Here is a 57,671-nt window from a genome sequence, read left to right as displayed (position 1 = left end):
TCGGACAAGAAAATCAGAATATATACGAATTCATAGACCGGGGATTGGTGGCCACCACTTTGAATCTATCCACGGAACAACTTATTCAAATGGTGCTCGAATGCGGTAAAAACGGAGTAGATGCGATGGCCTTGTTGGACCAAGCAAACACAACCGCCTATGGAAACCCGGAGATTACAAAAGTCGATATCGGAGTAAGAAATAACCCCGGAATATTGATTAGCGGCCATGACCTTCGAGATTTGGAAGAGTTGCTAAAACAAACGGAAGGTTCGGGCGTCGATATCTATACCCATAGTGAAATGCTCCCAGCACACTACTATCCGGCATTCAAAAAATACAAACACTTTGCAGGTAATTACGGGAATGCCTGGTGGCGACAAGTATACGAATTCCAACACTTTAACGGTCCCATCCTGTTTACCACGAACTGCCTGGTTCCGCCGCATCCCGATGCTCGCTATGCAGATCGAGTGTATACCACTGGTTCCGTGGGATTCCCCGGCTTCAAATACATTCCCCGGAACGGGAATCGACCCAAAGATTTCAGTGACATAATTGCTCATGCAAAAAAATGTTTACCGCCGGAAGCGATCGAAACGGGTTCCATCACCGGCGGATTTGCCCATCATCAGGTTATCGCTTTAGCGGACAAGATCGTAGAGGCGGTAAAAAGCGGTAAGATCCGTAAATTTGTTGTAATGTCCGGATGCGACGGTCGTATGAAAAGCAGGGAGTATTATACGGAATTCGCCCAAAGGTTACCGCAAGACACCGTCATACTTACTTCCGGATGCGCTAAATACCGTTACAACAAACTTCCTTTAGGAGAGATCGATGGCATTCCCCGGGTTTTAGATGCCGGACAATGCAACGATAGTTATTCATGGATAAAAGTGGCCAGTAAATTAAAAGAAATATTCGGCGCAAAAAGCATCAATGACTTGCCCATCGTTTTCAACATCGCTTGGTACGAACAAAAAGCCGTCATCGTGTTGTTGGCATTACTCTATCTTGGAATTAAAAACATACATGCAGGGCCAAGCTTACCGGCATTCTTCAGTCCCAATGTTTTAAAAGTGCTGGTAGAAAAATTCGGACTGTCGACCATATCGAACGTAGACGATGATTTAAAACAACTTATCAACCGTTAAAATCAAAATAAAAGATCATCTCGTGGTCAAGGTGGGATCTGGGTCCATTCATTCCGGATTCAGACTCGCCTGACCATAATAGATGCCTATTTTTCATATCACGGGGAAAAATTATTCAGGGGCTACCGGAGCACGCAAACTTTTGACGAATCCTTTATCTTTACTCCAAAATCCTTACCTTTGCGGCAGGCAAACAAAGAGTGCAGCGGATTATATTCACGATCTGATCGAGGAAGGGGAAAACAATTTTACCCACGACCTTTCAACTCCTTTAAATCCCGGATCATCATACGGGCAAAACGTTCGGAGGCACCCGGATCTCCCAGACGACGATTTACTTCTTCGTACTCCCGCAACATCTGTACTCTGGGGCCGTCATCCGGCAATATCGCCGACAAGGCTTTCAATAAGTTCTTTTCGTTCAATTTCTGCATCAACAACTCTCGAACAACCTCTTTTCCGGCAATCAGGTTAACCAAAGAGATATACTTTACCTTTACGAAAGTTTTAAAAAGAAAATAACTGAGGGCCCCCCCTTCCCCGCTGTAACAAACGACCTGAGGAGTCTTCAATATAGCCGTCTCCAACGTCGCCGTTCCGGATGTTACCAAGGCACATCGTGCCTGCTTTAACAATCTGTACGTCTGGCCATACACGATCCTGATATCCAAGCCCTTTATATAAGGAGTATAATCCGTATCACTCATGGAAGGAGCTCCGGCGATCACAAACTGATAACCTGGAAAATGTTTTACCATCGATAACATCTCAGGTAAGACATGCTTTAATTCTTGAGAGCGACTCCCCGCCAATAAAGCAATAATCGGTTTATCGGGGAGTTGATTACCCCGGATAAAATCCGCGTAACTTTCATCTTTGAAATCCCTATCATGAATAGCATCTACCAAAGGATTTCCGGCATATTGAACCGTGTAATCAAATTGCCTGTAAAAATCGACCTCAAACGGGAATATGACATACATCCGGTCTACCAGACATTTAATTTTTTTTACTCTCCCGGTATTCCATGCCCATATTTTAGGTGAAATATAATAAAAAACAGGGATGCCGGCAGCTTTTATAAATTTGGCCACCCGCAAATTAAAGCCCCCATAATCGACCAAAATAACCACATCCGGTTTCCACGCCAATATATCCCGGTGGCAGGCTTCGATATTTTCTTTAATCTTACCCAGATTTTTCAATACCGTGAGAAATCCCATGATAGCCGTATCTTTGTAATGGCGTACGATCTCGCAACCGGCATTTCTCATTAAATCTCCCCCCCATCCCCGTATAACGGCTTCCGGATCTTCCCGTCTCAATCCTTTGATTAAATTGGAAGCATGTAAGTCTCCCGATGCTTCTCCCGCAATAATGTAATATTTCATATTATAACTTTATCATCAATACCGAAGCATAAGCGGTCACCCCCTCTTCCCGCCCCTCGTATCCCAAATGCTCCGTGGTCGTTGCCTTAATGGTCAGGTCTTCCGTTTCCATTCCCAAAATCTCTGACAGACACTCCCGCATTTCCAATACCCGCAATTTAATTTTGGGCCGCTGCAAGCAAATGACACAATCGATATTACCGACAGTATATCCTTTCGCATTTACCATATCGATCGTCCGCTTTAATAAAACCTTACTGTCAATTCCCTTATAAGCCGGATCCGTATCCGGAAAGTAAGAACCGATATCATCCAATCCGGCTGCACCCAACAAGGCATCACAAATAGCATGAATCAAAACATCTCCGTCCGAATGAGCCACACATCCCTTTTCATGTTCCAACTTAATTCCTCCCAACCAAAACTCTTCCCCCTCGGCCAAACGATGTACATCTATTCCAAAACCCGTTTTTATCTTCATAACAATCAAATTATTAATTCCATATTTCGATAATATCCCCTCATTAATCCTCAGCATACCGAGAAGGATACAAATACGAAAAGACAAAATAACTAATATTTCATTTCAATTCCTACGACTAAGCTCAAATGCCTCTGTTTTTAACCATAAAATCATTACTTTTGTCGCAGAACAGACGGAAGATTTACAATTATAATAATTAAAGATTACAATGCTTATCGAAGGGAAGAGAGTAGCCTATATCACCTTGGGCTGTAAATTGAATTTTTCGGAAACGTCAACGATAAAACATAGCCTGGAACAGGTAGGGACAATAACGGTAGGAGAAAAAGAAGGAGCTGATATCTTCGTGATAAACACGTGTAGCGTTACCGACATTGCAGAAAAAAAAGGACGTCAGATGATCCGGAAAATCATCCACCGTAACCCGGGAGCCTATATCGTCGTCGTCGGATGTTATGCCCAACTTCGAGCTCAGGAAATCATGAACATCAAGGGAGTAAACATGGTACTCGGTGCCCGGGACAAATTCAATGTCGCACACTATTTGCAACACCTCGAAACCCAGGAAACCATCCCACCTCACTCTTGTGATATTTTCCGGATCGAACAGTTCGATTTGGCATATTCTTACGGAGATCGTACCCGTTGCTTTCTGAAAATTCAAGACGGTTGCGACTACTTTTGCAGCTATTGTACCATCCCTTACGCCCGGGGAAAAAGCAGGAGCGCACAAATAAAAGAGGTATTGAAAGCCGCACAAAGCGCCGCAGATAAAGGTATAAAAGAGATCATACTAACAGGCGTCAACACAGGGGATTTTGGCCGGGATACCGGTATGTCGTTTTTTGAATTACTCCGGGCATTAGATCAATTGGACGAAATACCCCGGTTCAGGATTTCTTCCATAGAACCCAATTTATTAACGGATGAAATTATCGAGTTCGTTGCTGCATCCAAACATTTTATGCCACATTTTCACATACCGTTACAATCCGGAAATAACGAGGTTCTGAAACTCATGAGACGGCGTTACAACCGCGAACTTTTTGCTGAAAAAATAGGAACGATCAAGTCTCTTTTACCCGACGCTTTTATCGGGGTGGACGTCATCGCCGGCATGCGGGGTGAAACCGAAATATTTTTTGAAGACGCCCGAAATTTTATTTCCGAATTACCCATCTCTCAACTTCATGTATTCCCTTATTCAGAACGTTCGGGAACAAAGGCGCTGGATATTCCGTTAATTGTTACCACACCAGAAAAGCACCGACGAGTAAATCTATTATTAGACATTTCAGAACAAAAACTCCAATCTTTTTATCAATCTTTTCAGGGAGAGATTCGCCCGGTACTTTTCGAAGAGAGTGAAATTAACGGCTCGATGGGCGGGTTCACAGATAATTACATTCGAGTCGAACTCCCCTACGATCGTACGTTGACAAACCAAATCGTTCCCGTTAAATTAGGAGAAGCCAACGAAAACGGAAATCTCACGGGAAAAATCCAACTCATTCATTATTGACCTCTACAAGCATTCCGTTTTTTCGCTCCAAATACCTCTTCCCGAATAAAACAGGTGGATTTAAACCATCCATGATAAGTTATTTCTGTTTTATTTTATAATTTTGCCGGATAATTTAGAACCTGAAACAAGAGAACATGAACATATTAATTTCGGGAACAGCCGGATTCATCGGTTTTTACCTTGTCAAAAGACTTTTAAACGACAATCATACCATTTACGGTATTGACTCCGTTAATAACTACTATGATACCACTTTAAAAGAGGAGAGACTGCGGGCATGCGGAATTGAAAATTATGAATACGGCAAAGAAATCAAATCCGAAATAGATTCGCGTTACACCTTTTGTCAAATGGATTTATGCGACACAGAAAAATTAACAAAACTATTCGCCACGCACCGATTTGATTGCGTCGTAAACCTGGCTGCACAAGCCGGCGTACGTTACAGCCTTACTCATCCCGAATCCTATGTCCAAAGTAATATTGTCGGTTTTCTAAATTTATTGGAAGCCTGTCGAAAATTTCAATGCACAAAATTGGTATACGCCTCTTCTTCCTCCGTTTACGGAAACAATCATTCCGTTCCTTTTCGAGAAGACGATCAGGTGGATCACCCGATATCCATTTACGCCGCTTCCAAAAAAAGTAATGAATTAATGGCCAATACCTATTCGTATTTATACAAGTTGCAAACCATAGGACTTCGTTTTTTTACGGTATACGGTCCATACGGTCGGCCGGATATGGCTCCTATCCTATTTGCCAATGCCATTACAAACGACAAGGAAATCAAAATCTTTAATAACGGTCATCTATCCAGAGATTTCACCTATATCGACGATATCATCACCGGAATGGAAAAAATAATTACAACCCCCGGAATGAAAAGAGAAGATTTTCCCGGTACTCCAGCGACCATATATAATATAGGAAGAGGAGAACCGGTGAAATTAATGGATTTTATCCATGTACTGGAGAAGAATTTGGGGAAAGAAGCCAAAAAGGTTTTCATGGAGATGCAACCCGGAGACGTTTATCAAACGTGGGCAGACACGACCAGGTTACAAGAAGACTATAACTACACTCCTACCATCTCTCTTGAAACAGGTATACAACGGTTTGCCGAGTGGTTTTCCCAATCCCATTTTATAAATCAGAAAAAGTAGCAAACATTCGAAAGAATAACAAGAATCATTAATTTTACCTTACTTCTAATATAAAACGAAGGATATGTTTAAGGATACGTTGAAGTTTTCTACACGTAGATTGATCCAGGCTAAAATCAACGGTGGGGCAATTCTTCTGTTCGTGGCACTATTAGCCATGATAATAGCCAACTCTCCATTAAAAGAATATTACAACCATTTCTTTTCTCAAGAGGTCAGTTTCAATATAGGAAGTTTCAATCTTTTTCAGCAGCACGGCGGAGGTTCCATGACCCTATTAGCCTTTATCAATGATGCTTTAATGGCCATTTTTTTCTTTTCGGTAGGATTAGAGATCAAACGGGAACTCCTGGTCGGTGAGTTATCCTCTCCCAGAAAAGCTTTATTACCGGTTATTGCCGCTTGCGGCGGAATGATCGTTCCCGTCCTTCTATTCATGTTGATCGGAGAACCCGGACCGGCAGCCAGAGGAGCCGCGATCCCCATGGCTACCGATATCGCCTTCTCTTTAGGCGTACTCTCTTTACTGGGGAAAAAAGTACCCCTGAGTCTCAAAATCTTTTTAACGGCTTTTGCCGTGGTCGACGATATCGGAGGGATTATCGTCATCGCCGTTTTCTACAGTCAGCAATTGATAACGGAATTTCTTATCGCCGCGGCAGGCGTTATACTACTGTTATATATCGGAGGTAAATCAGGAATCCATAATAAGCTGTTCTATATATTTTTGGGCATTGTGGTATGGTACCTGTTTGTCCAATCGGGTATCCATCCGACGATAGCCGGGGTAATCGTGGCCTTCACGGTTCCCGCCCGACCGAAATTACGCATTTATAAATACGTGAATAACATTCGGGAAAGTTTAAAAAGATTACCGGAAGGAGAAAACTCCAGCAACCTCATACTCAGCAACTCGGAATTGTCTATTCTAAAAAGTATAGAATCGGCTTCAGACAGAGTAATCAGCCCTTTACAGGCGATGGATGACGATCTGCATTCCCTTATCAACTATGTCGTTATGCCATTATTTGCCTTTGCCAATGCCAGTATTTCCTTTGAAGGCCTTTCTCTTGCCTCGTTACAGGGGATCTCCATCACCATTTTCATTTCATTGGTTTTAGGCAAGTTGATCGGCATTTTTTCATTCACCTACCTCTCTGTTAAAACCGGTTGGCTTTCCATGCCGGACCGTATGCACGAAGGTTCTTTATTCGGCATATCTATGATCGGCGGTATCGGTTTTACGGTCTCTTTATTTATAGCGAATCTGTCTTACGCGGGAATTCCGGAGATCGGGGCGACTCTTCTTAACCAGGCAAAAATCGGAATCATCGGAGGATCTTTATTCGCAGGACTCTGCGGCTACCTTATCTTAAGGTATGTTCTGGAAAAAAAAGAGAAAAATAATTTTTAAAATAAATGAAAACCTCTATATTTGCACCCGCATCCGGAGAGATGGCAGAGTGGTCGATTGCGGCGGTCTTGAAAACCGTTGTGCTGCGAGGCACCCGGGGTTCGAATCCCTGTCTCTCCGCTTATAAAAACAATAAAGAGAATCACTATCATGTTGATTCTCTTTTTAATTTATAAGGGAGTCGAACGAAGCGATAGACGGGGTTCGTAACGCGTTCACGAGGAACAACGTTCCGAGTCATCCCTGTCTCTCCGCTATATAAAAAATGATAAAGAGAATCACTATCATGCTGATTCTCTTTTTAATTTACAAGGGAGTCGAACGAAGCACAATAACCAACCTACAAAATCCTAATACGACAGCAACAGGAGTATGGTAACCTCCCGACCGTAGACAGATTACGGATGTTTGTACCAAAATTACCGTTTTAAAAAAATAGAGAAACAAGTACAGGAGAAAGCAGTTAATTTTGTCACGAACAAATGCTCGACGATGAAAAAAGAGATAGTGAAGATAGATACTATACATCAATGCAATACTTTTTTCGGGAAAAAAACACTACATCCCTTAGCGAGTGTTATCGATTTTTCGAAAGTGAACGAAAAGCGACAGGTTTTATTACAATTCAGTTTTTATTCCGTTTGGTTGAAGGAATATAAATGCAACAGCTTTGGCTACGGACGGAAGTTTTGCGACTATTCGGACGGAACACTACTTTTCCTCTCTCCCGGAGTTCTCGTCGATACCGAAAAAAATCACGGGATGTCTTGTTCAAACGGATATTTGTTGACCTTTCATCCGGATCTGATAAAAGAGACATTTCCCGAAGAACATATGAAAGATTACACGTTCTTTTTTTATCAGCAGGACGAAGCCCTTCACCTTTCATCTCGTGAAAAAAGAATAATTCACACTTGCTTGGAAAGAATCAACGAAGAAATTCATCACCCGATAGACAACCAGAGCAATATACTGATAACTAATAAAATAGAACTACTATTAAATCATTGTGTACGTTTTTACGATCGACAATTTATTACTCGACATAAAGCGAACGAAAACCTCATAAAAAAAACAAAGCAAATATTAAATCATTATCTTACGAGCGGTCAAAAAGGTTCGAGAGGTATGATCTCATCCAGCTATTGTGCCGTTTTACTTCATCTATCCACGGCCTATTTTGACGATCTGTTGAAGCATGAATCCGGTAAAACCATACACGAATATATTCAACTCAAACGTATAGAGTTGGCAAAAAAACAATTGTCAAAAACCAATAAAACAATCGTACAAATCTCCGAAGAGTTAGGTTTCTCTTCTCCTTTATGTTTTAGTCGATTATTCAAAAAGTTAACAGGTTATGGCCCCAACCAGTACAGATCGAAGTATTAAATCGTAATCTTATTTTTATTTGCAACAAGACCAAATTTATATTTATTTCCCAAGCCGATACTAAAACGCTTATATACAATGCATGAACATACATTACGGAATTACTAACCCAAATTACAGGTTACAAAAAGCAACTATATTTTTTCACATAAAATCCTTATTTTTGTTATAACCAAAAGCAATAAATATGAGTGAAATTATTAAATTAGAGACCGTTCATGATTACAACAACAGGCTGGGCGTGGAGACCCTGCATCCTTTGGTGAGCGTGGTCGATTTTTCAACACTCGAGGTACTCGAACACAGTCGCAAAAATTTCGGTTTTTACTGCATCTTTCTTAAGGAACTGGATTGCGGCACTCTCTTGTACGGTCGTAACAAATACGACTATCAGGAAGGTACACTCGTATTCCTGGCTCCGGGACAAGTTGCAGGTGTCGATGACGGAGGAGAGACCCGTAACCCCAAAGGTTGGGCTCTATTTTTCCATCCCGATTTACTTTACGGAACCTCTTTGGCTCGACGAATAAAGGAGTATACTTTTTTCTCTTACGAGTCAAACGAGGCTTTACACATGTCAGAACGGGAACGCCAGATTATACTTAACTGTTTTCGAGAAATCAAAGAAGAATTGGAACACTCTATCGATAAACACAGCAAACAGATCATCGCCGCTAACATCGAAGTACTGCTGAACCATTGCGTACGTTTCTACGATCGTCAGTTTATTATACGAAAGGCGGTAAACCGTGGTCTACTGGAAAATTTCGAGGATTTACTCTCTGCCTACTTCGAATCGGATAAACCGCAAACCATCGGGTTGCCCTCGGTACAGTATTGTGCCGCTCAATTACACCTATCACCTAACTATTTCGGGGATTTGATAAAAAAAGAGACAGGCAAATCGGCACAAGAACATATCCAATTGACCGTTATCGGCAAAGTCAAAGAGTTGTTGATAGAAAGTAACAAATCTGTTAGTGAAATCGCTTATTCGTTGGGGTTTAAATATCCTCACCATTTGAGTCGTATGTTCAAAAACATCGTAGGGTCCACGCCGAATGAATATCGAACGGTAAGTCGGTAAGTTTCTCGGGGATGCTACTCTATCGGGAAACATAAAAAAAGGCAAGCCCTTTTTATCGCCTGCCTTTATCCTTTTACGGTCATAGACTTTTTTTGATTTGTGCACCCGATTGAAACGGATCGGGCGGGTGTGAGTTTCAATCTCGGCCTCTCGGCTTGCCTTGCGATTAGCCTTGATATAATCACGTCGGGTAAACTTTCCTATATTCATAATAGTTATCTTTTGTCCTGCAAAGATAGCTATTATTTTATATACCCGGAAATCCATTGATTTTCGGGTATATATTTTAAGCATCCTTTTTAGCGTATTCCGATAACTCGCATCCGTATGTATCCACTAAAAAATTATCCAAATCGTCAGCTTTAAAAGCCAAATTCGTAATATTTTTTTGGATCTCGTCCGCATACTCGGAAAAAATATCCGAAATATGAATACGATAAGAGAGATAGATCTGATTACCGTCCAATCCCAATTGATAAGGCTTCACATCCGCATTCAGCAGATAGGTCAACACGGGTTCCAGGTTTTTCTTGGGAAGAATATTAATAGGCGACGTACAGAAAAGATAGGAACGTTGATAAACGAACATACGAATCTCCGAGCTTCCTTTATGAAACGTCCAACACTCGTATCCGACCCGGGCCAAAACCGGATTTATCCCCATGCTTTCGATCGCCTTCTCACAAAAAACAGCCAAATCTGTCAGTCCCTGTTCCTTAAAGATATTTTCCGGCAATTTCTCACCACAGGAAGGACAATACTCGTCCTCTTCCGAAATCAACTCGTCGCAACTCCCGCATTGTACGTTAAACGCGGTTCTATCCATATCGGCAACCTGTTCCAACACCTGCCTCAGAGAACTTATCGGAATACCGAAACCCATGTTGTCGGCCTCGGTTATTTTACTGGCCGTAATAGCAACGACCTCGTTTTGGTCGTTCAACATAGGTCCTCCGCTATTACCGGGATTAACGGCAGCATCCGTCTGGATATAGTACTTCTCATTAATCAGCTGACGGGGAGAAGACACGGTTCCTTCCGTTACGGTAAAAGGCATCCCGAAAGGATAACCGGCAACATTGATCTTTTGTCCGATAGGTATCGTATCCGTCTCCGCAAAAACGATCTCCGGCAAATGCGAAAAGTCACCTTCCACGCTCAGTAAGGCAATATCCAAAGCCGGATTTACCAAAACCACTTTAGCTAAAAAACGATTTTTATCATTGTCTTGTATCGCCACTTGATGAAACCCATCGACAACATGATAATTCGTCACAAACAAATCATACTCTTTCAGATAAAAACAACTGCCGGCACCTCCGGCATGATTTACTTTATAAACCGCGTTAAATATATTCTGTTCCATGTTCTCTCCTTATTTGTCATTATTGTCGTTATTGTTACCTCCAAACATAGAAGCCATCATATTCTGAACATTCTTCATGTACTCTTCCATGTTTATCCCTTGCATCGCCTGCATCGCTTGTTGCTGCATCTTCTGTATCTCTTCCATATTCACACCTTGCATAGCTTGCATGGCCTGTTGTTGCATTTGCTGAACATTTTGCATGTATTGGGACATATCCATCTCTTCCTCCGGCTCCAAATTACCTTCCATGATATCATCCATCGCTTCATGCAGTATAGGTGCCGCCTCTTCCCATGATTTGGCAGAGGTCTCTTGTAAAGCTCTAACGACAACAGCATTCACATCATCCTGTACGTTATTATAAAAATACATTTCGTAGAATTTATAAATAATCATCAGGCAACAAGTCATATAATCCTCTGCCTCTAAGGCATTGGAAGCCCGATCGTAAGTATTTTCAAAATTCTCCTGTATATTTTTCAAATTGGAACGACGTTTGCCGGGAATAAAGGTCTCCACAAAATACAGATTTTCCGCCAATTGCTCCTTTGTCATGGATTGAACATGCAGCACGATCTCTTTACCGTGAGTGACAACCTCCGGCAAAGGAATATCCTCTCGGTCCATATCGATAACCGCCTTATTCAAATCATTAAGCAATTGTCCTTGAGGATGAGCGTAATACAGAATCTTCAGTAACGTAGTATCAACGACATTCCACGCGTACCCGTATTTGCGTCCTCCCTCGAAATAATTAACGGCATCCATACACTCCTTACAGCTTAATTGCACGACATCGTATACGGCGTCTACGGTCTGAGCATCATAAGGAGTAACTTTCGGTTCATAAATCCGTTTCGCCCCGAATTTCGCCTCGAATTCATCGTCGTATTTATCACCGACCCGACAAATCTCTTCCAATACATAATAAATCTTATAGGGATTAACCAAAGCAATAGGACAACTATACTCAAAAAATAATCGATCATCCTGAAGAGAAATCCGTGCCAAATCCATATGATTGAAATTTAATCCGGCTATCTGACGCAACAGAGGAATACGTCCTTTTTCGGGAATGGAAAGAAAAGGAGCGGTGATTTTCAATTCATCATCCTCCAACCTCAAGTTAACCACTATGGATCCATGAGGAATATTGAATTCTGTCCCCTGCACATTCCCGTATTTCGTGCGAAATTCTGCATTGATATAATCCAGTAAAGCATAAAAAGAACGTAAATATTCTTTACTTTCAAAAGCCTCTACACTCGCGTCGAACGAATCGACATTCAACTTACTTTCCGTCGAGGCTATAGTGGAAAGATTAAAAGTCAAGGTTTGCTTCATAATTGCAGCCATTTAATTTTTATTACATTGTTTTCATAAATCTCTATCTAACAAGATTTATTAAATACCTTCATACTTCTCAATAACAAAATCACACAGACGTCATAAAATTATGAAATAATTGATAACTCCCCGGTCTGGAAATATATTTTATTAATATTTTAGACCATGCACTTTATTGTGATCCAATCCTACCATTCTTCCATTAAACTTAAAAGTATTCAAATAAAAATTATTTTACCTATCTTGCGACAATAAGAAACAATAGCTTAATATTTATGAATTGAATAGTATATAACTTTACCTAATACAATTCGTAATACATGCAAAAACCCCTTTTATATGATCTGATAATATGAATACAACATCATTCAACATACCCGACGAAGGAACTCCGTTAAACCCTCTTTTGTCAAAACGAACTTACCTATACGCGGAAAAAGATAATCAAAGACTAAAAATGGATATTATCTCTCGGTCCGATCTGTCTAATGATACCCCGGTGATCCTATTCCTTTTCGGTGGAGGATTTACCCATGGAGAAAGGAATCGGGCAGTATATAATTTCTACTTCAATCGAATGGCGGAAGAGGGATTTATAATAGCATCCATAGATTACCGACTGGGATTAAAAGACCATCCGGATGTATCGGCTCAAAACATAACTCCTTTGGAAAAGGCCATCGACATAGCCCGGGAAGATCTGTTTGATGCCACGTCCTACATTCTAAAAAATGCCACGACCTTACATATCGATACTAAAACAATTATCCTTTCGGGATCGAGTGCCGGAGCATTGGTTGTTCTATCGGCAGATTGGCACAAAAGGAACCCGAACAAATATCCAACGAACTTACCGCAAGAGTTCCAATACGCCGGGGTCATCAGTTTTTCCGGAGCACTTTTCAGCACGACAGGACTGCCTAAATACGAAATAGATCCCGCTCCAACAATGATGTTCCACGGTACAGAAGATCATGTGGTCATCTACAAAGGGATGCGTCTAAGTACCTACTTGCTTTTAGGTTCCAGCCACTTGGCAGACCTGTTCACTTTAGAAAATTATCCTTTTTATTTAAAACGCTACGAGGGCATGGGGCACGAAATCTCTAAGCTTGCCATGCGGGAGGATCTGGACTCCATCGTATGGTTCATTCGAAATTGCATTATAAACAAAAAAAATTACAAAATAGACATTGCATTCAACGACCTGAACAGAGAAAAACGACAATTACTTTCTGTAGAAGAACACCTGTAAAGTTTTCACCCGAAACGACAAACGATATCCATGCTGTTTACGTATAAAATATATTATAAATATTTAATCTGTAAATCATGGAAATTATACACAACACACACGATCACAAATTTGAGATTCGGGACGGTAGACATACGGCAGTCGTTGAATACAGACCCTTCAAAGAAGGAATCGACATCATACATACCTATGTCCCGGGAGAGATGGAAAACAAAGGATATGCCTCCGCTTTAGTAAAACATACCTTAGAGTATGCCCGGGAAAATCATTTAAAAGTGATTACCACTTGTCCTTTTTCCAGAAGTTATGTTGCCCGGCATCCGGAATATCAGAATTTGATATTCTCGTAACAGAAACACGGTGTCTGAAAAAACCGGGATCTAAAGCTCCCGGTTTTTTATTTATGATCGTACAGAGCCAAACGTCATCGAAACGACTCGTTCCGCCGACGAATCAGGTGTAACTTCTATTGATACGGTCACCTATCTCCGACCAAAGAGAGATAGACAAGGTACCCCAATTGACGGATTCCGCTCATCGCGAGACGAGGTACCGTCCGTTCATTTGACGGTCCGGCAATTCATTGTGTTTACCCGTCATCTTCATTTTTCTTTCCCCCTCACTTATCCGTCAATCAACAAACATTTAATTATTGGTCCTTTTTTCATCAGCTAAAATGTCTGCAAAAATTCAACTCTTTTTCATTGGCATAAGAAATTTTTTTGCAATCTTTGTATATTATCGACTTTTAGATTTTGAATTCAATGACATATCATATTTTTATCATTTTATTATGTGGTGTAGTTGTTTTATTAATATACAAGATGTTGTATTTAAAAAAACAACTTCAACATAAGATTCGAGAAATAAAAGACATCACTTCTTTTTCTGAAAGTATTTTTGAAAATATTCAAGCATACGTTTTACTGATAAATCCCGATTTCATTGTCTTAAAAACAAATTTTTACGCCCTTACCTCCACTCAAGCATCCTCACCCAAAAGAGTGGGGGAACTATTCAACTGTGTAAACGCGATCGAAGCCGGAGAATGTGGAAAAGGTGAATTATGCAAAACCTGTATAATCCGACAAACAATCACTAATTCCTTACGGCATAAATCCAATTTTTCAAAATTAGAGGCCACTTTGCAAATACAAATATCAGATAAAAAGGTACACAGTTGCCACGTCTTAATCTACGGCTCCTATATGTATACGCAACCTTCCGGGGGAATGCTGTTGACCATATGCGACATTACAGACCAAAAACAAAATGAACTCAGATTAGAGGATATAAAAGAAAAATTCAAACGTGTCGAAAGGTCCAAGTCCCTATTTCTATCAAACTTGGGACATAAGATCAGAAATCAATTAAACGGTATTTTGGGATGGACAAGCCTCGTCATTGCAGACCAGAAACTCACGTCCACTCAACAACAGGAATACATCAATCTGATTTATCAAAATACGGATAATCTACTACATCTTTCCGACAATATCATTCAATTCTCGCAAGTCGACAATGTTGATATCGATATTTCTCCTTCTGTTTTTAACGTAAAAGAACTTTGTCAGAATTTAATCAATATCCGTTTAAGTTATTCTCACCCGAATGTAATACTTTACCTGGACAAAACGGTAGAAGACATTATCGTATACTCCGACCAGATGAAACTCCATCAAATTCTCTTGAATATAATTTCCAACGCTCAAAGATTTACGAACAAAGGGTTTATTCGAATTGCTTGCCAAATCAATAAAAAACAGCATAGCGTAGACTTTGTCGTGGAAGATACCGGATGCGGAATGTCGGAAGAACAACAGATACATCTGTTTGAACGGTTTTATAGGGGAAACGATTTTTCTGATAGCCCCGGATTAGGACTCTCCATTTGCCAAGCTTATATCAAAGCATTGGGAGGTGATATCCGAGTTCAATCGAAAAAAGACAGAGGTACGTCTGTATTCTTTTCTATAAAGAAAAATGATATTCCTAAGGAGGAATTAATACTCTGATCGTTTTTTCAGTATTGAAAAAATCAAAAAATGGAACTTTAACTTCATTTTTTCGTTTATCTCCGAAAAAGAATTATGGAGATATCTCAAAAACCAGAAGCCTACAAAGGACACCTTATGGCGTTAGCCACCATATTGATATATAGTTTTAATACCAACTTCATGAAAATCGTGATGCCCGAATGGATAGGAGCCCATGGACTGGTATTAATCCGTTGTATCGCCAGCACGGTAGGATTCTGGTTTATCTCGCTTTTCCTTCACGCGACACGACAAAACCACCCTTCGGGAAAAGAGATCGGCATCATCATGTTGGGAGGAGCTTTAGGAATGGGAGCAAACCTGCTACTTTATATCAACGGTTTGGCTCTCACGGGACCCGTTGATGCTTTTGTTATCCGCACGGTACAACCCATCGTGGTAATTGCATTAGCCGTTTTCATCCTGCACGCGAAATTTACCATAAACAAAGCCATCGGCATCTTACTTGGTTTGGCCGGTACACTCTACATTTCAATCGTACCTCATGCTAACGGAGCAAAAGATTCGTTTACAGGAGATATACTGATTTTCTCCGCCTCCGTCTGTTCGGCGTTATTCCTGATCCTGATCAAACCCTACACACAAAAATACAACCCGATCGTCGTCATGAAATGGATGAGCCTGGCCGCTTTTATCGTTACACTGCCTTTCGGTATTTTTCAACTACTCCATGCTCCTGTATTTACCGGAGAAGCTCCCGTCCATATCTGGTTAGAACTGGGATTCACGTTGATTTTCGCTACAATGATTGCTTATTTTCTAAACGTTAAGGCATTACAATACATCTCTCCTTTTGTCGAGAGTATTTACATATACCTCCTACCCATCACGGGAGCCATAATCTCTATCGCTTTAGGGCTACAAGAATTCTCTTGGCACTACCCTATCGCACTCGTGTTGATCGTCATCGGGTTCATCCTTATCAACAAAAAAACAAGGACGAAAATCCCCAGCAAGCAAAGTGCATAGAGACGCATTTCATTTTCTATATTTCCAGACTTTCTGACAATCAAAGCATTTATACGAAGATCTGAAAATAGGAAACAACACCGATAAAATCAGCAAGATATAAACCATGATTTTATCCGGGTCCTTTTTTTTACCGACATCGGTAGAACCACAAAAAGGACAACGGGTTTTATCCATACCTTTTTCCCATTTCACGATCTTAATCTCTTCCTCCCGATAAAGATCTGCCGGACCGATATATCCCCCTTCCTTCAGTATCTCTATCCCTTGTTCCCATTTATCAGTAGGAATCAATAGCTTAACACCGCCTATGGCATTAGCGTACATACCGCTTTGGGCCGTTAATTCATCCTGTATAAATGTCTCTATTCCCTCGGATTCTAAATAATTTTTAGCCATATAAGCCTCCTGGGGATAAGTAAACGTAAGAACTACACTCCAATCCATATTTTCCTCATTTAGATTTCCTAATTTAATACTTCTAAACGACTTTTCCATCTATTCCCCCAAAATTTTATCCGTTCATCGGAGAGCTCGTTTTACAGGTATTCGGTAAAAAGCTATAAGAGCTAATAACGAAACGCGGGATACTCACGGTATTCCCCGTGTATTCCCGCAAAATAAACCACGAACGAAGGAACCCTTACTTTTACGGAGTTTGCCACAACAGCGGCATTATTCGGACACAACCTGCCTAATGACCTTTAAACCAATTCAAACATTCTTCCTATTGATTTCCGGAACATAATATTGCTTTTTCTACTTCTCTACGCACGCTATTCGGGCTGTAACATTCGTAACGGGGATAAAGGAAAAGATAACGAACAAATATAAAACACGAAAAATAAACAGGTTATACTCGATATTTCATCTCATCCTTTCTCTTTTTCCACAACTGATAACTATTAATACCGTTCTGCCACAACACATAAGCAGCGGGCCCTATCGACGAAAGAGGAGATAAATAAACTTGCGCCATCCAAATCGCCAATATTGTGTTCTTCTGTCCTAACCCTTGCCCCCCGGCAATCACCTCCCCGTAGCGTTTTCCGAAATAACGCCCGAGAATAAACTGTAAGCAACAAAGAACAAATGCCGCTAATCCTATCCTTATCTCTTCCCATAAATTTACATCGCTTTGTTCCACGATAAAAGAGACCGTTTTACCCGTCACAATGGTCAGCCCCAAGCTCCACAGATAGAAGGATACACTTTGATATCTCTTCAGTTTACGATGAACCAACGGAATAAATCTTTCCAAAACCCATGCCCCGGCCAAAGGTAATATCAACAAAGGAACAACCTGTCTACAAATGGTACAAAAAGAATCCCAAAAAGGGACATCCTGATGAGTGCCGATAAAGGAAAAAACAAAAGGCGAAATACAGGCAACACAAAGATTACTTATCAATGTATATGCCGCCAAACAAGCCACACTTCCTCCTAACATCCCGGTTATCACCGTAGCGGCAACAGCCGTCGGCGCCAAAACACATATCATCATTCCTTCCGCCAACAAAGGGTCGAAAGGAACGATTAAAACGTAGACGACAAAGCTCCCGACCACTTGAACACCCAACAACCGAAAATGTAAACGAGAAAACGTCATATCCCTGAAAGCCAATCGACAATAGGTAATCAGCAACATGCAAAATATGAGGCAAGGAGTCATCGCGGCTAATTTACTGAAAAAGGGATAAAATACCCCTCCTATCAACATGGCCAACGGCATCATCCAAATTTTTAAACGTTGTAACACGACAGTAAATTTTATACTGCAAAGGAAACGATTATAATTGAAATCTTAAAATAAGATACAACTCTGTCTCGATAATAATACATCCGCAATTCTACAATACAAACGTTCATACAAAGAAGATTTACGTCGGGCGCAAGCTTCGTCTATCTCCTTGACAACCCTCTTTTCTGCAGAATCCGCCCATGCCCTGAAGATCGGATTAACCCGGTAAGAAGGGAGAAATTGCAATAACCGATCCATATCGAACTCGGAAGCTTCCACCCCTGCTCCTACCCGTACAGCTTCGTAAGCATTACATTTCTGCTCGACATGCACCGGAACCATTAAAACGGGTTTATGCAGGTAAAGGGCCTCGCATAGGGACTCAAAGCCGGCTGTCGTGGCATAAGCTTTACAACCGTTCATACAGTGTAGAAATTGCATATCGTTAATTCGGTGAAGAGTAAATCCCGGCATGACCACCCAAGTCTCCGGAGCTGATTTTTCATCCCAAAAGAAATGAAGTGCAATCTCCGGGTGTATTCGATGCCAAGCTATAATATCTAAAACATAACCACTATTAAGCATATAACCATGAATATACTCTCCTTTCACCGGCTTATATTGAAGTACCTCTTTCCTCAATAGAGGCGGAACAACGGTTACGCGAGCTCTCGGTGCAGGGGGAAAGGAGTAAAAAGAGAGTGCTAATTTACGAACCGCTCTTACCGATGTCAACCGGGTAAAAAAACGTAAAGAAGCCAATTCCAAGCGGGAAATACGCGGAAAGACATAATCATCATGCAAAAACATATACTGATGCCCTATGCAAACCAAAGGAATATCCGGCGGCGTAAATAAATAAACCAATCCCGTCAACAACTCGTAAAAATTCAGTACCATATCAGGTTGTAACTTCTCCAACCTGCGATGGATCAACCGCATACTTTTGACGAAAACCGGTAACCTGCCTATATTAAAATAAATGCTTTTGGATAAAGAAGGACGTTTATTTTGCACGGAAGGTAAAAAATTCGGACTTTCAAACGTCAACACGGGTACATCGATCTTCTGGAGAAAAAAATCCGGAACCTGCCGTGCTTCGCTTTTCCCGATCAAAACTTCAATAACTTCATCTCCCCGCCTCGTCAACATCTCCCGCATAACAAGAGCTTGAGTGAAATGTCCCCGTCCTTCTCCCTGAATGATAAAAACAAAACGCATACGAATCCTATTAAGCCGTGATCCTGAACGTTTCTCTTTCCATTTGCATGCCGGTACTCGCTTCGTAACTGTATATCTCCCAACGACCGTCAGGATACTCCAACAAAGCACTCAACGATTCGACCCAATCTCCGGAGTTCAAATAATGAATATTCCCGTAATACCTGTCCGCGGGTTGGTGAATGTGTCCGCAAATAATACCGTCAAAATGGCGACTCTCCGCGATAGATGACAGCTCTTTCTCAAAATCGGAAATATAAGAAACAGCAGATTTTACCCTGTGTTTAATCGATTGGGAAAAAGAATAATAAGGTTTACCCCGTTTCCGTCTGTACTGATTAAGGATACGATTCATCCACAACAAAAAAGCGTATCCGTAATCTCCTAATTTCGCCAACCAAATCATATGAGTCGTAATATGATCGAAAATATCACCGTGAGTCACATAGTATCGCCTCCCGCAAGAAACGTGAATATAATCTTTTACTACCGAAACATTGGACAAGGTCAACGGGGTCAATTTGTCTAAAAAGTCATCATGATTCCCACGTACATAAATCACTTCGGTTCCGTAATTCTCCATCATTTTCATGATGACCTTGATTAGATTCGTGTAGGATTGCTTCCAACGACCGAACGGATTCCGTTGTAATTTCCAACCGTCGATGATATCACCGTTCAATATCAATTTACCACAATTCACACTTTTAAGGAAATTGGTCAGTTCTTCCACTTTCGAATGTTCCGATCCTAAATGTACATCCGACAGGATCACCGTTGCAAATTTTAATCTGTTTGTCATAATTTCTTTTATCTTCTCCAACAAAAAAACAACCATTTTGTTACGAACAGATGTAGAAACAATGACTATACCGTGAAGTTTATCCCTCATACACCATCACGAACTCCTCGCATCCCGTCATTTCATCGATTTGTCGTCTTAACACCTTAAAACCATGCCATTCATAAAATGCAACCGCCGAAATATTCTTCGTGTAAACATTCAACTCCAGTCGTTCATATTTTCTCTTTACCCATCGCATCAGAGCACCTCCTATTCCCATTTTTTGCCGGTCGGGTCTCACGAATAAAGCCGCCATATAATTTCCGACCAAAGATACGAAGCCATCGATCTCCCCGTTTTCTCCCTCATGTATCCAGGTCTCACTCGAAGGCAAATAGAGATGCTTCATTTTCTCGACCTGTTCCGACCAAAAAGATTCCGGAATAAAATCGTGAGCAAGAGAAGAGGCTTCCAACCATATTTTCACGAGGACATCCTCGTCCGGAACCGTATATTTACGAATCATATTACTTCTTTTATCAGATAAAGATAATAATTTTTCGTATGTTTGAAGATCAAATCTCAATTCATTTTATGTATGATCCTGACTCAGTCTATCATTGATTTTATAAAACTCCACGAAAACGATAACACGGATAAATTATTACTCTCGGCCTCTAAATACCCGGAAATCAACATGCCTGTAATCGTGGACCAAATCATAGCCAGACGGCAAATAAAAGATAAATTACCCTCTTGGCACGCTTGCCGGGAATTATTTTATCCTTCCCGTCTGGCTACTGAACAATGCTCTTCCGAAATCACGGCAGAATACAAACAAAAACTGACTCGAGGAGAGACATTATGCGATCTTACCGGCGGTTTAGGGGTAGACTCATTCTATTTTTCGAAACAAGTAAAGAACGTGATTTACGTGGAACGGTCTCCCCATTACTGTGAAGCGGCAAAACACAATTTCAGCCTATTACAGGCGAACAACATACAAGTCTTAAATCAGGAGGCAGGAGATGTTGCCGAATCCGTCAAGGTAGATACCTTTTACATCGATCCGGCTCGGAGAGCGGAAGGCAACAAACGGGTATTCGCTTTATCCGAATGCGAACCGGACGTACTGCAATTAAAACCCCTTTTGTTAGATCATGCCAAACGGGTTATTATCAAGATCTCACCTATGGCTGATATTATGGAAACGCTAAGGCTTTTGCCAGAGACGACAGAAATCCACGTACTTTCAGTCAAAAACGAATGTAAAGAACTTTTATACGTGTTGGAAAACGAAAAAAAAGATGTTGACCCCATCGTCTCCACATTAAATATCACTTCTACCGGAGAGAAACAACTTTTCGACTTTCAACTTTCTGCAGAAAAAGAAACAACAATAATCTTCACTTCGCATATTAAGAAATTTTTATATGAACCCGACAGTTCCATATTAAAGGCCGGAGCTTTTAAATTACCCGCGAAACGTTTTAATGTAGAGAAGCTGCATCCACACAGTCATCTCTATACTTCCGATCTGTGGATTGAAGAGTTTCCCGGGAGAAAATTCGTCGTTGACAAGGTCTTCGATTTTTCCGGAAAAGGATTAAAACAGCTCTGCCGAACTATTCCACAAGCCAACATAACAACAAGAAATTTCAATTTATCGGTAAAAGATTTACGTCAAAAAAGTAGAATCACGGAAGGTGGCCATGTATACTTATTCGCAACCACCTTACACCCGAATACCCCCATTCTTATTCAATGCCGTAAATAAATTCCAAAACCATCGCCATCTTCAACTTTTTATCCTGATACTCGTATCATCGAAAAGAACGATAATTAGAAAAAAGATGAAAATAAAAACGGGACAAGGAACCATTTCCTTATTTACGCTACTGGCCATCTATTCCATATCCATGGTAACTTCTTTACCGGGCTTGGCCATTTCTCCTATACTCGGATCCCTCGAAACCATTTTTAAAGGGGCAAGCGATCTGCAATTACAAATGTTGGAATCACTTCCCTCCTTTATCATCGTCCCCTTTATCCTTTTAGCCGGCAGGCTATCCATGCATACGAATCAAAAAAAGGTCTTACTCATCGGATTAAGCATATTTTTCGGATGCAGCATCATCTATCCATTTGTAAAAACCCTAATTTTACTACTGATAATCAGCGCATTATTAGGCATCGGCGCCGGAATGGTTATTCCTTTTTCAACCGGTTTGATCGCAAATTATTTTACAGGTAAATATCGAACTAAACAATTAGGTATAGCCTCTTCCATAACAAACATCACGTTAGTCTTGGCTACTTTGTTATCCGGTATTTTGGCCAATATTAATTGGCATTATTCCTTTTTGGTCTATTGCTTATCGGGGATATCCCTTTTATTTGCCTTCAAGCTGAAAAACGATCCGGCACCCGTTTCCAAACACTCGTCGACACCACACCGATCTTTTACTCTTCATTGGCCGGTCGGTCTAATGCTATTCTATTACCTCATCACGATCTTAGCCTTAACGATTCCATTCAACTTAGCTCTTTACATGGAAAACCTACACATCGGAAAATCCGATATGTCCGGAAGCCTCATTTCAGTATTCTTCTTATCCATGACACTTCCCGGTTTTTTCATAAATAAAATCATATCCTGGTTTAAAAGCTACACGAATTTTATAGCAATGGCTGCCATCACATCAGGATTAATTTTATTTGCATTCAAAGGTGATATATTTACCCTCGTCTTAGGCGTAACTTTAATCGGTTTGGGATACGGTTGCATGCAACCTGTCATCTACGATAAAACAGCCAACAGTTCTCCCCATCCGACCTACGCCCTCGCTTTGGTCATGTCGATGAATTATATTGCCATTATCACCTATCCATTCATAATTAGGGCATTGGAAAACTTATTCTCGACAGATTCATCCTATTTCCCTTTTTGGTTGAATATGTTTATCAGTGCTGCTTTCACCCTGTTTGTCTACTTCCGCCGAAAAACAAAAACGGTAGGAATTTCTCCAGACGAATGGTAAAACTTTGTCAAAGTTAAATATTGTGAGGAATTAAACCTTCATCCCTGTTTCCCGTACTTACTTTGAAATACAAATAAAGCTTAGTAAACTATAAAACAATATTCTAAATTAATTAACCAAACTTCAATTTAAATTATGGCAACAAATTCAAACAAAAAGAGTTCCGTAGCAAAGCTCAGCGTCATGACTTTAGCAATCATGAACGTAGCAGCCGTAGTAAGCCTTCGGGGACTACCTGCAGAAGCAGAATACGGATTAAGCTCCGCATTTTATTATTTGTTTGCAGCTATCGTATTTCTTGTTCCAACGGCCTTGGTCGCCGCCGAATTAGCTGCAATGTTTTCACAAAAGCAAGGTGGAGTTTTCCGTTGGGTCGGCGAAGCTTATGGAAAACGATTCGGTTTTTTGGCAATTTTTCTCCAATGGATCGAGAGCACCATATGGTATCCGACGGTATTGACTTTCGGAGCCGTATCCATTGCTTACATAGGAATGAATCCTGCAGGAGACGCACTATTAGCTTCTAATAAAGTCTTCACCCTGGTTACCGTGTTAATTATCTATTGGGTCGCCACCTTTATCTCGCTAAAAGGATTAGGATGGGTCGGTAAAGTTTCCAAGATAGGCGCCATGGTCGGAACTATCATCCCTGCCGCCCTATTGATTATTTTCGGAATCATCTACATCTCAACCGGGGGGCATAATTACATGGACATGAGTCAAGGCTTTTTTCCGGATTTGGCAAATTTCGACAATTTGGTATTAGCCTCGGGTATCTTCCTTTTTTACGCCGGTATGGAGATGATGGGTATTCACGTGATGGACGTAACTCCTCCTGCTGCCAAGAATTATCCGAAAGCCATCTTCATCGGTGCCGGTATTACCGTTTTAATCTTCGTTTTAGGAACCTTCTCTTTAGGTCTAATCATTCCAGCAAAAGACATTAACCTGACACAAAGTTTATTGGTGGGATTTGACAATTACTTGAGATACCTTCATTTGAGCTGGGCTTCTCCCATTATCGCCATTGCCTTAATGTTCGGTGTGTTAGCAGGAGTATTAACTTGGGTTGCCGGTCCGTCAAAAGGTATTTTTACCGTGGGTAAAGCCGGATACTTACCTCCTTTCTTTCAAAAAACGAACAAAATAGGCGTACAGAAAAACATCCTATTCGTACAGGGAGGAATTGTAACCATTTTGGCCCTACTATTCGTCGTTATGCCATCTGTTCAATCCTTTTATCAGATCCTTTCCCAATTAACGGTACTTCTATATCTAATCATGTACCTGTTAATGTTTTCGGGAGCCATTGTACTGCGTTACAAAATGAAAAAAGCAGAACGTCCCTTCGCTATCGGTAGAAAAAGCAACGGTTTGATATGGATTATCGCCGGACTCGGATTCTGTGGAGCCTTACTTGCATTTATATTAAGCTTTATTCCCCCTTCCCAGATCAATACAGGTAGTAACACCGTTTGGTTCTCCGTTCTAATCATCGGGTGTATTGTTGTGGTTGCGACCCCGTTCATTATTTACGCGGCACGAAAACCGTCATGGAAAGATCCGAATGCAGACATCGAACCTTTCCATTGGGAAGAAGCTCCTGCCGTAGCGGCAACTTCAACCCAACCGACTACAAGCCAAAGTACACAAACAAATAGCACGACACCGGGCACAGACAAAAATTAAACCAAACTAAAAACAAGCACATGAAACAGACTATCAAATTGTCAGACCTTAAGGCGGTTGTCGCCGAGGCTCATGAAAAACTAAAGGGAATGAAGGGAGGAGCCAACGCAGACTACATCCCGTTCTTGGCAAAAATCGATCCTAATCTGTTCGGAATAGCCATATCTCTCCCTTCCGGAGAAATCATTGAAGCCGGAGATACCAATTATGTTTTCGGTATCGAATCCATTTCGAAAGTACACACGGCCATTCTGGTATTACGCCAATACGGAGCTGAAGCCCTATTGGAAAAAATCGGAGCCGATGCAACCGGACTACCTTTCAATTCAATCATGGCAATCTTACTCGAAAAAGATCATCCGAGTACTCCCTTGGTAAACTCCGGGGCCATTGCTGCTGACAGTATGGTTAAACCCGTAGGAGACAGTAATTCCAAATGGTCTGCCATCATCGATAACATGACTGATCTTTGCGGCAGTGAGCCCATTCTGCAGGATGAACTATACAAATCGGAAACAGCCACCAATTTCAACAACCGTTCTATTGCCTGGTTACTCAAAAATTACGACAGAATATATGACGATCCGGATATGGCTCTTGATCTTTATACCCGTCAGTGCTCTATGGGCGTAACGGCCAAACAACTGGCTATTTCGGGATGCACCATTGCCAATAAAGGTAAAAATCCGGTAACGGGCAAACAGGTATTCGATGAGAATCTGGCCCCGCAAATTATCTCCCTAATCGCAACAGTCGGCTTCTACGAACATACGGGAGACTGGCTATACACCAGCGGAATTCCGGCCAAGACCGGAGTAGGCGGAGGGGTTATGGGAATTCTTCCCGGTGCATTCGGTATTGCCGCTTTTGCTCCGCCATTGGACGAAGCCGGAAATTCAGTAAAAGCTCAGGCTGCCATTAAATACATCGCTCAAAAACTAAAAGTAAATGTATTCAATGGAAACAGTATAGAAATTACGGAATAATTAATTTACCAGCTTTGCGGTAAGAATTCATTTTCTTGTCGCAAAGCTGATCCATAAATCTTATCTTATACATGATACCTAAAAGTAAAGCATTAGAGAAGTTTCTAAATGCACTTGTCCTAATCGGAAGTATCGCTATTATTGTAGTGATTTCGATCGAATTGCTATCTACTCAAAACGTATTAAGTGAACGATTTATACTTCATTTTCATCTATTGGTCTGTTCCATATTCTTAGCAGACTTCTTTGTTCGCTGGTATACAGACGGATGGAGCCAACGTTTCTTTTTCAACAACCTGTTTTTCTTATTGGTTTCCATCCCTTATCTAAACATCGTCCACTCCCTGACGACAACGATCTCTCACGGCTTGTGGTTGACACTAAGACTGATACCGTTGGCCAGAGGGATATATGGAGTATCGCTTATCGTGGGATGGATGAGCCGCAGTAAGGTCACCAATTTATTCGCAACCTACCTGACGATTCTATTTACGACGATCTATTTCAGCAGCATCCTTTTTTTCTTCATGGAACACGGAGTCAATCCTATGGTTAAAAGCTATTGGGACGCTTTCAACTGGGCTCTTATGAATGTCACTACCGTAGGCTCCAATATCTTCGGTGTCACGAAAATAGGACAATCCCTCGCCGTCATTTTAGCCGCTGCCGGCATGATTTTCTTCCCCATCTTTACCGCTTACGTCACTACTAAGTTTCAAGCTAAACGAAAAGGAGTGGAAAATAATTAACCAACTAAACGGAAACGGTTCTCAAGGCACATTTGTAAACCTCGAGAACCGTCTCCTCTACCGATTAACAAATCACTTCGCAAGGAGTGATTTTTTCATTCTGACAATGTCAGTCAGGTAATCTTGAAGATCCTGTTCGTGCTCTTCCTCTTCAGCCAGAATTTTTTTCACGATATCGCAGGTTGTAAAATCTTTACCGTCCGTAAACTCGGCAATTTCCTGATACCTCAAAATTGCGCAACGCTCGGAAGCGACATTGTCTTTTAACAGACTGACTGAATCGAAGTCTTTTGGAGTAACATATTTACATTTTGCCAGTTTAAACCAATTTTCAGGATTTAAAACAGGTTCTCCTTCCAACTCCATGATGCGTTTAGCTATCATTTGAGCGTGTTTGCGCTCTTCCTCTGCGTGCTCTTCAAACTCCCCTTGTACATTGGCACGCATAGTACCTTCTACTACTAACGCACCTACCCAATACTGGTAATATGCCAACCACTCTTCAGACAATGCCGCATTCAATTGAGAAATCAAGCATTCTACATCCAGCTTTCCTTGAAGGATTTTTACACTCTCTTTAGCCATAATCTTCGTATTTAGTTTTTATATATATAACGGACAAGCAAACATTTTGTTTGAGCAACCTGTATTTTTAACAAATAACCCATAGGGCGGTTCTCGGTGTTTATTTTGACTCCCAAGAACCGTTCCCGGAATATAAAAAGTAAAACCCCATCGAAGAGAAAGATTCTTGATGGGGTATTTTCAGAACAGAATAATTATTTGGTCTTACCTACTGTGGTTAAAACCTCTTGGTTTTTGGGGCATCTTCTTATTCCAAAGAATAGCACTGTTCGTGGGTTCTTCCAATTTATTCAACTGATCCACGCAACGTTTCATATCTTCCATCAACAAATCCGCCAAATCGAAACCTGTTCCCTGACGAACAACAACGCGCATGATAACCACATCCTCCATATCCTTAGGCATAGTATAGGCCGGAACCTGCCAACCTTCCACATGGAGGGCATCGGACAAATCATACAAGGTCCATTTTCGTTTGGGATCATCTTTCAACTTCCAAATAAACAGCGGATTCGGCATTTCATTGCTGAAAAATTCGAATATCCCCATATCTTGCAATCGTTTTTTCAAATATAAGCATACATTCAAACAATTCTGTTGTATTTGTCGATAACCTTCCCATCCCAAACGCAAGAATTGATAATATTGAGCCAATACTTGATTTCCGGGACGAGAGAAGTTAATTGAAATACTCGGGATATCAGCACCCAAATAATTCACTGCAAAATTCATCTCTTGAGGCAGATATTGCTTATCCTTCCAAACAACCCAACCTACACCCGGATATACCAGACCAAATTTATGACCTGACACACTAATAGAAAGTACCCATTTCAATCTGAAATCCCAAACCGTTTCCGGGTCGATAAAAGGATGTATAAACCCACCGGTTGCCGCATCCACATGGATACAAATCTCCCAACCTTTTTCTGCATTCAATTTATCAAGTGCATCGTTGATTTCCTTCACGTTATCGTTCAAACCCGTAATCGTAACTCCCTGGATTGGAACTACACAGATGGTATTTTCATCACACATTTTCACTACCTCCTGCGGGTCAAGTGTGATCTTATCCATCGTAACCGGTACCATACGCATTTCCACATCCCAATAGATAGCAAATTTCTCCCATACGACCTGCATACAAGTTGAGATAATGAAATTCGGTTTATCGATAGGAAGCCCTTTCGCCTTCCGACGTTTTTGCCAACGCTTCAAAGCCGCTATACCTCCCAGCATACATGCTTCAGATGACCCGACGGTACTGGTTCCCGTACAATATGGTTTTTCCGGTGAATTCCACAATTTGGCAATAATATTCACGCAGCGACGCTCAATCTCTGCCGTTTGAGGATATTCCGTTTTATCGATCATATTTTTATCCATATTCTCGGTCATAACCCTACGAGCATAATCATCCATCCAAGTAGAAACGAAGGTAGCCAGATTCAAACGGGAATTCCCGTCTAACATGGCTTCATCGTGAACGATTTGATAAGCGACCTCTCCCGGCATAGAAGTTTTAGGCATCTCGTATTTCGGAGCAACACGAGCTTCTTCCGATGTTCCAAAAATAGGCGTGTTTGGATTTTCTGTTTTCATAACTAATTGTTTTTAATATAATGTAACATAATGAATTAACGAGTGGCATTTCTTGACGCTCGTTAATAGTTACGGGTTATTCTATCGAAAGTTTCGGCTCCTCACAATATTTAACTACACTTGCACTTTGCTTTGTTACCTCATGCTTTTTTAATAAAAAATGGCTTAAAGAAACCTTGCCTTACCTCTGAAGAAAAGGAACCTAAATTCCGAAAACAGATCACTTGTATTTTCGGAACCTTCCCACCTGATTTTCAGTATAAACATAGAAATTGTCTAAATGAAATAAAAAACATTTTATGGAAGAAAGTTTTTTAAAGCTTATCGAACACAGTATAAAAGAGCATTGGAATTTACCCTCTCTTTCCGATTACCAGGGGGCAAACCACACGTATAAAGATGTTGCCAGAAGAGTGGAAAAATTACATATCTTATTTAAAGAAAGCGATATCCATCCGGGAGACAGAATTGCTCTATGCAGTCGGAATACAGCCAATTGGGGTATTGCTTTCTTAGCCGCATTAACTTATGGAGCTGTTGCCGTCCCCATTTTAAACGAATTCAAACCGGATACCATCCATCACATCATCAACCATTCCGGAGCACGTCTACTTTTTGTCGGGAAATCGGTATGGGACGAAATAGATCACGAAGATATGCCTGACCTGGACGGTATATTAGCCATGTCCGATTATTCGGTAATTTTTTCCAGAAATAATAAACTGGAAGAGACCAATACTCGTTTAAACGAACTATTCGGACAAAAATATCCGGAACGTTTTACAGCCGAGGACGTCTTGTATCGTGTAGACGCTCCGGAAGAGTTAGCCATGATCAATTACACGTCAGGAACAACCAGCTCCCCGAAAGGAGTCATGCTCCCGTATCGAAGCATGTGGTCAAATTTAAGGTATGCTTTGGATCAGATGGGATATAATCCGGGTGAGAAATTGGTATCTATCCTAACCATGGCTCATATGTACGGACTGGCGTTCGAATTCATCTATCCGTTTACCAGTGGCACGCACATCTATTTTTTGCAGAAAATGCCATCCCCTAAAATACTCAACGAAGTGTTTACCGAAATACGTCCTCACCTTATCGTGGCCGTTCCTCTTATCATTGAAAAGATAATCAAAAAAAGAGTCCTATCGCAATTGGATAAATTTCATATTAAACTCATGCTAAAAATTCCGGTTTTAAACGGAAAGATACGTCACAAAATCAAACAAAAAATATTAGATGCTTTCGGAGGTCGATTCAAACTACTTGCTATCGGAGGAGCCGCCCTCAACAAAGAAGTGGAAGCCTTTTTGCATTCTGTCAAATTCCCCTACACGGTAGGCTACGGCATGACCGAATGCGGACCGGCCATCGCTTTCGACCATTGGGATACCTTCCGCCCTACCTCTTGCGGGAAGGTCGTAGATCGAATGGAATTGAAAATAGCCTCTTCCGATCCTGAACACGTCGTGGGAGAGATTCTTACCCGCGGAATGAACGTAATGGACGGTTACTACGAGAACCCTGAAGCCACAAATGTCGTATTGGACTCGGACAAGTGGTTGCATACGGGCGATCTCGGCATCATAGATAAAGACGGTTATCTCTATATCAAAGGACGTAGCAAAAACCTGATCCTGGGACCGAGCGGCCAAAATATTTATCCGGAAGAGATTGAAGATTACCTGAACGTCATGCCTTATATCGCAGAATCTTTAGTGATCGAAAGAGAAGGAAAACTAATCGGATTAATATACCCGGATTTCGAAGCTATGAAACAAAATAAAATATCGGAGGAGAACCTATCCCGGATTTTGGAAGAAAGCCGGAAACAAGTGAATCAACAGCTCCCGTCCTATAGTCAGATAGCCCGTATCATGATTCATAACGAAGAATTCGAAAAAACACCGAAAAGAAGTATCAAGCGTTACCTGTATCAGTAAAAAGTCCGTTTGCAAAACTTACACATTTCAAAGATAGGGAGAATTACCTATTTTTTATTATCTTGCCGTAATGACAGGTTCTTTTCATTTCGGTATAGAATTTGTCTGTCATAAAAACGGGAAAAACAACTAAAATTAAAAACTATGAAAACAAGAAAAAGCATTTTAATTATTGGGATACTTATTTTTTCCTCTTTTGTAGTAACGGCAAGAGAGAAGAAAGCCAAAGTGGATACAGCCGCTTTTAACCGCATCGTGGAACTCGTGAAAAGTAAAATTTTTTACATCACTCTTGACGATGCGTTCCCGAGCGGAAACAGCAGTATCGTAATAGATTCCAAATACGGGAAAAAAACAATCGGCGGAGAAGGTCATGTTTCTTTAGCAATGAATCAAGGAGAGATCTTTTTAATGGACACGATCGCTACCGGAAAGCTTCCGTTCTTTGGCAGAGCTTACTCTGTCCCATACGGTGAGGGGGGTGGCATCGAATTCGAAGAGGCAAAGTTGCTAAACGAATCAATAAAGGTTATTCAAAAACGAAAAAAACAATTTATAATGTACTCTTTTCAGGTTAGAAACCGAAACGATATCTTCTCCTTTTACGTGGAGATTTATTCCAACGGGCATTGTAGCGTAAAAGTCAATAGTAACAAGCGAGCTTCGATCTCTTATAGCGGGAAAGTATCTTCTATTCCAGAAGACAAAAAGGCTATTTATATGAAATAAGAAAAGGGCTTAAAGGCCCTTTTCTCAATTCTTAAAAAAACTCATCTCTTGCGTTATCTGAAAATAATTTCCTAAATTTGAATTTTATATCATCATATAATGCAATGGAAGAAAGTTTTTTATTCTATATAGAACAAAGTATCAAAGAAAATTGGGATCGCCCGGCTTTAACAGACTACAAAGGGGTAAATTGCAGTTACAAAGACGTAGCTCGAAAAATCGAAAAACTACATATCCTTTTTGAAAATGCAGGCATCAAAAGAGGAGATAAAATTGCCTTATGCGGTCGTAATTCGACCAATTGGGGAATCGCTTTTTTGGCCACTCTGTCTTATGGAGCGGTAGCTGTCCCCATTTTAAATGAGTTCAAAACGGATAACATTCACAATATCGTGAACCATTCCGAAGCTAAGTTATTGTTCGTGGGAAGTGTCGTTTGGGAAGGATTAAATGAAAATTCCATGGAGCTTTTAGAAGGGATTATCAGCATGGAAGATTACTCTTTACTTATTTCTCGCAGTCGTTCTCTTACGGAGGCGCGCCATAGACTGAACGAATTTTTCGGAAAAAAATATCCGGAACGCTTTAAACCGGAGAACGTTAATTATCAATACGACAACTTGCAAGATCTGGCTGTCATCAATTATACCTCTGGGACAACCAGTTTTTCGAAGGGAGTGATGCTTCCGTATCGAAGCCTATGGTCGAACTTGAAATTTGCTTTCGGTGTTTTCGGCAAACTTCCGGAAGAACGGGTCATCTCCATGTTACCTATGGCTCATATGTACGGTTTGGCTTTCGAATTCATTTACGAATTCGCCAGCGGTGCGCATGTTTTCTTTTTAACTCGAACTCCCTCACCGAAAATCATCGCGGAAGCTTTCGCCACGATAAAGCCGAATTTAATTATTTCAGTACCGCTTATAATTGAAAAGATCATTCGCAAAAAGGTTTTTCCTACATTGGAGAAGCCGATTATGAAGTTATTATTGAATCTTCCTCTTATAGATAAAAAGGTAAAACAATCTATCCGACAAAAAGTTATTGACGCTTTTGGGGGCAATTTTAAGGAACTTATTATCGGAGGAGCAGCTCTAAATAAAGAAGTCGAAGAATTTTTACGTTCCATCGACTTCCCTTATACCGTCGGATACGGAATGACAGAATGCGGTCCTATTCTTTCTTATGACGGATGGGAAACATTCAAAAAAGGCTCTTGCGGAAAAGCAGCCCCGCGAATGCAGTTAAAAATCGACTCTCCCGATCCGGCCCATATCGTAGGTGAAATATTAGCCAAAGGGGATAACCTGATGTACGGCTATTATAAAAACGAAGCGGCAACCAAAGCGGCTCTTACACCCGACGGATGGTTGCACACGGGAGATTTAGGCCTGATAGACTCCGACGGTTATCTCTATATCAAGGGACGCAGCAAAAATATGATCTTGGGCCCGAGCGGTCAAAACATATACCCGGAGGAGATTGAAGATCAAATTAATAATCTTCCATATGTTGCGGAATCCATCGTAATTGAAAAAGAAGGTAAACTAATTGCCCTGATTTATCCGGATTTTGAAGCAGCAACCGCAGATCATAAGGAATCAGAAGAGAACCTTACCACAATCATGGAAGAAAATCGTCTGGAGGTCAATAAAACACTTCCGGCTTACAGCCAAATAACGAAAATGAAAATCTACAATGAAGAGTTTGAAAAAACTCCCAAACGTAGTATCAAACGTTATTTGTATCAATAAAATAAAAAGGAGCTGTCTTCACCAATAGCTCCTTTTCATATAAAACTCTACCTTGCAAATACCCATTAAGTATTTGAGTCTACTTCTCTGTTACTTTTGTATGTCTTGTACAAAACAGCCCTTTTACATCATCAATTAACATACTGATTATCATTAGAATAATTGACGATTTTGTCTATATAGTAACACATAAACCATTTTGTTATACTCGAATTAAATGTTCAAAGACGATTTTTGTCCGTTCTGTATAAAACCTTTGCAATCTTACGATTTACAATATTAAGATACAATTAATAAACGTTCGTTTTATAAAACCAAATTTAAGCAAAACAAATCATATATTCAAAGAAACAAACAAGTCTTATATATATATGATTATAATATAGTTAATTTACAAATCACATATTCATACTTTATTTCATCATTTAAACGCTCATGGATATTAATAAACGAACGTTTTATTATCATCCAATATTAAACAATAGAGTATGAAAATGCACATAATCAGTCTTGTTACTTATGTTTTAGTATCTACATTATTTATTTCTTGTATTAAAAAAATCGATTTATCCGAGAAACAAGAAGAAGAGCAGAAAGAAAAAGAAGAGATTGCTTATATTTATCCATTTAAGAGCGAATCCCACGATATCACAGCTGAACTTGTCATTAAGACGGACGGTAAAATCGACTTAAAAGAGATTGAAGCAAAAATCCCCCCTTTGAAATACAATAAGTCCTGGTTATTCCTTTTAACACAGGATGATTGTAGTCAAACAGCTTATTGCAATACATGGGCGGCCATTCACGGTAAACCGTTATCCTCGAAATATTATTACGATGCGGCCCATTTAAAAGCCGGAGACTTACCCCCGGACAATTACAATCTCGGTAAAACGTTAGGCTGTACAGACGGGAGCGGCAACGAGGTACGTTTCTCTTTCACGACAACACTTGCACCCGAATGGGAATGGATGAATGCGAAACCTTCCGTACAAGTCGGTTTCACCCAAAATTACTACCGTTTCTATATGAAATCCGGCCTTATTTGGAATAACGTTATCGAGATGGTCAATTACGGCGTCGGCATAGCCTTCCATAATGTAAAAACCTCCATGGTTCACAATCCGGATAGTATCAAAGCACATTATATAACCTCCCAAGGGTTTATTTCAGACAAATTATCGGGACGGATATGCAAGGTTTTAACGGAGCCCGACGGCAATAAAACTTACGTGGAAGCAGCATTGGCGTATGATCCGATCCGGATCATGACGGCACAAAACGAAGCTTCCACTTTATACCCGTTTAAAACGACAAACGACTTATATAAACAACTACTGAACAGATTCTTTTACACTACCGAACAAGCCAAAGAATACATCCGGTCCGAATTACAAAAAAGCAAAGAGGAGAGAGCCGCCATCCAGATCGGAGTTCACAAAACCGATCCCGCCTGGGCACAATTTCTTCTTTGGCTTAACAATACTTACGGAAAAGACGGAGACGATTCCGTATGGTCTCCCAGCCTGGAAGAGTACTACGAATATAATTACTACCGCATACATAGCGTCATTCGAAAACAACTCATCGGCAACACGTTGAAATTAACCGTTACACTACCCTCCAAAGCCCATTTTTACTACCCCTCCATTACCGTCAACCTGGGTCACCTGCAAAAGCAGCATATCATCTCCATCGTCTCGGGAAATACCGTTAGCGGACTATCCTATGCGGATCATAACAACGGCCTCATGCTAAACATCGATTGCCGGAGGTTCCTACCGGACCACGCCATCCATTATGTCAGGAAATACGAATCCGACCAAACAGTATCCAACCGAAACGATGCCCTTTATTTCATAAATCAACTAAAAGATTCCGATAAAAAAAACGAACTATTGAAAAGGATAAAATAGACCGAACCTCGTTATAGCGTTTGTTTTATCCCTCCTTTATATTCACCCATTTCACCGCATCCGCCACGAGGTAACAAGGTCCGAGAAAATAAACCGCTGTCGGCAAAATCAACGTGATCCAGTAAAAGAGATAAACCGACATATCAAAAGAGCGAGAAAAAAACTAACATTGAGCAAAATAGCAACGGAAAACACGATAAAATCCACTAACATGAAAAAAAGAACTTCCCCAAGAAACTCACGACCACGATCTCCACGTTACCCAAGGAGCGTACGTGCAGAGATTCAATTACTCCCGACCGGTTTATATATGAACCGACAACAACGAAGCCGACAATAAAAAACAATTAAAAAAATAAGCCGTTTTATAAGCGAGGGAGGAAGGAAACACCTGTGAAATCCGATCCATTGAAAAACGAAACAGGTCATGTACCGAGTTTGCCTCTGTCGGGATAAATGGGTAAATAACAAGTCCGACAAAAGATAAAATCGTAAATATACCCAAAAAGATATTTCTACAAACACATTTAAACTCGTACATCGCAGGCTTCAAGACTGAAGGATTACGATACCACACCCATCCGTTTTCACTCTTTACAAATCCCCTTGTTTCGCCATAACCGAGAGAAGCAGAATCGTCATCAATCACTTTCGGTTACAAACAGTCAGGAAAATAAAATTACAGCTAAAAAAAAGTTCCGGAAACGGTCAAAACCCATTTCCCGGAACAATCATTTCCAATAAGGTTATAAATTTATCTTCACTGATCAGCCAATACCGTCACGTCAAATGATACATCGGTCGTTCCTGCCGTATTTCTAAGTACTATTTTATATCTGCCAGAATCACTCGTCTTTGCCTCTTTTATAGTAACAGTTACTTTTTTCTTTTGCACTTCGATATCTCCATGATACAGATTACCATCCTTATACACCTCGCAGGTAGCCTCTGGTTGCGAGGTATATACAATATAAAACGAAATAATCTGTCCTTCAAAACCCTTAACAACAAGAGTTTTAGGAACTTTCTCGGTTATTACAGGTTGAATCGCCGTACCCCGAAGGATTCCCTTCGTCATATATAAACCCTCCGATACCTTTACCTCTCCGTTTTTAAACCCGGTAAAACTCATAAATAACACCAAAACAAATAACAATTTCTTCTTCATGGTTATGTGATTTAATTAATATATTTTACTAAAATAGATAAAATAATTGCACACGCCAACAATAATAACAATTAAATTATTGATCGTATTCAATCTTTACAACACGATAAACACTCGTACTACATTATAAAACAGTAGATTATCGATAGATTATATTTTATAAGAATAATCTCAAATTAAATATACGTAACATTCATACGCGAAAACGTTTATCATTACTCTTTGACTTTTACCCATTTCACCGCATCGGCAACGAGTCCCTGAGCATACCCTTCATTCATTTTTTTATCACTTAGTGTTACCCTTGCGTTTTCAGTAAAATCAAATGTTCCAAGAGAGACCCAACATCCCAAGTCGTCCTCTCCCGGAGCAACAACCACTTTATGCTCTTTTCTGCCATCAAAAACGGTATAAAAACGTGAAGTTTCTTGCTTTTTCTTTTCTGATAAAGAAGAGAATTCAATCCAATCAGGAATACTTTTCCGACCGCCACCGGCGAAGGCCGTGTAGTAAAAAAAAACCTCATACTTCCCTGCTTCATGCAACCGAACACTCCATTCCACTTTTTGTTTACCTTCGCTAACTTCTTTATAAAGCGCACTTCGCACCGGGAAACCATAGAAATGTTCTTTAATCGTGGGTAACCAAATATCCTCACCAGTGACATGATCATAATATTTTTTACCACTCTTCTCTTTTCGGAATAGGGAGGTAATAAGATTTTCCGTTTTCACTACCCTAAAACCGGCATCCTCATTATCAACAATAATCTCATTCTCTCCCGCCGCCGGAAGAAAAACAGACGAATCTACGTTAAAGACACCAGTTGTCGTGTCTACAGATAGATAACTTGCCTCTTCCGGCTCTAATAATATCATAGCCGGAAGATTCCGAGCCAAAGGAGTACTCATACTAAAAACCGATTGCATAGGATTTATGAGAACACGTGTCCTGATCTCTCTTCCCGCACGAGGGGGGATAACCCATTTTTGATCATTATCTATTTCAACAAGCCCCGGCACGTCGCTCCTGTTAAACACCTTAAAGCAATACAACCAGTAAGCCTTTTCGGTACCTGTGATTTTGATCGCCCGAGGTTCTCTGATATCGAGTAAGGGCAAACGAGCAGAGTTGTACCAACTTTCAATGAGCGAATCCAACCGGATGCCAAATGTTCGATAAAATTGGGAAAAACACTCTTCCGCTGTTGTCTCCTTAAAAAGATTGCTTGCTAAGAAGTTATGATAAAATCGACGAAAACGTTCTCGATCCACAAACAACGATATATAAGTCTGCAATTCATTATTTTTTTTACGAATGATATTTTCCAATGCTTCGGGCAGTAAGGATTTATCCTGTAAGGCATCTTTCAAGCTATTTCGACTCAAATATTCCACGGCCACACAATCTTCCGCCGGATATGTCCACGATACAGTACCCCTATTCTTACGTGATATATCGCTCAATACATCCTGCAAGATAGGATACTCCCGGGAGATAATGGATATTGTTTTCCCCTGTAACATGGGTCTTATACTGCATCCACCTTTACCGATAAAGGTTTCAATATCGTTTGCCAATCTTATATTCGAGATATAATCTACTTTCTCTTCTTCCTCAATGACGTTAGGGACCTTGAATGGGTAAGCTTTTATGGAGTAAGCTTTTTCCGGGAGAAACACGATTCCACCTTGCACTCTCTCTCCCGTCCTTTGCATCACATGCGGGAAACAATAAAAATCAACGGGAACTTCCACTAATATACCCCAACGATACGGATACTGCTGGGTAGGGTCACTAACATCTTGTCCCCTTTTGTAATAATATTTCTCTATGTAGTATTTCTTTATAAACTCCGAAGTTTGTATACACTCTTCATTTTCCAAATTCTCTTTTTTACGCAAAAGTCTTTTAGGCAAAGTATCTTCCGGTATAATATCATATTCTTCCAAAAGATACTCGTGAGCAGGATGAAAATAAAACGATACTCGCGTAGAGTCGAGCAGTACCGTTCGTTCGTTGTAGTCTCCCACGCAAAGACTGATACCCGGCATATCATGAGCAAACGCAAACTCCGTCTCACCTTTTTCTTTTTCAATACGATCACCTTGCGAGATAGCCATCAAACGAGGATCATGCTCTACTCTCAAACTGTAACGGGAAAAGTTTACGACCCTAATACCTGATTCCCCATATGGCGGCACGCACACGGGATACCAAATACACTCGGGCGTTAACAGTTTATATTTTTTACCGCAAAAAGCAGGCGAATACCCGAAACGATAGATCCCTATACCGTTCACTGCCGGGCAGGTATACGCCCCCGGGGGCGTATCCAAAAAACACAAGTCATTTTCGATACCTCCCTCGTAGCGAATCAACACCTTGCAAGTCTCTCTCAGATTTAACTCTTTACCCGTGATCAATGCCTGATGATCCCTACGATAAAAAACGGTTTCCCCGTCTATCTCGAAGGAGGTCACTTTTAAACCCGGGTTCAAGTAAATAATTAAAGGTATTTTGACTGAATTCCGGTTCGTGACAGTCATCTCGCTGACTACCGAGATATTACCATTCCCAAGCTCCTTTACTCGCAAATCATTCCGTACGACCTTAGCAGCAGGAAATTTTCCTAACTCCTCGTACACCTGTTTATAAGCCTCCCGGTTATCATGAACAATCCCGTGACGAGCCTGATAAGCAAAACCCAATCCGCAGGTTACGATAAAAATACCGCAAGCAATACCTGAAATTCTCCTGAAAGCCAGCAAATGATTAGGTACTCTCGGGTAAGGAAGAACGGACAATACCAGAAAGCCGATACCGACCGACAAGGTAAAACCTCTTTGCAACAAGTAATTTTCTAAGTTCACATGCCCTGTAAAATCCGAAAACATGTTCGGGATGGAACGGGCACACGGATCAAGCAAGCCGTTTAACCATCCGGCCCCGTCGTAAATAATAATTCCCGAGAAAGCAAGCAGGAGCAGCATACTGATCCCCGGATGCCGCACAAAACGAGTCACGAGGTAACAAAATCCGAGAAAATAAACCGATGTCGGTAAAATCAACGTAATCCAGTAAAAGAAATAAACTGACAAATCAAAAGAGCGAGAAAAAAAACTAACATTGAGCAAAATAGAAACGACAAACACGATCAAATTCACTAACGTGAAAAGAAAGAGCTTCCCCAAAAAATTCCCGATCACGATCTCCGCGTTACCAAACGGGCGTACGTGAAGAGTTTCTATTACTCCCAGCCGGTTTATATTTGAATCGACAACAACGAAGCCAACAATAAAAAACAATTGAAAAAGGTTAAAAAAATAAGCCGTTTTATAAGCCAAGGATGCAGGAAAAACTTGTGAAATCCATTCCATGGAAAAACGAAACACGTCATGTACGGAATTAACCTCTGTCGGGGTAAATTGATAAATAACAAGCCCGACAAGAGATAAAATCGTAAATATACCGAAAAAGATATTTCTACGAGCACATTTAAACTCGTACAGGGCTATTATAAAAATATTACGTTTATTCATAATGACCGATCTCGTTTTCAATTATCTACCTAAAAAACAGAATAAAAATCATATACCACAAAGAGTTATTTTTTTAGATATATTTTCGATATGTCAATTAAACTTCCAATTCAGGGGCAATGACAATTACCGTCACATAAAACATTTGCTCAACAACCCCAATCGTATTGACAACTTCGATTATATAACTTCCTTCTGATGCTCGCGTTACATTTTCTATCGTAACCGTCACCTTATTTTTGTTTTTAGCAATCTCGGAACTCTTCAGAAGCTGTTCCCCTTTATACACCTTGTAAGTAGCACCTGGATTTGCCGTATATTCAATATAAAATGTGATAATTTGTCCCTCAATGCCAAAAACAAGTCCCTCTTCGTTAGGGGCGACTTTGGTTATTTCAGGTAAACCGTTCTCTTCCGAAGAAAGAACCTTTTTGACATTAAAATTATCGGTTAATCCAGCTTCTCTGCTTTTAAATCCAGTAAGAATTACAAGTGACACTAAGACAAATAATAATTTTTTCTTCATGATCGTGAGTTTTTAATAATTTGCACTTTTCACAATAATACATAAAAATAATTACAATAGCAAATAATTATATCATTCACAATACAATAATAGATCAAAAAAAAATAAAGAGATAATGATATACTTCATTAAAATAATTCTTTACCCGAATTCACGATAAATTTTTCCTATCGCTACTCAACCTTTACCCATTTCACCGCATCGGCCACGAGTACTTGTGATGATACCATCCTATCCTGTCACTCAAGGTTACTTTGGCGTTTTAGAAATTCGAAGGCACTAAAATTATATCAATAAATAGAGCGTATAAACCAAATAAATAATAAATAGTACTATTCCTTCCCAACGTTCAATTCGAAATCCCGTACGCATAAAAGGGAGTACAATGATAGCCGCCCCCAGCATGACAGCCATATCCAATACATTAATCTGATCTGTCCGGATGGGAGTAATGGTTGCCGTAGCTCCCAGCACGGCAAATAAATTAAATATGTTGGAACCGATTACATTCCCGATAGCTATATCCGTCCTTTTTTTTAAGGCGGCAACGACGGAAGTCGCTAATTCCGGCATACTCGTTCCGGCAGCAACGATGGTCAATCCGATTACGGCTTCACTCCATCCCAAAGCTTTGGCAATGATCACGGCATTTTTCACCAACATATCCGATCCCCAAACCAATAACAACAATCCGCCTATCACCAGAATTACATCCAACAACCAACTTTTCGTCGGCTTTATCTCCTGTTCCCCTTCGATAGCCTCTCCTTTTTTAGCCTTATATACGCAAAATAACATATATCCTGCAATCCCCACCAAAAACAGGATCCCAGGGAGTCGCCCGAAATGCCCATCGCTAAACAACAGCACAAAAAGGAGAGAAGCTATAAGCATGATTGGGGTATCGATTCGAATCAACCGTCTATCGACCTGCAAAGGACAGATCATGGCGGAAATCCCTAAAATCACACAAATATTAAAAATATTGGAACCGATCACGTTTCCCACGGCGATGCTACCGATACCCTCCAATGCCGATTTTATACTAACCACCAATTCGGGAGCACTCGTACCCAGGGCAACAACCGTCAGGCCGACCACCAAAGGGGAGATTCCCGCCCGAACAGCCATGGATGAACTTCCTTTCACTAAAAAATCCGCCCCGAAATAAAGAATCGCCAGGGATAATACAACTAAAACTACACTCAGTACCATATTCATCTATTATATAAACTCTTTTCCTCTTACAATCGTAAAGAATATATTTGAAGTTTCAAAATTATAAACTAATTTAGTCTATACACTCAAAAATAAATCTATTTTTACAAAAGAACTTATGCTTAAACATTTAAAGCAATTATTCAGTACGGCAAAACATCATCCGAATTTCGGCGGGCTTGAAATATTGAAATACATCGGTCCCGGTTTACTGGTAACGGTCGGTTTTATAGATCCGGGAAATTGGGCCTCCAATTTGGCGGCTGGTGCCGAATACGGCTACACCCTCCTCTGGATGGTTACCCTGTCTACCCTCATGTTAATTATTCTACAACATAACGTGGCTCACTTGGGCATAGCCACCGGTCTTTGTCTGTCGGAGGCAGCGGCAACCCATCTCAAACCTAAACAGGCCAACTTAATCCTCGGATCCGCAGTATTAGCTTCCGTTTCGACCTCACTGGCCGAGATTTTAGGCGGAGCTATCGCCCTGGAAATGCTTTTTCATATTCCGATAAAGGCCGGTTCATTGTTGGTTCTACTCTTCGTTACGATTATGCTTTTCACCAATACCTACCGGATCATTGAAAAATGGATTATCGCTTTCGTGTCCATTATCGGCTTATCTTTCATTTACGAATTATCATTAGTCGATATCGATTGGAACGCCGCCACCGTAGCCTGGATAACTCCCTCGTTTCCCCAGGGCTCCATGGTCATTATCATGAGCGTATTAGGAGCTGTCGTCATGCCGCACAATCTGTTTTTACACTCGGAAATCATTCAAAGCAGGCAATGGAATATTCAAGACGATAAAGTGATCAAGAAACAATTACGTTACGAATACGCGGACACCATTCTCTCGATGTTCATCGGTTGGGCGATCAACAGCGCCATGATTCTTTTAGCCGCGGCCAGCTTTTTTAAACACGGAACTCCCGTTACGGAATTAGAACAAGCCAATACCCTGCTCAAGCCTCTTTTGGGAAACAATGCAGCTATCATCTTCGCTGTCGCTCTACTCTTTGCGGGGGTAGCCTCTACCATTACCTCAGGCATGGCTGCAGGCTCCATTTTCGCCGGTATGTTCAAGGAACCTTACGACATTAAAGACAACCATTCCCGGTGGGGCGTACTCATCTCTTTGATCGTGGCTTTCGGATTGATTTTAATTGTTTCCAACCCATTTCAAGGACTTATCTACTCTCAAATGGCACTTAGCATACAACTTCCCATCACTATTTTTCTACAAGTACATCTCACCTCTTCCGAAAAGGTCATGGGAAAATATAAAAATTCCACCTATACGAAATATTTACTTTACGCGATCGGCGGAATTGTTACCCTGTTAAATATTATGCTGTTAATCAGTTTCTTTTAATTTTCAATAACCGAATCATGCCGGGCGACTCTCATCACGCCCTGAATCCGTTTCAATCGGGAAATCAATTGGGAAAGATGTTCCGTATTTCCTACCAATACCGTAATTTTTCCATCAAATAATCCCTCGCTGGAATTAATGGATAACCCTCTCAAGGTAACATGCGGGTCTTTCGAAATCACCTCTGTGATTTTATTCACCATCCCCGCATCTTCCCGTCCGACAATGTTTAAGATCGTCTGATAAGAAGTAGCACCCCCGTTCGTCCATTGCGCCTTTACGATCCGATAAGGATAACGCTTTTCCAAATCCATGGCATTTTTACACTGCTTCCTGTGAATTTTAATTCCCTCTCCGATCGAAACGAACCCCAAAATCTCATCTCCGAAAACAGGATTACAACACCGGGCAAACTTATAAACGACATTGTCCACATTCCGGTCAATCAACAAAACATCCTCATCCACCTTTTTAGGATGAATGATCTGTACCTCTTTCGCTGGCACAACAAGTTTTTCTTCCTCTTTCGGTTTCGTGACCCACTCCTTAATTTCGGTCATCGTGTGTTTCCCTTCCGCAATTCCCTGATACAGATCAATGGCAAATTTATACTTATAATGCTGTTGCAAACGTCTTATCACCTCATCCGTCAACTCCAACTTCCAGTTTTTAAAACGGCGCATCAGCATCTCTTTACCTAACTCCGCTTGCGCTCTCGATTGCTCGGTCAGGTATTGCCGGATCTTATTCCGGGCTTTAGAAGTTACCGCGATATTCAACCAGTCGGCACTCGGTTGCTGATTATTAGATGTTAAGATAGAAACCTGATCCCCGTTCTTTAAAACATAGCGCAGGGTTTCATTCCTTTGATTCACCTTTCCTCCCACGCACTTTGATCCGACATCCGTATGAATGGCATAAGCAAAATCCAACAAAGTAGCACCTGCCGATAAGGTTTTCAAATCTCCGGCCGGAGTAAACACATGTACCTCCTTATCCTGCAAATTAATTTTTATATCCCCCAACAAGTCGACAGCCCCGACCTCCGGACTTTCCAAAATATCCCTCAGCTCGGCTAACCAGTTTTCAATCGCCTTATCTGCCGTTCCTCCTTTATATTTCCAATGGGCTGCAAATCCCCGCTCGGCTATTTCGTCCATTCGTTCGGTCCGGATCTGCACCTCTACCCAACGATTGTTCGGACCCAAAACAGTTGTCTGCAATGACTCGTATCCGTTCGATTTGGGCACAGAGAGCCAGTCTCGTAAACGTTGCGGGTTAGGAGTATATTTATCGGCCACGATAGAGTATACCCGCCAGCAATCGGCTTTCTCTTCTGCTCCCCGGCTATCCAAAATAAAGCGAACGGCAAAAATATCGTATATCTCCTCGAACTCCACCTGTTTCTTGCGCATCTTATTCAAAATGGAAGCTATCGTTTTCGTACGATACTTTACCTTATACTTTATACCTCGTCGATCCAATTCTTCCACGACGGGAGCTATAAATTCCGCGATATATTTCTCACGGGTATCTTTCGAATCCTCCAATTTACGAGAGATATCCTCGTATATCTCAGGCTCCTCGTAACGTAAAGCCCGATCCTCCATTTCCGACTTTACGTTATACAATCCCAAACGATGCGCAAACGGTATATAAATAAACCTCGTTTCCCGAGCCAACCTCAACTGTTCCTCTCGGGAAAACGAATCCGCCCGACGCAAATCATAAATTTTTTCGGCCAAAAAAATCAACTGCACGCGTACATCCTCCGCAAAACTAAGCAATAGCTTACGAAAATTATCCGAATCCACAATCGCATGCGTTGCATAAATACGACTGATATCGCGTAAACCGGACAGAATTTGGGCTACCTTCTCACCGAATAACTCCCGAATCTCCAACTCTGACAAACCGTCACTCTCCGCTACCTTATGTAACATGGCACAAATAATCGAGGTCCTTCCCAATCCTATTTCGGAAGTAATGATAAGCCCCACTTCCAACATACGAATCATCTCTTCTCTATCTGCCCCGGGCATATTTTTACTCCCTCTCGTAGCCATATTAAATGCCTTACGGACCAAACGAATATCCTCTTTAGAGATCAAATTCTTACATGATTTCAGAAGTAACCTGTACTTTTTTAAAATAATCTCCTTGGCTATATCTTCTGCCATACTGCAAAATTTTAGTGATTTATACGAACTGATTAATCGCTGCAAAAAGAGTGCCGTCCATTTTCAATTAACATGATTTAGGGGAAACCAATTGACGAACGACAATAATCACAACGACCGTGTCATCGATACATGACTATTTTTCTACGGCAAACACAGAAAAATAATAACATCCTCTTTAAGAAACTTTCAATTTACCGGTGTTATTTTTATCTCGTAATTAGAACGGAAATGGACCAAATACAATCCACGATTCTCCATCCCGCCCCCAGGTAACATTTTGAACTTAAACCTCGTGAATAAAGCCTCCTCATCCTCCGTTCCCAGATGACCTAATACCTGCCTGCCGTAATCAGCGACCTGTTTCATAAAAAACAATCCGATATCAAAAGCTCGATTCACAATCGGGGTAGGTTCCGAGTAAAAATATTTCCGGTGTTGTTCTGCAAACTTCCGGGCTGGTTCCGACTGATAATCGACATAACTATTCATAAACAACTTCACATTCAGTTTAAAGAACACATCATCGCCCAATGTCGTAAATTTCAACCAATCCGGAAAACCCACAACCGTTACCTTATAACTATCGGGCAAAGCCGATAATACCGGTAATACCCGGCTCGCCGCAGCTTCATTAACCGTAGGAAACAAAATAATATTCTCCGCATGCGGTTTCAAAAGCATTTTCAGCGAATCTACCGTTATACTCGAACTCCAATTTATCGTTTTCATCTCCATATCCGGTTGCAACCGATATCTTACCAAATACGGCAATTGACTCTCCTCCGAATTGGCGGAAACCCCGGACGGACGAATAACCACAAGATTAGCTCCGATACTATTTTTCACGACCCAATCAGCCATATTTTCGAGCAATGTCGTTGTAGAGGTATTCACCTGAATAAAATTCGGGAAACGCCCCAATCCCTCCGTACGGGCAGATAAAGGATATACCATGGGTATGGACTTATCATACAACTGATCCGCCACGACTTGAAAAGTATTGGCATACACAGGCCCCAATATCAATTGGGGATTGAATCGATTCAACTCGTTAGCTATCATCCGTGCCTTACCCGGATCCCGTTCCGTGTCGAACACCTGAAGATCAACCGAATATCCCGCTTTTTTTAAACTATCGACAGCCATTAATATCCCTTCATAAAACTGTACAAAAGGTTCTGACTTCGAATATAAATTCCATTTCTCTTCTTGCTGGTCGACCGCCAGAGAGTCCAATACAACAGGTTTCTCTTCAGGATATTGATTATTATTCAAATAGAAAGGCAAAAGCAAAGCCACTCTTACCTGATAGGAAAAGACCGGACGTTCCGCGTAAGTCGATACCGGGTGCTGTACCTCCTCTTCTATCCTCTTTATCTCCCGATCGACCTCATCTTTCACGGTTTGAGCAGCAACCCGTAAGGCCTCCACCTCCGCTTCCTCCCTGACTTGCCTGTCCTCCCATGCCAATTCAGCATTCAAAACATCCTTATCTATCTGTTTTAAAGTCAAACGAACGACTGAACCCGTCGGAATAGGATCTTTTTCGCTGTATTCCGGATTATCTTTCAGTATACGTTTCAAACGGATCCCAAATTTACGGGATAAAGAGTACAGAGTCTCTTTGGGTTTGATCTTATGATAATAAAATTGGTTATCCAAACGTTTAAAAGGCTCCACGTAAGGAATCTTTAATATTTCATGAATAGTCAAATTATTGTCTTTTTTCTCATTCAGCACCATCACTTCTTCCACGCTAACCTCATAAGCCTTGCAAATGGAAAACAAAGTCTGGCCGGGTTCCACCGTATGCAGGTAATATGTTTTTCCTTTCCATACGACCATCTCTTTAGAGCGCTCAATCTTTACGTCTTGCGCTTTTACACCTCCTATCCACCCAAGAAAAACAAGCAACAATACAATTCTGATCATATTATTATTTCATTTACAATAAACAATCCTTTCATAAAGGGAAACCTCGTTTTACAAAATACCAAAATCCCTTTTCATAGCAAAAATAGTAAAATAGTAATAGATAATTGAAAAATCTCTGCTATTTTTGCCAGGGAAAGAGATCAATCCATCATTCTGAGTAAAAAAATCGGAAAGATGAAATATTCAAACACGTAAAATTTTATGAGTGTATTCAATACAAAAAAAATCATATTCTGGGGCATCAACCTGCTGGTAGCCGTGTTACTTCTTTTTCTTATCGGTTACGTTGTTCTCCAACGTTTAGACAGCTATACTCTGCACGGTCAATACATTTCCGTACCTGATCTACGAGGACTCACGCCTTCGGAGGCCGCACCGTTTCTTCAAGAAAAAAATTTATTCGCCGTCGTTATCGACTCTATCTACGACGATCATGCGAAAGCGGGAACTGTCGTCGAGCAATTTCCGTCTCCCGAATCCAAGGTAAAAAACAGCCGGACCATTCAACTCACCATCAATGCCAACGCTCCGGAAAAGTTGATTTTCCCGAATCTAAAAAACACGGCATTCAGACAGACCATTCAAAAGTTAAAAAATATCGGTTTTAATATCGGCCGACTAAAATATACCTCCTCCAATTTTAAGAATCTGGTATTGGGTTTCATGTACAAGGAGGAACCTATCGAACCCGGAGATATTATCCAGAAAGGAGAGAGTATCGATATCATATTAGGGGATGGGAATACAAGTAATAACCAGATTTTCATTCCGAATTTACGGGGCAAAACCTTAGAAGAGGCCAAAACTCTTATTCTGTTCTCTTTCTTAAATTTAGGAGAGGTTATTACAGATGAAACCATTCGTACCCCACAAGATCGACTTGAAGCTTTTATCTACCAACAAACGCCGGATATCGAAGAACATCCTAAGATTACCTTAGGAAGTTACCTAACGGTTTATTTGACAAAAGATCAGGAAAAATTAGCTGTACAGGATTCTCTTTCCACTGAAACACAAGAAGAATGATCGAAGAAATAGAAGATATAGACGAACTGAACGAAGAGGAAGAACAAGCACAAGGGTTATTCGAACATTTTCGTCTGGAAGCAGATTCCGGACAGGCCCTTTTACGAATCGACAAATTCTTAGTAGACCGGATTCCCAACGCCTCACGTACTAAAATACAAGATGCCGCCGAAGCGGGTAATATATTGGTAAACGGGAAACCTGTAAAACCCAACTACAAGATAAAACCCAAAGAGGTGGTTTCGGTGATGATGTCTCATCCGAAAAGAGAGATCACGATCATTCCCGAAAACATTCCACTCCATATTGTTTACGAGGACGATGACCTGCTAATCATAAATAAAGCACCCGGTATGGTAGTACACCCCTCTTTCGGCCACTACACGGGCACGTTGGTCAATGCCTTGGCCTGGCATTTAAAAGACAATCCTCTTTTTAAAGAAAATGACCCCCGACCGGGACTTGTTCACCGGATAGACAAAGATACTTCCGGACTATTGGTCATTGCCAAGACAGAAGAAGCCAAAACAAAACTCGCTTTACAGTTTTTCAATAAAACTTCCGACCGGAAGTACGTCGCCGTCTGTTGGGGCAATTTAGAAGAAGATAACGGTACGATCATCGGCAATATCGGCAGGAATCTTTCCAACCGGAAAATCATGGGCGTTTTTCCCGAAGGCAGTGAATACGGCAAACACGCCGTCACCCATTACCGTGTGCTGGAACGTCTCGGATATGTAAATGTCATTGAATGCGTACTTGAAACCGGAAGGACCCATCAAATCCGGGCTCATTTCAAGCATATCAGACATCCGTTATTCAACGACCCGGAATACGGCGGCAATGAAATACTGAAAGGAACGACTTTCAGCAAATACAAACAATTCGTACAAAACTGTTTTGCCATTTGCCCTCGTCAGGCTTTACATGCCAAAACCTTGGGGTTCATTCACCCGACGACGGAAAAATACATGGCCTTTGATTCGGAAATTCCGGACGACATGCAACAACTCATCTCCAAATGGAGAAACTACGTTATAAACAGAGAGCCGGAAGAGTAGTCTTCCTTCTCTCAAGGGCTGTTAAACAAATATATACTTCAATATAAACAATAAGGATAAAACATACATGACCGGATTCAGGTCACGATACCTTCCGCTCAACACTTTCAAAAAAGTATAAGACAACATTCCCAGAACGATCCCCTCGGCAATGGAATAAGTCAAAGGCATCATAAGTATCGTAATAAAAGCAGGAAGTACTTCTGTCATATCTTCGAAATCAACTTTCCCCACGGCATCGAACATAAATACGCCTACGATTACCAAAACTCCGGCCGTCGCCACACTGGGAACCAACAAAAAAAGAGGTGCAAAAAAGAGAGAGACTAAAAAGAGCAAGGTGACCGTAAAAGCCATAAGTCCGGAACGTCCTCCTTCCGCAATTCCTGCCGCACTCTCGGCATAGGTTGTCGTTGTAGAGGTTCCCAATACGGCTCCGGCCGTCGTTCCTATCGCATCAGCCAACAACGCTTTTTTTATTCGGGGAATTTTTCCGTCGGGTTCCACCATTCCCACCTTGTTAGCCGTCCCTACAAGAGTTCCCAATGTATCAAATATATCCATAAAAATCAACGAGAATATGGCAATCAACATATCGGGATCCCATAATGCATGAAAATCAAATTTAAGAAACACGGGCTCAAGAGAATGCGGTAAAGAAACCGGAGAAAAGTTTTCCGGGATCCGAGTAATACCCAGAGGAATTCCGATCAAAGTACAGACCAATATCACGTAAAAGAGAGCACCTTTCACACGCCTGGCCAACAATACTCCTCCCAAAACAATACCCGTCATGGCTAATACGGCCGACGGGGTAAACCTCCCCAACGCAAGAAAGGTAACCGGATCAGAGACCACAATCCCTGCATTTTTTAACCCGATAAAAGCAATAAACAAACCTATGCCCACGGAAATGGCCTGACGCAAACAGGCAGGGATAGCATTCACTATCATTTCACGCACATTAAAAAGTGTCAACAAAATAAAGACTATTCCCTCGATAAATACAGCAGTTAACGCTTGTTCCCAAGAAAATCCCATGACCTGTACCAAAGTATAAGCAAAAAAAGCATTCAGTCCCATTCCGGGAGCCAAAGCAAAGGGCAACTTGGCCAATACGGCCATTAACAAAGTAGCGACAGCCGCGGCTAATGCCGTTGCCGTAAAAACCCCACCTTTATCCATGGCAGCAGCAGACAGCATATCTGGATTTACCGCTAAAATATACGACATCGTCAAAAAAGTGGTCACTCCGGCCATTACCTCTGTCTTTACACGCATCGTACGCGGATCAAAACCGAATAATCGAGTCAACGTCTTCATAAGCACAATTAAAAAACGGTTATGCCTTTAAAAAGCAAAACCGTCTTGATTATCGTTCTTCCACCTATTATACATTAAACCGGAAATTCATCATATCGCCATCCTGCACGACATAATCTTTTCCCTCCACGGACATTTTTCCCGCCTCCTTGCATTTAGCCTCCGACCCGAAAGCAATAAAATCCTCGTATTTAATAACTTCCGCTCGAATAAATCCTTTTTCAAAATCAGTATGAATAATGCCGGCGGTTTGGGGTGCTTTCATTCCATTCTTAAACGTCCACGCCCTAACTTCCTTCGGTCCTGCCGTAAAATAAGTTCTCAGATTCAACAGCTTATAAGCCGTCCGGATCAATTTATTGACTCCTGCCTCTTCCAACCCCAAATCTTCAAGGAACATCTGTTTCTCCTCGTACGTTTCCAATTCGGCTATATCCGCTTCAATGGCCGCTCCAATCACCAAAACCTCCGCACCCTCGTTCTTCACGGCCTCTCGAACCGCATCCACGTATTTATTACCCTTTACAACAGATACTTCGTCCACGTTGCAAACATATAAAATCGGTTTATTCGTCAATAACATCAGCTCCTTAGCAACCTCCTGCTGTAAGTCGGTCAATTTAACAGACCGGGCGGACTCCCCTCTCTCCAGTGCTTCTTTATAAAGATACAATACTTCCACAAGTCTTTTCGCGTAGGCATCTCCTCCGGTTTTCGCCCTTTTCTCCTCTTTCAACAATCGATTTTCAACCGTCTCCAAATCCTTCAACTGCAACTCCGTATCTATAATCTCTTTATCTCTTACCGGATCAACGCTTCCATCCACATGGACAATATTATCGTCATCAAAACAACGCAAAACATGAATTATAGCATCCGTTTCCCGAATATTAGACAAAAACTTATTCCCCAAACCTTCTCCCTTGCTGGCCCCTTTTACTAATCCGGCAATATCCACGATCTCGACCACAGCTGGTACTACATTTTGAGGTTGTACCAATTCCACCAATTTATTCAATCGCTTATCCGGCACAGTTATTACCCCCACATTCGGTTCTATCGTACAGAAAGGGAAATTAGCAGACTGGGCTTTCGCATTACTTAAACAATTGAACAAGGTCGATTTTCCCACGTTCGGTAAACCGACGATTCCACATTGTAGACTCATAATATATTATTATCAATTAATTATACATTAAATTAAAGCTATCGAGCAATAACAAGATCCTTCTCTCCTTCCGCTCGCACGAGTCCGCAAAGATAATCAATTTTTAAGCTAAAGCAGCATCTTACCATACTTTCTGTCTTGTCTGTACATGGGTATGAATTGCTGAATTTACAATTTAAACCTTTACCGTACCGTTATATGAAAGCAGCCCTGTTTATACTCGTAACGGACGTAACATCTTTTTTGCTTACGTAAATCCCGGAGTACTTCGGCCAATACGGTTTTCAACTTATCCCTGGTCTCCGATTTCGACCCTTTTCGCTTGTAACGAGAATAAGCGATATCAAAAGTAGTCCCGTATATATGAGCCGAATTAGAACTGGCATTCAGATTCTTCTTCTTCAATCGGTTAACGCTTGTTCCTGTCCTCAATACACTCGTAACAATAAGTTTATGTCCCGGAAGCTCTTTGGCACGAAGCGAATCTTTAAAATTCTCTGCAATTTTTTCCAGCAAATCATAAGCCTCCGGAACCAAATAAGGGATCGAATGGGTCAACTCATCCACATGATACAATCCACAGGAAGAGATCTTTTTCAACTTTCTACTTGCTCTTTTAAATTCACCAGAAGAAGCAAGAGGCTCTATTCCCAAGCGCTTAGCAGCATCGATATGCCTATTATTCAAATCATTGAACGTACGGGAATAATTTCTAAAATATACAAAAGGCCTTTTCGCTTTTTTCTCTCCGCACGAAACGAGCACGCACGAAACGAAATACATAAAAATAAACAACCTGTATACCTGCATCGCTCCACGTTATTTTTCCGGTTCTACATGCACCGCAACATGCGTACGGGGACCGTATTTCTTTCGCAGACGCTCTTCGATTCCCGTTGCAATCATATGAGCCACCCTCACCGTCAATTCACCGTTGACGCGTACATGAATCTCTATGGCGAAATCATTTCCTATACGACGCGTTCGCAAATTATGAGGGTCCTTTATCTGCACATCTTCACTTATAACGGTCAAAATTTCTTTTTCCACTTCTTCCGGGAGAGAGCGTTCCAATAAATCGTTCAAAGCGGGAGTCATCAACTGAATTGAAACTTTTATTATAAAAATACTCACGACAACCGCAGCAACCGGGTCTAAAACATGCCACTCTTTTCCTAAAAAAATAGCTCCGCCAATACCCAAAGCCGTTCCGATTGAGGAAAATGCATCCGAACGATGATGCCAGGCATTAGCGACGACAGCCTGACTATTTACTTTTTTCCCCACCGAAAGGGTATAACGATATAAAATCTCCTTTAAAACAATCGAAACAATAGCCGCTATTAAAGCGATCCTATCCGGACTGCCAATCTCCTCCCCCCTCGTCACGGCCAAAATACGATTCAACCCGTTCCAAAAGATACCGGTTCCGACCAATAACAATATCAACCCGATAATCGTTGTCGCCAACGTTTCGTATTTTCCATGTCCGTAATCATGTCCCTCATCTTTCGGCTTTGCGGAGACCTTCACGAAAAAGAGAACAACCACATCCGTCGCAAAATCGGATAAAGAGTGTACGGCATCCGCTATCATAGCACTACTCTTCCCCCATATTCCGGCAATAAATTTAAAAGCCAATAATAAAAAATTTACAACAGAACCTATGATTGTTACCCGATAGATCTCTTTTTCCCTATTTTTCTCATCCATCTCCTGTCAAATAATTTTGAACAAAGATAAAAATAATAGCTCATTTACTTAAAAACGATTCCATGTTTTTCCTCTCTTTATAATCCTGCTTCAATTCTCGTAATCCAAAGAATAAGGATACTACTTTAGAGGCGAAAGCAGCTTACAAAGCACTTTTAAGTTGCATTTTATAAACAACATCGACGATTCGTCCAAAAGAGGTAGCTGAAGTATATAACGGGACAAGACCTGTCATAATAGAATCGGAAGAGGCGTCCAGAACCATGAAGGTCCCATTTTCCAACCCTACCCCGATCCGGGTATTCGTCCGGTCTGTCACGTCCGAATTATAAGCTATCGAACATACCGGACTATCGAATAGATATACTTGCCTGATATCATTAGAAACAGGATCATAACAATACAACCCCCGCTGGTCCATACCACCCGAAAAAAGCAAATACCCACGCTTAGGCAAAAGGGTCATTACATTTCTTCCATCCAAAAGATCCGGATGTTTGAATTTCACCGCATAGGGATTTATAATTTCCCGATCAAGGGTAACAGAAAAAGTTTGGACAATCACCTCATCATTCCGTCGCAACAGTACTAAAAATCCACAACTCTTGTACTCCTCGCTCAAATACCCTATATACGACAGGTCTACTCCGGAAGGTAATCCCGTGATATCCATAAATGCGGCCGGTCTTTCCTCCCTATAATATAATTTTTCAATACGAGTCGCATCTTTTTCAGCATCAGAAATCCACAAAAATCTTCTATGCCGTTCATCGTACAACAAAAAGAAAGGGACCTTTTGATAATCGGTAAGCACCAATCGGTCGACCTGAAGCTCTTCTCCCCCGTAAGCCGCTCTAAATTGCATAAAAGCTCCACTATGCAATATTTCATTCGTCAAATACTTCCGAAAATACAAACCGCCATCTTCACTAAGCAAATAACCCGACCAAATCCCGTGAAGCGCATCCTTAATGACAAAACCCGGCGGATAATTTTTTTCAAGAAACTCATCCCGCGTATGCATCACCTTCCGGAAAGAGACGTCGTTTAATTCCACACACCCCTGTCCGCCTCTCTGCATGACCATCACTTCCCCGGCCGCCTCCGAATAATCACTCCCCGGCCAATGTTCTCGTAACTTTACCGGGGAACTTCCCAACACATCCCCGTTTTCGACCTCATACACATCCGGATAGGCCGTATACTCCGTCCCTTTTCCCCGACTCCTCTCCTGAATAAACGAAAGATGGGAAATCTGATCCTTTTCGGATAATATCATCCATCCTTTATTGTAACGGGACGTCACCCGCAACATAAACTCCTTAACATACTCAATACCATTGACGCTGTCCTTAACGCTAAAATAGCATTCAAACTCTCCGATCGTATCAGCCAGATAACGCAAATCCTGCTGATTACCTATTATTTTACCCCTTTGGATCTTCCATCGATAAGCCCAATGCTTCGGAGCCATCGTATCGTAACTATAATAAACTTCCGGTTTTATCTCCAATATTTCCCCCGCATTCTTTTGATAAAGGGCCGAGATTCCCCGAATGACGATTTCGTTGACGGGAACATAGTCATCATTTCCTTTATCCTTGTAACAACCATACAAGAGACAACATATCCCTATTCCTAAAACAATTTTTCTCATTACACGCTTACACTTACCGTTTTATACATGGGGCCATTTTCATCTTGAATAATATTCCCCTTTTCTGCCTCTTCAATAAGTTTATACTTGAACTGAACCGCCAAAGAACGTATTCTGTTTTCGTCCAGTCCTGTCAAATCGCCTACCCCGGTAATTTCCATGAAAACATCCAATTTTTTCTCCGTATAAGGTCCCAAATATTCGTCCGTAATCTTATCATTCCACCACAACGGCCTTGATTTTAAAGCAGAAAATCGAATGATCTTTTTCCGGTAAGGCATATCCCCCGGTAAAAAGTTCTCATTCTCCACGACTTTCAAAACCAAACGGACAACTCGGGTCTCCAATTTAGGCGAATAGTGCAAAACCACCTGAAAAGAAGAATCTTCAACCTCCCCCGCCTTCCATTTCCACTCCGGCAAAGTATAATCGGTAATTTCCGCCGTCGAAGACTCGTCCGCTTCAATCACGAATGTTTTATCTTCAGTCAGCAAATCTCCGGAGACCTTCAAATGAACCGGGATACTCAACACTTCCGTATTCGGATGAAAATAAAACGATACCTCGACGCTATCCCGATCGTAACGTCCGGCAAAATAGACATAATTCTTTCCGCCGAACATTTTCATTTCGGACTTACCACAAGAACAAGAAACAAGAATCCACAAACCGATCCATCCTATTTTCCGCATTTTCATCATATATTAGTCTCTACCTCCGGAAGAGGAAATACAAAATTCTTCGACATTCCATAGGTCTTACCATCAACCGTAATATTCCGATTCAGTCTTTTATACATATAGAACAACTGTCCTTCAGCCGTATACTCTTTGCGGGCATCCCACAGTAGTTCGCGATAAAGCCGCTCCTTACTCCCTAAGGAGAGTTCCCGTCGGGATCCCCGGCAAAAGCGTAAATAGGCGAACACCGCCTTTGCTCTCTCTTCTCCGACCAAATCATATACACATTCGATATAGATATGATACAATTCACTCAGACGCAATACGGGTATCAATTTGTTGTTTAAGCGATAAGCCGGAGGAGCCACGTAAAAATACTTACCACATACGTCCCTATCCTTTCGTTTAACCACCAAACTTTCGCCCACCCTCACGTCATCCGGATCCTCATCCCGGAGCTCTTCTCGATCTTTCAAAAAAAGATAGGAGTAAGAGGTACGCCCCTCATCATTCAAAGCTCCGTATATATCAACCAATTTATTATTATACAGTCCGAAAATAACATCATCATATAGTTTTAAATTCCCCTTTTTAGCTTCCGACGGTTCTGAAAAATAAAAGAGAGAAGAGTAAATCATTTTCTCCGCCTCTCTCATCGCCGACGCCTTATCTCCCTGATAGAGATACACCCGGGCCAATAACCCGCATATAGCATAATAATTTAACCGATACCCCCTAAAAGACAGGAAATCGCTTACCCCGGCCAATTTCGAATCTCCTAAACGACAATCCACCAACATTATCTGAGTTTGGTAAAGGGTATCAAACGAAGCTGTCAACCTTTTGGCTTTTTCCAAATCCCGGATGACTTTCCCCAACACCTCCTCCGTTGTTAAACGAGGAAAATTAACAGAGGGGGCCTGATCACAATAAGGCACCCGCTTTTCTCCACTATGAACGAGAGGAGCCGGAGCAAAAAGCCGTAATATATCGAAATGAAGAAAAGCCCGAATAGCCAATGCTTCTCCCTCTATCAATCGCCTCTCCAACTCCCCGCCTCCATCCCTGAACAAAGATGAATCTGTCTTTTCTATCCGTTTTAGAAGGGTGTTGCAATTGGCTATCAAATGATAGGCATTTATCCATAGCGTATCCAATCTCGGCCGAACGGTCGCGTGAGAATAATTGTAATCATCCGCATCAATAACCACCCGATAACCGATATCATTGCAATTTCTCACGTCATAATACTGAGCCAACACATCGATGAAACCCCAGGACAACTCCTGGCCATAAAGTGAAGCCCTACTCATACCCTGATATATTCCGTTCAGAGAGTTCCGAAATCCTTCTGCATTCCGAAACAGATCATCCTCCGCCACCTCTCCGGCCGGAGTTACCTCGAACCATTTTTCACAAGAGGTAAACGCAAATACGATCAAAACAGCTATTATCCCCAATACCGATTTCATTAAAAAGATATTTTTAAAGTAAGACTCATATTCCGGGCAAAAGGATAAGAAATACCTCTCTCTTCTTTTATGGAGGAGAAACGAAACACATCATTCATACTCCATTCCAGTCTCATGGTTTCTATTCCCAAACGTTCCGTCCCTATTCGATCCAAATCATATCCCAACGACACCGCATCCCAAGAGAGTACATTATAATCCTGACAGAAACGGGAGGTCGGCCGGGTTAACTCCCTATTCCGAATATCTTTTAAAAATGTTTTAT

Annotated in this window: 47 protein-coding genes, 1 tRNA gene and 1 pseudogene (2 of these 49 cut by a window edge); 23 read left to right on the top strand and 26 right to left on the bottom strand. The window is 41.1% G+C overall.

The genetic code is table 11. The features are described 5' to 3' along the window. Positions 1 to 1,154: the 3' portion of a hydroxylamine reductase gene (gene hcp, locus PGR74_RS06925; RefSeq protein ID WP_041504478.1), read on the top strand. It extends 490 nt beyond the left edge of the window; 1,154 of the gene's 1,644 nt are visible here — the last part of the coding sequence; the start codon falls outside the window, past its left edge; its stop codon occupies positions 1,152 to 1,154. A gap of 248 nt (positions 1,155 to 1,402) precedes the next feature. Here the strand turns inward: hcp and lpxB are convergent, their stop codons facing one another. Next, complete coding sequence (gene lpxB, locus PGR74_RS06920; RefSeq protein WP_041504385.1) at positions 1,403 to 2,545, bottom strand: lipid-A-disaccharide synthase; 1,143 nt, start codon at positions 2,543 to 2,545, stop codon at positions 1,403 to 1,405. Between the two features lies 1 nt (position 2,546). Further along, complete coding sequence (gene ispF / locus PGR74_RS06915; protein WP_041504477.1) at positions 2,547 to 3,026, bottom strand: 2-C-methyl-D-erythritol 2,4-cyclodiphosphate synthase; 480 nt, start codon at positions 3,024 to 3,026, stop codon at positions 2,547 to 2,549. A gap of 211 nt (positions 3,027 to 3,237) precedes the next feature. On the opposite strand from ispF, the gene mtaB reads away from it, so the two are divergent. The 6 genes from mtaB to PGR74_RS06885 all read left to right on the top strand — a co-directional run bounded on the left by mtaB (position 3,238) and on the right by PGR74_RS06885 (position 9,613). After that, entirely contained in the window at positions 3,238 to 4,551 is a 1,314-nt protein-coding gene (gene mtaB, locus PGR74_RS06910; protein ID WP_041504384.1) for a tRNA (N(6)-L-threonylcarbamoyladenosine(37)-C(2))-methylthiotransferase MtaB, read from the top strand. 137 nt (positions 4,552 to 4,688) lie between these two features. Then, complete coding sequence (locus tag PGR74_RS06905) at positions 4,689 to 5,720, top strand: GDP-mannose 4,6-dehydratase (RefSeq protein ID WP_041504383.1); 1,032 nt, start codon at positions 4,689 to 4,691, stop codon at positions 5,718 to 5,720. 64 nt (positions 5,721 to 5,784) lie between these two features. Continuing rightward, on the top strand, positions 5,785 to 7,134 hold the full coding sequence (nhaA, locus tag PGR74_RS06900) for a Na+/H+ antiporter NhaA (protein ID WP_041504382.1): 1,350 nt from the start codon (positions 5,785 to 5,787) through the stop codon (positions 7,132 to 7,134). Positions 7,135 to 7,169: 35 nt separating this feature from the next. Then, positions 7,170 to 7,254: transfer RNA gene (locus tag PGR74_RS06895), tRNA-Ser, on the top strand. Between the two features lie 372 nt (positions 7,255 to 7,626). Continuing rightward, positions 7,627 to 8,526: a helix-turn-helix domain-containing protein gene (locus PGR74_RS06890; RefSeq protein WP_041504476.1), complete on the top strand. Its 900-nt coding sequence runs from the start codon at positions 7,627 to 7,629 to the stop codon at positions 8,524 to 8,526. Positions 8,527 to 8,713: 187 nt separating this feature from the next. Continuing rightward, on the top strand, positions 8,714 to 9,613 hold the full coding sequence (locus tag PGR74_RS06885; RefSeq protein ID WP_041504381.1) for a helix-turn-helix domain-containing protein: 900 nt from the start codon (positions 8,714 to 8,716) through the stop codon (positions 9,611 to 9,613). A gap of 9 nt (positions 9,614 to 9,622) precedes the next feature. Here PGR74_RS06885 and PGR74_RS06880 read toward each other — a convergent pair. From PGR74_RS06880 to PGR74_RS06870, 3 genes and pseudogenes are all read right to left on the bottom strand, one after another. Beyond that, positions 9,623 to 9,823: pseudogene (locus PGR74_RS06880) on the bottom strand (hypothetical protein); the annotation flags it as partial. 76 nt (positions 9,824 to 9,899) lie between these two features. Next, entirely contained in the window at positions 9,900 to 10,979 is a 1,080-nt protein-coding gene (locus PGR74_RS06875) for a trypsin-like peptidase domain-containing protein (RefSeq protein ID WP_041504380.1), read from the bottom strand. A gap of 9 nt (positions 10,980 to 10,988) precedes the next feature. Beyond that, the gene (locus PGR74_RS06870) at positions 10,989 to 12,326 is read right to left on the bottom strand and encodes a T3SS (YopN, CesT) and YbjN peptide-binding chaperone 1 (RefSeq protein WP_041504475.1); all 1,338 of its coding nucleotides are present in this window, start codon (positions 12,324 to 12,326) and stop codon (positions 10,989 to 10,991) included. 355 nt (positions 12,327 to 12,681) lie between these two features. Here PGR74_RS06870 and PGR74_RS06865 point away from each other — a divergent pair, with 355 nt between their 5' ends. The 4 genes from PGR74_RS06865 (at position 12,682) to PGR74_RS06850 (ending at position 16,610) form a co-directional block, all read left to right on the top strand. Next, on the top strand, positions 12,682 to 13,584 hold the full coding sequence (locus PGR74_RS06865) for an alpha/beta hydrolase (RefSeq protein ID WP_052634832.1): 903 nt from the start codon (positions 12,682 to 12,684) through the stop codon (positions 13,582 to 13,584). Between the two features lie 77 nt (positions 13,585 to 13,661). Further along, the gene (locus PGR74_RS06860; RefSeq protein WP_041504379.1) at positions 13,662 to 13,934 is read left to right on the top strand and encodes a GNAT family N-acetyltransferase; all 273 of its coding nucleotides are present in this window, start codon (positions 13,662 to 13,664) and stop codon (positions 13,932 to 13,934) included. A gap of 474 nt (positions 13,935 to 14,408) precedes the next feature. Next, positions 14,409 to 15,599: a sensor histidine kinase gene (locus PGR74_RS06855; protein WP_041504378.1), complete on the top strand. Its 1,191-nt coding sequence runs from the start codon at positions 14,409 to 14,411 to the stop codon at positions 15,597 to 15,599. A 75-nt stretch (positions 15,600 to 15,674) separates the two neighbouring features. Then, a complete protein-coding gene (locus tag PGR74_RS06850; RefSeq protein ID WP_052634830.1) occupies positions 15,675 to 16,610 on the top strand; it encodes a DMT family transporter in 936 nt (311 codons plus the stop codon). 9 nt (positions 16,611 to 16,619) lie between these two features. On the opposite strand, the gene PGR74_RS06845 is transcribed toward PGR74_RS06850, so the two are convergent. The 5 genes from PGR74_RS06845 to PGR74_RS06825 all read right to left on the bottom strand — a co-directional run bounded on the left by PGR74_RS06845 (position 16,620) and on the right by PGR74_RS06825 (position 20,882). Beyond that, entirely contained in the window at positions 16,620 to 17,057 is a 438-nt protein-coding gene (locus tag PGR74_RS06845; RefSeq protein WP_160289157.1) for a putative signal transducing protein, read from the bottom strand. A gap of 406 nt (positions 17,058 to 17,463) precedes the next feature. Then, entirely contained in the window at positions 17,464 to 18,369 is a 906-nt protein-coding gene (locus PGR74_RS06840) for a bile acid:sodium symporter family protein (protein WP_041504377.1), read from the bottom strand. Between the two features lie 45 nt (positions 18,370 to 18,414). Beyond that, positions 18,415 to 19,572 carry a glycosyltransferase family protein gene (locus PGR74_RS06835; protein WP_052634825.1) on the bottom strand — a complete coding sequence of 386 codons (1,158 nt, stop codon included), beginning with the start codon at positions 19,570 to 19,572 and terminating at the stop codon, positions 18,415 to 18,417. Between the two features lie 10 nt (positions 19,573 to 19,582). Further along, entirely contained in the window at positions 19,583 to 20,374 is a 792-nt protein-coding gene (locus tag PGR74_RS06830) for a UDP-2,3-diacylglucosamine diphosphatase (protein ID WP_041504470.1), read from the bottom strand. A gap of 79 nt (positions 20,375 to 20,453) precedes the next feature. Then, a complete protein-coding gene (locus PGR74_RS06825) occupies positions 20,454 to 20,882 on the bottom strand; it encodes an N-acetyltransferase (RefSeq protein ID WP_041504376.1) in 429 nt (142 codons plus the stop codon). A gap of 72 nt (positions 20,883 to 20,954) precedes the next feature. On the opposite strand from PGR74_RS06825, the gene PGR74_RS06820 reads away from it, so the two are divergent. The 5 genes from PGR74_RS06820 (at position 20,955) to PGR74_RS06800 (ending at position 26,821) form a co-directional block, all read left to right on the top strand. Beyond that, a complete protein-coding gene (locus tag PGR74_RS06820) occupies positions 20,955 to 22,133 on the top strand; it encodes a THUMP-like domain-containing protein (protein ID WP_041504375.1) in 1,179 nt (392 codons plus the stop codon). Between the two features lie 76 nt (positions 22,134 to 22,209). After that, complete coding sequence (locus PGR74_RS06815; RefSeq protein ID WP_041504374.1) at positions 22,210 to 23,397, top strand: MFS transporter; 1,188 nt, start codon at positions 22,210 to 22,212, stop codon at positions 23,395 to 23,397. 135 nt (positions 23,398 to 23,532) lie between these two features. After that, complete coding sequence (gadC, locus tag PGR74_RS06810; protein ID WP_052634823.1) at positions 23,533 to 25,086, top strand: putative glutamine/gamma-aminobutyrate antiporter GadC; 1,554 nt, start codon at positions 23,533 to 23,535, stop codon at positions 25,084 to 25,086. A gap of 20 nt (positions 25,087 to 25,106) precedes the next feature. Continuing rightward, positions 25,107 to 26,072 carry a glutaminase A gene (glsA, locus tag PGR74_RS06805; RefSeq protein WP_041504373.1) on the top strand — a complete coding sequence of 322 codons (966 nt, stop codon included), beginning with the start codon at positions 25,107 to 25,109 and terminating at the stop codon, positions 26,070 to 26,072. Positions 26,073 to 26,143: 71 nt separating this feature from the next. Next, positions 26,144 to 26,821: an ion channel gene (locus PGR74_RS06800; protein WP_041504372.1), complete on the top strand. Its 678-nt coding sequence runs from the start codon at positions 26,144 to 26,146 to the stop codon at positions 26,819 to 26,821. Between the two features lie 72 nt (positions 26,822 to 26,893). Here PGR74_RS06800 and PGR74_RS06795 read toward each other — a convergent pair whose 3' ends face one another. Then, positions 26,894 to 27,406 (bottom strand): ferritin-like domain-containing protein, encoded by a 513-nt coding sequence (locus tag PGR74_RS06795; RefSeq protein ID WP_041504371.1) that lies wholly within the window; start codon positions 27,404 to 27,406, stop codon positions 26,894 to 26,896. A gap of 204 nt (positions 27,407 to 27,610) precedes the next feature. Continuing rightward, positions 27,611 to 29,008 carry a glutamate decarboxylase gene (locus PGR74_RS06790; RefSeq protein ID WP_041504370.1) on the bottom strand — a complete coding sequence of 466 codons (1,398 nt, stop codon included), beginning with the start codon at positions 29,006 to 29,008 and terminating at the stop codon, positions 27,611 to 27,613. 299 nt (positions 29,009 to 29,307) lie between these two features. Here PGR74_RS06790 and PGR74_RS06785 point away from each other — a divergent pair, with 299 nt between their 5' ends. The 4 genes from PGR74_RS06785 to PGR74_RS06770 all read left to right on the top strand — a co-directional run bounded on the left by PGR74_RS06785 (position 29,308) and on the right by PGR74_RS06770 (position 35,353). Beyond that, positions 29,308 to 30,954: an AMP-binding protein gene (locus PGR74_RS06785; protein WP_041504369.1), complete on the top strand. Its 1,647-nt coding sequence runs from the start codon at positions 29,308 to 29,310 to the stop codon at positions 30,952 to 30,954. Positions 30,955 to 31,098: 144 nt separating this feature from the next. Continuing rightward, a complete protein-coding gene (locus PGR74_RS06780) occupies positions 31,099 to 31,683 on the top strand; it encodes a DUF4251 domain-containing protein (protein WP_052634819.1) in 585 nt (194 codons plus the stop codon). 104 nt (positions 31,684 to 31,787) lie between these two features. Next, on the top strand, positions 31,788 to 33,437 hold the full coding sequence (locus tag PGR74_RS06775) for an AMP-binding protein (protein WP_041504368.1): 1,650 nt from the start codon (positions 31,788 to 31,790) through the stop codon (positions 33,435 to 33,437). Between the two features lie 488 nt (positions 33,438 to 33,925). Further along, complete coding sequence (locus tag PGR74_RS06770) at positions 33,926 to 35,353, top strand: hypothetical protein (protein WP_270516864.1); 1,428 nt, start codon at positions 33,926 to 33,928, stop codon at positions 35,351 to 35,353. Between the two features lie 760 nt (positions 35,354 to 36,113). Here the strand turns inward: PGR74_RS06770 and PGR74_RS06765 are convergent. The 4 genes from PGR74_RS06765 to PGR74_RS06750 all read right to left on the bottom strand — a co-directional run bounded on the left by PGR74_RS06765 (position 36,114) and on the right by PGR74_RS06750 (position 41,804). Then, on the bottom strand, positions 36,114 to 36,521 hold the full coding sequence (locus PGR74_RS06765; protein ID WP_041504362.1) for an immunoglobulin domain-containing protein: 408 nt from the start codon (positions 36,519 to 36,521) through the stop codon (positions 36,114 to 36,116). Between the two features lie 215 nt (positions 36,522 to 36,736). After that, positions 36,737 to 40,063, bottom strand: coding sequence for a hypothetical protein (locus PGR74_RS06760; protein WP_270516863.1), 3,327 nt, complete (start codon positions 40,061 to 40,063; stop codon positions 36,737 to 36,739). Between the two features lie 97 nt (positions 40,064 to 40,160). After that, positions 40,161 to 40,589 carry an immunoglobulin domain-containing protein gene (locus PGR74_RS06755; protein WP_270516862.1) on the bottom strand — a complete coding sequence of 143 codons (429 nt, stop codon included), beginning with the start codon at positions 40,587 to 40,589 and terminating at the stop codon, positions 40,161 to 40,163. 285 nt (positions 40,590 to 40,874) lie between these two features. After that, a complete protein-coding gene (locus PGR74_RS06750) occupies positions 40,875 to 41,804 on the bottom strand; it encodes a calcium/sodium antiporter (protein ID WP_041504466.1) in 930 nt (309 codons plus the stop codon). 121 nt (positions 41,805 to 41,925) lie between these two features. On the opposite strand from PGR74_RS06750, the gene PGR74_RS06745 reads away from it, so the two are divergent. Continuing rightward, the gene (locus PGR74_RS06745; RefSeq protein WP_270516861.1) at positions 41,926 to 43,188 is read left to right on the top strand and encodes an Nramp family divalent metal transporter; all 1,263 of its coding nucleotides are present in this window, start codon (positions 41,926 to 41,928) and stop codon (positions 43,186 to 43,188) included. On the opposite strand, the gene PGR74_RS06740 is transcribed toward PGR74_RS06745, so the two are convergent. After that, positions 43,185 to 45,368 (bottom strand): RelA/SpoT family protein, encoded by a 2,184-nt coding sequence (locus PGR74_RS06740; RefSeq protein WP_041504360.1) that lies wholly within the window; start codon positions 45,366 to 45,368, stop codon positions 43,185 to 43,187. The genes PGR74_RS06745 and PGR74_RS06740 overlap by 4 nt on opposite strands. A 189-nt stretch (positions 45,369 to 45,557) precedes the next feature. After that, positions 45,558 to 47,303, bottom strand: a complete 1,746-nt coding sequence (locus PGR74_RS06735; RefSeq protein ID WP_041504359.1) for a LysM peptidoglycan-binding domain-containing protein — start codon at positions 47,301 to 47,303, stop codon at positions 45,558 to 45,560. Between the two features lie 204 nt (positions 47,304 to 47,507). On the opposite strand from PGR74_RS06735, the gene PGR74_RS06730 reads away from it, so the two are divergent. Next, positions 47,508 to 48,332: a PASTA domain-containing protein gene (locus PGR74_RS06730; protein ID WP_041504358.1), complete on the top strand. Its 825-nt coding sequence runs from the start codon at positions 47,508 to 47,510 to the stop codon at positions 48,330 to 48,332. After that, positions 48,329 to 49,393, top strand: a complete 1,065-nt coding sequence (locus PGR74_RS06725) for an RluA family pseudouridine synthase (protein WP_041504357.1) — start codon at positions 48,329 to 48,331, stop codon at positions 49,391 to 49,393. The genes PGR74_RS06730 and PGR74_RS06725 overlap by 4 nt, the downstream gene beginning before the upstream one ends. Before the next feature lie 21 nt (positions 49,394 to 49,414). Here PGR74_RS06725 and PGR74_RS06720 read toward each other — a convergent pair whose 3' ends face one another. The 8 genes from PGR74_RS06720 to PGR74_RS06685 all read right to left on the bottom strand — a co-directional run. Beyond that, positions 49,415 to 50,716, bottom strand: a complete 1,302-nt coding sequence (locus PGR74_RS06720) for an NCS2 family permease (protein WP_041504356.1) — start codon at positions 50,714 to 50,716, stop codon at positions 49,415 to 49,417. A 67-nt stretch (positions 50,717 to 50,783) separates the two neighbouring features. Beyond that, entirely contained in the window at positions 50,784 to 51,884 is a 1,101-nt protein-coding gene (gene ychF, locus PGR74_RS06715; RefSeq protein ID WP_041504355.1) for a redox-regulated ATPase YchF, read from the bottom strand. A gap of 183 nt (positions 51,885 to 52,067) precedes the next feature. Further along, positions 52,068 to 52,694: a DUF5715 family protein gene (locus PGR74_RS06710; protein ID WP_041504354.1), complete on the bottom strand. Its 627-nt coding sequence runs from the start codon at positions 52,692 to 52,694 to the stop codon at positions 52,068 to 52,070. Positions 52,695 to 52,703: 9 nt separating this feature from the next. Beyond that, a complete protein-coding gene (locus PGR74_RS06705; protein ID WP_041504353.1) occupies positions 52,704 to 53,597 on the bottom strand; it encodes a cation diffusion facilitator family transporter in 894 nt (297 codons plus the stop codon). A 142-nt stretch (positions 53,598 to 53,739) separates the two neighbouring features. Further along, positions 53,740 to 55,254, bottom strand: a complete 1,515-nt coding sequence (locus PGR74_RS06700; RefSeq protein WP_110688813.1) for a PKD-like family lipoprotein — start codon at positions 55,252 to 55,254, stop codon at positions 53,740 to 53,742. After that, positions 55,254 to 55,946 carry a DUF4843 domain-containing protein gene (locus PGR74_RS06695; RefSeq protein ID WP_160289156.1) on the bottom strand — a complete coding sequence of 231 codons (693 nt, stop codon included), beginning with the start codon at positions 55,944 to 55,946 and terminating at the stop codon, positions 55,254 to 55,256. Before PGR74_RS06695 ends, PGR74_RS06700 begins: the two co-directional genes overlap by 1 nt. Positions 55,947 to 55,951: 5 nt before the next feature. Beyond that, positions 55,952 to 57,406 (bottom strand): RagB/SusD family nutrient uptake outer membrane protein, encoded by a 1,455-nt coding sequence (locus PGR74_RS06690; RefSeq protein WP_270516858.1) that lies wholly within the window; start codon positions 57,404 to 57,406, stop codon positions 55,952 to 55,954. Next, positions 57,406 to 57,671: the final stretch of a SusC/RagA family TonB-linked outer membrane protein gene (locus PGR74_RS06685; protein ID WP_041504349.1), read on the bottom strand. The gene runs 3,061 nt beyond the window's last position; the window shows 266 of its 3,327 coding nt (coding positions 3,062–3,327); its start codon lies off the right edge, out of view; the stop codon is at positions 57,406 to 57,408. The genes PGR74_RS06690 and PGR74_RS06685 overlap by 1 nt, the downstream gene beginning before the upstream one ends.

This window comes from Sanguibacteroides sp. AM78-02pH3A (assembly GCF_027666085.1).
Taxonomy (GTDB): Bacteria; Bacteroidota; Bacteroidia; order Bacteroidales; family Marinifilaceae; genus Gabonibacter; species Gabonibacter massiliensis.
Note: the sequence above shows the minus strand (reverse complement) of the source record. Positions and strands in the feature narration are given on the sequence as shown.

Excerpts from the sequence above, each read along its gene's own strand:
- PGR74_RS06790 (WP_041504370.1), bottom strand. The coding sequence starts at position 29,008 with ATGAAAACAGAAAATCCAAACACGCCTATTTTTGGAACATCGGAAGAA.
- PGR74_RS06740 (WP_041504360.1), bottom strand. The coding sequence starts at position 45,368 with ATGGCAGAAGATATAGCCAAGGAGATTATTTTAAAAAAGTACAGGTTA.
- mtaB (WP_041504384.1), top strand. The coding sequence starts at position 3,238 with ATGCTTATCGAAGGGAAGAGAGTAGCCTATATCACCTTGGGCTGTAAA.
- PGR74_RS06720 (WP_041504356.1), bottom strand. The coding sequence starts at position 50,716 with ATGAAGACGTTGACTCGATTATTCGGTTTTGATCCGCGTACGATGCGT.
- PGR74_RS06850 (WP_052634830.1), top strand. The coding sequence starts at position 15,675 with ATGGAGATATCTCAAAAACCAGAAGCCTACAAAGGACACCTTATGGCG.
- PGR74_RS06770 (WP_270516864.1), top strand. The coding sequence starts at position 33,926 with ATGAAAATGCACATAATCAGTCTTGTTACTTATGTTTTAGTATCTACA.
- PGR74_RS06745 (WP_270516861.1), top strand. The coding sequence starts at position 41,926 with ATGCTTAAACATTTAAAGCAATTATTCAGTACGGCAAAACATCATCCG.
- PGR74_RS06700 (WP_110688813.1), bottom strand. The coding sequence starts at position 55,254 with ATGAGAAAAATTGTTTTAGGAATAGGGATATGTTGTCTCTTGTATGGT.
- PGR74_RS06865 (WP_052634832.1), top strand. The coding sequence starts at position 12,682 with ATGAATACAACATCATTCAACATACCCGACGAAGGAACTCCGTTAAAC.
- PGR74_RS06885 (WP_041504381.1), top strand. The coding sequence starts at position 8,714 with ATGAGTGAAATTATTAAATTAGAGACCGTTCATGATTACAACAACAGG.
- PGR74_RS06820 (WP_041504375.1), top strand. The coding sequence starts at position 20,955 with ATGATCCTGACTCAGTCTATCATTGATTTTATAAAACTCCACGAAAAC.
- PGR74_RS06755 (WP_270516862.1), bottom strand. The coding sequence starts at position 40,589 with ATGAAGAAAAAATTATTATTTGTCTTAGTGTCACTTGTAATTCTTACT.
- PGR74_RS06815 (WP_041504374.1), top strand. The coding sequence starts at position 22,210 with ATGAAAATAAAAACGGGACAAGGAACCATTTCCTTATTTACGCTACTG.
- PGR74_RS06750 (WP_041504466.1), bottom strand. The coding sequence starts at position 41,804 with ATGGTACTGAGTGTAGTTTTAGTTGTATTATCCCTGGCGATTCTTTAT.
- PGR74_RS06835 (WP_052634825.1), bottom strand. The coding sequence starts at position 19,572 with ATGCGTTTTGTTTTTATCATTCAGGGAGAAGGACGGGGACATTTCACT.
- PGR74_RS06730 (WP_041504358.1), top strand. The coding sequence starts at position 47,508 with ATGAGTGTATTCAATACAAAAAAAATCATATTCTGGGGCATCAACCTG.
- PGR74_RS06710 (WP_041504354.1), bottom strand. The coding sequence starts at position 52,694 with ATGCAGGTATACAGGTTGTTTATTTTTATGTATTTCGTTTCGTGCGTG.
- PGR74_RS06795 (WP_041504371.1), bottom strand. The coding sequence starts at position 27,406 with ATGGCTAAAGAGAGTGTAAAAATCCTTCAAGGAAAGCTGGATGTAGAA.
- glsA (WP_041504373.1), top strand. The coding sequence starts at position 25,107 with ATGAAACAGACTATCAAATTGTCAGACCTTAAGGCGGTTGTCGCCGAG.
- PGR74_RS06690 (WP_270516858.1), bottom strand. The coding sequence starts at position 57,406 with ATGAAATCGGTATTGGGGATAATAGCTGTTTTGATCGTATTTGCGTTT.
- lpxB (WP_041504385.1), bottom strand. The coding sequence starts at position 2,545 with ATGAAATATTACATTATTGCGGGAGAAGCATCGGGAGACTTACATGCT.
- PGR74_RS06875 (WP_041504380.1), bottom strand. The coding sequence starts at position 10,979 with ATGGAACAGAATATATTTAACGCGGTTTATAAAGTAAATCATGCCGGA.
- PGR74_RS06825 (WP_041504376.1), bottom strand. The coding sequence starts at position 20,882 with ATGATTCGTAAATATACGGTTCCGGACGAGGATGTCCTCGTGAAAATA.
- PGR74_RS06705 (WP_041504353.1), bottom strand. The coding sequence starts at position 53,597 with ATGGATGAGAAAAATAGGGAAAAAGAGATCTATCGGGTAACAATCATA.
- PGR74_RS06890 (WP_041504476.1), top strand. The coding sequence starts at position 7,627 with ATGAAAAAAGAGATAGTGAAGATAGATACTATACATCAATGCAATACT.
- PGR74_RS06735 (WP_041504359.1), bottom strand. The coding sequence starts at position 47,303 with ATGATCAGAATTGTATTGTTGCTTGTTTTTCTTGGGTGGATAGGAGGT.
- PGR74_RS06785 (WP_041504369.1), top strand. The coding sequence starts at position 29,308 with ATGGAAGAAAGTTTTTTAAAGCTTATCGAACACAGTATAAAAGAGCAT.
- PGR74_RS06845 (WP_160289157.1), bottom strand. The coding sequence starts at position 17,057 with ATGGATTGGAGTGTAGTTCTTACGTTTACTTATCCCCAGGAGGCTTAT.
- PGR74_RS06725 (WP_041504357.1), top strand. The coding sequence starts at position 48,329 with ATGATCGAAGAAATAGAAGATATAGACGAACTGAACGAAGAGGAAGAA.
- ispF (WP_041504477.1), bottom strand. The coding sequence starts at position 3,026 with ATGAAGATAAAAACGGGTTTTGGAATAGATGTACATCGTTTGGCCGAG.
- PGR74_RS06870 (WP_041504475.1), bottom strand. The coding sequence starts at position 12,326 with ATGAAGCAAACCTTGACTTTTAATCTTTCCACTATAGCCTCGACGGAA.
- nhaA (WP_041504382.1), top strand. The coding sequence starts at position 5,785 with ATGTTTAAGGATACGTTGAAGTTTTCTACACGTAGATTGATCCAGGCT.
- PGR74_RS06775 (WP_041504368.1), top strand. The coding sequence starts at position 31,788 with ATGGAAGAAAGTTTTTTATTCTATATAGAACAAAGTATCAAAGAAAAT.
- PGR74_RS06760 (WP_270516863.1), bottom strand. The coding sequence starts at position 40,063 with ATGAATAAACGTAATATTTTTATAATAGCCCTGTACGAGTTTAAATGT.
- PGR74_RS06830 (WP_041504470.1), bottom strand. The coding sequence starts at position 20,374 with ATGACAAACAGATTAAAATTTGCAACGGTGATCCTGTCGGATGTACAT.
- PGR74_RS06800 (WP_041504372.1), top strand. The coding sequence starts at position 26,144 with ATGATACCTAAAAGTAAAGCATTAGAGAAGTTTCTAAATGCACTTGTC.
- PGR74_RS06765 (WP_041504362.1), bottom strand. The coding sequence starts at position 36,521 with ATGAAGAAGAAATTGTTATTTGTTTTGGTGTTATTTATGAGTTTTACC.
- PGR74_RS06780 (WP_052634819.1), top strand. The coding sequence starts at position 31,099 with ATGAAAACAAGAAAAAGCATTTTAATTATTGGGATACTTATTTTTTCC.
- ychF (WP_041504355.1), bottom strand. The coding sequence starts at position 51,884 with ATGAGTCTACAATGTGGAATCGTCGGTTTACCGAACGTGGGAAAATCG.
- PGR74_RS06905 (WP_041504383.1), top strand. The coding sequence starts at position 4,689 with ATGAACATATTAATTTCGGGAACAGCCGGATTCATCGGTTTTTACCTT.
- PGR74_RS06695 (WP_160289156.1), bottom strand. The coding sequence starts at position 55,946 with ATGCGGAAAATAGGATGGATCGGTTTGTGGATTCTTGTTTCTTGTTCT.
- PGR74_RS06855 (WP_041504378.1), top strand. The coding sequence starts at position 14,409 with ATGTTGTATTTAAAAAAACAACTTCAACATAAGATTCGAGAAATAAAA.
- PGR74_RS06860 (WP_041504379.1), top strand. The coding sequence starts at position 13,662 with ATGGAAATTATACACAACACACACGATCACAAATTTGAGATTCGGGAC.
- gadC (WP_052634823.1), top strand. The coding sequence starts at position 23,533 with ATGGCAACAAATTCAAACAAAAAGAGTTCCGTAGCAAAGCTCAGCGTC.